The organism is Streptomyces sp. NPDC045701, from assembly GCF_056432045.1.
In genome coordinates this window covers 1-55522 of sequence record NZ_JBWKJV010000010.1, presented here as the reverse complement: position 1 = coordinate 55522, position 55522 = coordinate 1, and the positions used below count along the sequence as shown (strand labels likewise).

The window sequence follows — 55522 nt, the reverse complement described above, 5'->3', positions numbered from 1 at the left end:
GCTGCCGGCGTTCACGTCCCTGGCGTCGCTGGCCCGGTGGGACCCGGCCGCCCGCCCCGTCGCCGTACCGCTGCACCAGGCACTCCGAGCGGCCGCCCACGAGAAGGCCGACACGCTCGTCCTGGACCTCGCCGGACCGGTGCCGTACCAGCTGACCGGCCGGGCGCTGCTCGCCCTCGCCGAGGGCCGGACCACCACCGACCCGCTCGCCGACCCGGCCGTCACGGCGGCGGTGCGCGCCGTCGTCGCCGCCGAGCCCGGGGTGCTCCGCGCCCACCTGGGCCCCGGCACCGCGGACGGCACCCTCGCCCTGGTCCTCGCCCCGGACGCGTCCGCCGCGGAGGCCGCCCAGCGGGTCGCCCGCGCCCTGGCGGCCGACGAGACGCTGAGGGCCCGCCTGGTGCGGGGCCTGGACCTGGCACTTCTGCCGGCCGCGGCCACGCCTCCGGGCGAGCCCTTCTACGTACGGCCCTGAGATCAGCCGAAGACCGGCCCCGTGTACTTCTCGCCCGGGCCCTGGCCCGGCTCGTCGGGGAAGGCCGACGCCTCGCGGAACGCCAGCTGGAGGGACTTCAGCCCGTCCCGCAGGGGCGCCGCGTGGAACGAGCTGATCTCCGTGGCGCCCGCGTCCAGCAGCCCCGCCAGGGCGTGGACCAGCTTGCGCGCCTCGTCGAGGTCCTTGTACCGGTCGCCCTCCTCGGTGAGGCCGAGCTTGACCGCGGCGGCGCTCATCAGGTTGACGGCGACCGTCACGATCACCTCGACCGCGGGGACCTCCGCGATGTCGCGGGTCATGGTCTCGAAATCGGTGGTCTGTGCGGCGGAGGCGTTGCTCGGCGTGGCGTCACTCATGACGCCCACGATATGCGCCCTGTGCCGGTTAGCCGCACCCGGCCGGAGCTGGTAACCTGGTGTGACGACCGGCTGGACGCGACTCGTGTTCCAGCCCACAAGTGGAGGCTCCGATCTCCCACCTGGCCGTCCCTAGGGGCGGCGGGTCACCGGTCAGGTGGCGACCATCGTTCCGTACGGACGATGGAGCCGCCCGATGTGCGCCCCGCGGTACGCCGTGGCGGTGCTCCGGTATCACCAGGAGCCCCGCCTGTGTCCCGTCCGGGGCGTTTTTCATGCACCGGCGCGGTTGGTCGCACACAACAGACGTTACGCGTCCGTCCGCCAGGCGGTCGCGTGGTGCTACCGAGGAGGATCCATCAGCGCCGAGCCCCGCATCAACGACCGGATTCGCGTTCCCGAGGTGCGACTTGTCGGTCCCAGCGGCGAGCAGGTCGGGATTGTTCCGCTTGCCAAGGCCCTGGAGCTTGCGCAGGAGTACGACCTCGATCTCGTCGAGGTCGCGGCGACCGCCCGTCCGCCGGTCTGCAAGCTCATGGACTACGGCAAGTTCAAGTACGAGTCGGCCATGAAGGCCCGTGAGGCGCGCAAGAACCAGGCGCACACGGTCATCAAGGAGATGAAGCTCCGGCCGAAGATCGACCCGCACGACTACGACACGAAGAAGGGTCACGTCGTCCGGTTCCTCAAGCAGGGCGACAAGGTCAAGATCACGATCATGTTCCGTGGTCGCGAGCAGTCCCGGCCGGAGCTCGGCTTCCGGCTGCTGCAGCGGCTCGCGGAGGACGTCCAGGACCTCGGCTTCATCGAGTCGAACCCGAAGCAGGACGGCCGGAACATGATCATGGTTCTCGGACCGCACAAGAAGAAGACCGAGGCGATGGCCGAGGCCCGCGAGGCGCAGGCCGCCCGCAAGGCGGAGCGCCAGGGCCATCCCGCCCAGGCGGACGAGGTGGCCGACGAGGCCGCCGACGAGGCTGCCGAGGCCTGATTCCCGGGCATCCGCCCAGGTTTCAACCGACACATCTGACGCTCCCGGTCGCCGGTCCCCGGACCGGCTGGGAGCGCCACTGACGAGGAGAGAACGGCGCTATGCCGAAGAACAAGACGCACTCCGGTGCCAAGAAGCGCTTCAAGGTCACCGGCTCCGGCAAGATCCTGCGCGAGCGCGCCGGCAAGCGCCACCTGCTCGAGCACAAGTCGTCCAAGCTGACGCGTCGCCTCACCGGCAACGCCGAGATGGCCCCGGGTGACAGCGCCAAGATCAAGAAGATGCTGGGCATCTGACTGACCTCCCGCCCCCGGCGACGGGGGCAGCCCGACACCGGGACCCATATCGTTTCCGGGCCGTGTGAGTCCAACCACGGCCCCGCTACAAGGAGTTAACAAGTGGCACGCGTCAAGCGGGCAGTCAACGCCCACAAGAAGCGCCGGGCGATCCTCGAGCAGGCCAGCGGCTACCGCGGACAGCGTTCGCGCCTGTACCGCAAGGCCAAGGAGCAGGTCACCCACTCGCTGGTCTACAACTACAACGACCGCAAGAAGCGCAAGGGTGACTTCCGTCAGCTGTGGATCCAGCGCATCAACGCCGCTGCCCGCGCCAACGGCATGACGTACAACCGCCTCATCCAGGGTCTGAAGGCCGCCAACATCGAGGTGGACCGCAAGATCCTGGCCGAGCTCGCGGTCAACGACGCCAACGCGTTCGCCGCGCTCGTCGAGGTCGCCCAGAAGGCGCTCCCGAGCGACGTCAACGCCCCGAAGGCCGCTGCCTGATCTTCCAGGCCGCAGTTCTTCGCCCCGGACCCGCAGGCCCCGAGCCTGCGGGTCCGGTCTGTTCCGCACCCACCACGAGAGAGCCGCCGACCACCATGGGCACCCCTGAGCTGATCTCCCCCCGTTCCCCGCGCGTCATCGCGGCGCGGCGGCTCGCCAAGCGCACCTTCAGGGGCAAGGAGCGCCGGTTCATCGCGGAGGGCCCCCAGGCCGTGCGCGAGGCCGTCGCCCACCGCAGCGGCGGGGAGCCGACCCTGCTGGAGCTGTTCACCACCGTCGAGGCCGCCGAGCGGTACGCCGACATCGTCGAGGCCGCCCGCGCCACCGGCGCCCGCGTCCACCACGCCTCCGACGCCGTGCTCGCCGAGGTCTCCCAGACCGTCACGCCGCAGGGGCTGCTCGGGGTGTGCCGGTTCCTGGACTCGCCGTTCGCGGAGATCCTCGGCAGCCGCCCCAGGCTCGTCGCCGTCCTCGCCCACGTACGCGACCCGGGGAACGCCGGGACCGTGCTGCGGTGCGCCGACGCGGCCGGCGCCGACGCCGTCGTCCTCACCGACGCCTCCGTCGATCTCTACAACCCCAAGGCCGTGCGCGCCTCCGTGGGCTCGGTCTTCCACCTCCCGGTCGCCGTCGGCGTCCCCGTCGAGGAGGCCGTCGCCGGGCTGACGGGCGCCGGCCTGCGGGTCCTGGCCGCCGACGGGGCGGGCGAGGACGACCTGGACGCCGAGCTCGACGCGGGCACCATGGGCGGGCCCACCGCCTGGATCTTCGGCAACGAGGCGTGGGGCCTGCCCGAGGAGACCCGCGCCCTCGCGGACGCCGTGGTGCGCGTCCCGATCCACGGCAAGGCCGAGAGCCTGAACCTCGCGACCGCCGCGGCCGTATGTCTCTACGGCTCCGCGCGTGCGCAGCGTGCTGCCGGAGGGTGCCGCTCCGTCACCTCCAGCTAGTAGGGTGGCGGGCTCGGGGGCCCACTGCGTCACACGGAGGGGTGGGAGACGGGGATGACGGTCGGCACCAGCAGGCCCGCAGCGCGGGAGGGCGCCTTAGTGGGCAGCGGCGCGGGGGCTCCCGCCGGCACCGCCGCGCCATCGATCGACCCCGACGACCTTCCCGACGGGCTCGTCGTCGCCGACGAGCAGGGCCGGGTCGTGTGCTTCAACGCCGCGGCCGTACGCCTCACCTCCGTCGCCCGCGCCGAGGCGATCGGCCGGCCGCTGGACCAGGCGCTGCCGCTGGAGGACCTCAAGGGCCGGCGCTGGTGGGCGCTGACCGACCCGTACGGCGGCCTCGCCATCCGCGGAGGGCAGCCCGAGCGCAACCTGCTGCTGCCCGGCAACCGCGAGGTGCTCGTCGCCGCCCGCTACGTACGCGAGGAGCCCCTCGGGCCGGTGCGGAAGGTCGTCGTGACCCTGCGCGGCACCGAGGCGCGGCGCCGCACCGAACGCAGCCACGCCGAGCTCATCGCCACCGTCGCCCACGAACTGCGCTCCCCGCTCACCTCCGTCAAGGGCTTCACCGCCACCCTGCTGGCCAAGTGGGAACGGTTCACCGACGACCAGAAGCGGCTGATGCTGGAGACCGTCGACGCCGACGCCAACCGCGTGACCCGGCTGATCGCCGAGCTCCTCGACATCTCCCGAATAGACTCCGGCCGCCTCGAGGTGCGCCGCCAGCCCGTCGACATCGCCGCCGCCGTCGGCCGGCACATCCAGGCGCACACCGCCCGCGGCCAGTCCCCGGACCGGTTCTTCGTCCGCGTGTGCCGCCCGCTGCCCGACCTGTGGGCCGACCCGGACAAGATCGACCAGGTGCTGGGCAACCTGCTCGAAAATGCCGTGCGCCACGGCGAGGGAACCGTCACCATCGAGGTGGCACCCACCGGCCCGCACGACGACGAGAAGGGAACGGCCGTCACCGTGAGCGACGAAGGTCCCGGCATTCCCGAGGAGTCGATGGGCCGCGTCTTCACCCGCTTCTGGCGGGGGAGCAAGCGCGGCGGGACCGGCCTCGGCCTGTACATCGTCAAGGGCATCGTCGAGGCGCACGGCGGGACGATCACCGTCGGCCGCGGACCCGTCGGCGGGGCCCAGTTCCGATTTACGCTGCCCGTGGGCGCCCCGGCCTATCTGAGCTAGCTCAGGCCGCGCGTGTCCACGGGCTGATCCGCGGCTCATCCGCCTGCCCGCACCCCGTTAGACTCGTCCTTTGGCACCTTTGCGTCCTCGGTCGTCGAGCGGGGGCCCCAGCCAGCCCATCGGAAGTACGGGAAGAGATGTCGGCACCGAACAAGTCGTACGACCCAGTCGAGGTCGAGGCACTGAAACCGGAAGAGATCGAGCGCATGCGGGACGAGGCGCTCGCCGCCTTCGCGGCCGCCGGCGACCTCGACGCGCTGCACGAGGCCAAGGTCGCGCAGACCGGCCCCACCTCGCCGCTCGCCCTCGCGAACCGGGAGATCGGCGCCCTGCCGCCGCACGCCAAGGCCGAGGCCGGCAAGCGCGTCGGCCAGGCCCGGGGTGCCGTGAACAAGGCACTGGCCGCCCGCCAGGCCGAGCTGGAGGCGGAGCGCGACGCGCGCGTGCTCGTCGAGGAGGCCGTGGACGTCACACTGCCCCACGACCGCACCCCGGCCGGCGCCCGCCACCCGCTGACCACCCTCATGGAGCGCGTCGCGGACGTCTTCGTCTCCATGGGCTACGAGGTCGCCGAAGGCCCGGAGGTCGAGGCGGAGTGGTTCAACTTCGACGCCCTGAACTTCGTACCGGACCACCCGGCGCGCCAGATGCAGGACACCTTCTTCGTCCAGGGGCCCGAGGGGACCCGGGGTGACGAGTCCGGCATCGTGCTGCGCACCCACACCTCCCCGGTGCAGGCCCGCACGCTCATCGACCGCGAGCCGCCCGTGTACGTGGTGTGCCCCGGCCGCGTCTACCGCACCGACGAGCTCGACGCCACGCACACCCCGGTCTTCCACCAGATCGAGCTGCTCGCCGTCGACGAGGGCCTGACCATGGCCGACCTCAAGGGCACCCTGGACCACATGGTCCAGGCGCTCTTCGGCTCGGACATGAAGACCCGGCTGCGCCCGAACTTCTTCCCGTTCACCGAGCCGTCCGCCGAGATGGACATGCTCTGCTACGTCTGCCGCGGCGAGTCCGTCGGCAACGCGGACCGGCCCTGCCGCACCTGCGGCAGCGAGGGCTGGATCGAGCTCGGCGGCTGCGGCATGGTCAACCCCAAGGTGCTCGTCGCCTGCGGTGTGGACCCCGAGAAGTACAGCGGATTCGCCTTCGGGTTCGGCATCGAGCGGATGCTGATGTTCCGCCACAACGTCGAGGACATGCGAGACATGGTCGAGGGTGACGTCCGGTTCACCCGGCCGTTCGGGATGGAGATCTGATGCGGGTCCCGCTTTCGTGGCTGCGGGAGTACGTCGACCTGCCGGCGACGGAGACCGGCCGTGACGTACAGGCCAAGCTGGTGTCGGCCGGGCTGGAGGTCGAGACCGTCGAGCGGCTCGGCGCCGGCCTGACGGGCCCGCTCGTGGTGGGCAGGGTCCTCACCATCGAGGAACTGACCGAGTTCAAGAAGCCGATCCGCTTCTGCACCGTCGACGTCGGCGACGCCAACGGCACCGGCGAGCCGCAGGAGATCATCTGCGGCGCCCGGAACTTCGCCGAGGGCGACAAGGTCGTCGTGGCCCTGCCCGGCGCCGTCCTCCCCGGCGACTTCCGGATCGCCGAGCGCAAGACGTACGGCAGGGTCTCGCGCGGCATGATCTGCTCCGGCGACGAGCTGGGCATGGGCGACGACGGCTCCCACGGCATCATCGTGCTGCCGCCGGAGTACGAGGTCGGCATCGACGCCACCGAGCTGCTGGAGCTGTACGACGAGGTCCTCGACATCGCCGTCACGCCCGACCGCGGCTACTGCCTGTCGATGCGCGGCATCGCCCGCGAGGTCGCCACCGCGTACGGCCTGCCGCTGCGCGACCCGGCGCTCCTGGACGTGCCCGCGCCCAACTCGTACGGCTACCCGGTCAAGGTCTCCGACCCGATCGGCTGCGACCGCTTCACCGCGCGCACCGTCGTCGGCCTGGACCCCGAGGCACGCTCGCCGATCTGGCTCCAGCGCCGCCTCCAGAAGGCCGGCATGCGCCCGATCGGCCTGGCCGTCGACATCACCAACTACGTGATGCTGGAGCTCGGCCAGCCGCTGCACGCCTACGACCGCACCCGGCTCGACGGCCCCATCACGGTCCGCCGCGCCGAGCCCGGCGAGAAGCTCACCACCCTCGACGGCACGGTCCGCGTCCTCGACCCGGCCGACCTGCTCATCACCGACAACCGCGGCCCCATCGGCCTCGCGGGCGTCATGGGCGGCGCCAACACCGAGATCGCCGACGCCGTCACCGACCCGGAGACCGGCGAGGTCCGCGGCACCACCGAGGTGGTCGTCGAGGCCGCGCACTTCGACGCGATCTCCATCGCCCGCACCGCGCGCCGCCACAAGCTGTCCTCCGAGGCGTCCAAGCGCTTCGAGCGCGGCGTCGACCCGCAGGCCGCCGCCGCCGCCGCGCAGCGCACCGTCGACCTGCTGGTCCTCCTCGCGGGCGGCACCGCGGAGGCCGGCGTCACCGAGGTCCTCGCGCCGTCCGCGCCGCGTACGATCACGATGCCCGCCGACCACCCCGACCGCGTCGCGGGCGTCGCGTACGGCCGCGAGACCGTCGTCCGCCGCCTCCAGGAGGTCGGCTGCGACGTGTACGGGCAGGACCAGCTGGTCGTCACCGCCCCGTCCTGGCGCCCCGACCTCGGCGAGCCCAACGACCTCGCCGAGGAGGTCATCCGCCTCGAGGGGTACGAGAACCTGCCCTCCACGCTCCCCAAGCCCCCGGCCGGCCGCGGGCTCACCGAGCGCCAGCGCACCCACCGCCGCGTGGGCCGCGCCCTGGCCGGTGCCGGGTACGTCGAGGCGCTGAACTACCCGTTCATGGGCGCGCAGGTCCTCGACCAGCTCGACATCCCGGCGGACGACCCGTGCCGCCAGGTCGTCACGCTCGTCAACCCGCTCTCCGACGAGGAGCCCGCGCTCCGCACGGCGCTGCTGCCGGGTCTGCTCGGCGCACTGCGCCGCAACGACGGCCGCGGCAGCCACGACCTGGCGCTCTTCGAGACCGGTCTGGTCTTCCGGGCCGCCGGTGAGCCGGGCGTCGCGGTGCGGCTGCCCGTCGACCGGCGCCCGACCGACGAGGAGATCGCCGGCGTCAACGCCGTCCTGCCCGAGCAGCCGCGGCACGCCGCCGTGGTGCTCGCCGGTGCGCGCGAGCAGGCCGGTTGGTGGGGCGAGGGCCGCCCGTCCGACTGGGCCGACGCGGTGGAGGCCGCCCGGACCGTCGCCCGCGAGGCCGGTGCCGAGCTGATCGTCCGCCAGGGCCGGTACGGGCCGTGGCACCCGGGCCGCTGTGCCGAGCTGGCCGTGGTGGTCGCCGATGGCGACGAGGAAACGGTGCAGGTCGTCGGTTACGCCGGTGAGCTGCACCCGCGCGTCGTCAAGGCGCTCCACCTGCCGGCCCGTACGTGCGCGATGGAGCTGGACCTCGACACCGTAGAGCGGGCGTCGGCCGGTGCCGTACGCGCGCCGCGGATCTCGGCGTTCCCGGTCGCCACCCAGGACGTCGCCCTGGTCGTGGACCGGCAGGTCCCCTCCGCCGAGGTGGGGAAGGCGCTGCGCGAGGGCGCCGGCGAACTGCTGGAGTCCATCCGCCTGTTCGACGTCTTCGAGGGCGAGCAGATCGGCGAGGGCCGGAAGTCCCTCGCCTACGCCCTGCGGTTCCGCGCCGCCGACCGCACCCTGACCGTCGAGGAGGCCACGGCCGCCCGTGACGCGGCGGTGGCCGTCGCCGCCGAGCGGACGGGCGCGGTGCTGCGCGGCGCCTGACCGATCCGCACGCGATGAGGGGCATGGCCGGAACACCGGCGGTGCCCCTCACTCGTTCGAGTGGGAAGTCTGGTGGACTTTCCCCCCGGCCATGGACGATCGACACAGTCGTCCCGACCGCGAGGAGGGGCCTGGAGAAGGACGGTCCGCATGCCGCGTACGCGAACTTGCATTCGTCGCCTCGCCCCGCTCGCCCCGCTCGCCCTCTGGGGCGCGGTCGCCGTGCTGTGGAAGCTCACCTGCCCGACCGCCCAGCAGGAGGGGACGGCCGGGCGGATCGCCACCAGCGCCGCCCTCTTCACCGTGGGCGGCGGACTGGTCCTGGGCATCCACCGGGGCCTGGCCAGGGAGCTGAAACAGGTCAGGGCGGTGGCCCACGCCGCCCAGCAGGTGTTGCTGCGGCCGCCACCGTCCCGGCTGGACGGCCTGTCCCTCGCCGCCGCCCAGCTGTCGGCCGCCCGGGGCGCGACCGTGGGTGGCGACCTGTACGAGGCGGTCGCCACCCCGTACGGCGTGCGGATCGTCATCGGTGACGTACGCGGTCACGGGCTGCCCGCGCTCGGGGCGGTCGCCGCCGTGCTGGGCAGTTTCCGGGAGGCCGCGCACGACGAACCCGAACTCGGCGGCGTCCTGCGGCGGCTGGAGCGGGCGCTCGGGCGGCACCTGCGGGACCGGGCGCGGGAGGAGCACCCCGCGTCGGGCGGGTGGGACCCCGACAACCCGGCGGCGGAGGAGTTCGTCACCGTACTGCTGCTGGAGATCCGCCGGGACGGCACCGTACTGGCCCTCAACTGCGGGCACCCGTGGCCCTACCGGCTGAGCCGTACGGGGGCCGAACCGGTTCCGGCGGGGGACCCGCTGCCGCCGCTCGGGACCTTCCCGCTGCCGGACGAACTGCCCCCGCACCGGGGCGTGACGCTCCCGCCGGGCGAGGCCCTGTTCCTGCACACGGACGGCGTGGAGGACGCCCGGGACGCCGCGGGACGGTTCTTCCGCCTCCAGGACGTGCTGGACGGTGCCCTCGACGGCGCGCCGGTGCCCCCGGCGGCCCTGATCCGCCGGGTGCACGCGGCGCTGCTGCGCCACACCGGCGGGCGGCTGACCGACGACGCGGCGCTGATGGTCGTGCGCAACGACCGTTGCCGGGTGCCGGCGCAGCCCGCGGACCAGGGACTGCGCCACACCCCCATCGCTCCCTCCCCTCGCTGACGGCCGGCAGGGACACGGACGGTGCGGCCGGCGCCGCCCGCCCTGTCCCGGAGTGTCGGGCGGATCAGGCAGGACGGACGACGCGCGGACGGGCCGCCGCACTGTACGAGGGGGGAGCCGGCGGCCCGGCCGCATCGGTGGGAGACCGCCCAGTCAACCGGCGCCGGGCGCATGGCGGCAGAGCACGCGGAGTACGGATACGGGCATTCCGTTCACACCCCGTGCGAACCGGGCTCCACTAGTCTGGGCACACCGAGTCACCGGAGGGGCCCCATGCAGCCCAACACCCTGCTCGACGCCCTGCTCGACGAGGCGGGGATATCGCACGCGGGCCTGGCCGCCCACGTCAACCAGGCCGGACGGACCAGGGGTCTGGCCCTGCGGTACGAACACACCGCGGTGGCCCGCTGGTTGAAGGGCCAGCGACCACGCGGCCAGGTGCCCGACCTGATCTGCGAGGTGCTGGGCGCCCGGCTGCGCCGGCCGGTCACCCTCGACGACATCGGGCTCGGTGTCCCCGGCGGAGGGGCCGTCACACACGGCTCCCCGCTGTCCGGCTTCGTGGAGCGGGCCACCGCCCTGTGGCGCTCCGACGAGCAGCAACGGCCGCACATACTGGGCGCACCGGCGGTGACCGGCACCCCGGCGGTGATGCCGGTCTGGGAGTGGGAGAACCCCCCGGAGGACGCGGACGTCTCCCGCGAGGGCCAGACCCGCGTCAGCATGTCCGACGTCACCATGCTCCGCGCGGCCCGCGCCCACTACGAGTTGATGTACCGCCGGGCGGGCGGGATCGCCACCCGCGCCCGGATCGTCGGCTTCCTCAACGCCGAGACCGCGCCGCTGCTGCGCGGCGGTTACAACGACGCCCTGGGCCGCCATCTGCACCGGGCGACCGGCGGGCTCGTGGCGGTCGCCGGCATCTGCGCGTACGACTCGGACGCGCACGGCCTGGCGCAGCGCTACTTCCACCAGGCCCTGCGGCTGGCCAAGGCGAGCGGCGACCGGGGGCTCGGCGGCTATGTGATCGCCCTGCTGGTCAACCAGTCGCTGTTCATGGGGGAGTACCGGCAGGCGGTGGCGTTCGCGGAGGCGGCGCTGCGGACCGCCGGCCGGCAGATCACCCCGGCGCTCGCCGCGGACCTGTACGCGATGCAGGCGAAGGCGTACGCGCACCTCGGCGACGGGGCCGGCGCTCTGGGATGCATCCGGCGCGCGGAGTCGGAGGCGGAGCGCATCCGCCGGGGCCACGAGCCGGACGAGACCGGTTACGTCCAGCCGGGCCTGGTCAATGTGCAGGTGGCCGAGGCGCTGCTGAGCCTGGGCGACCTGAGCGGCGCGCGGGAGCACGCCGCGGCCGCCGTGCGCTCCCCGGCGCACGACCGGGGGCGGGTGCACCGGCTGGCCATGCTGAGCCAGATCGAGCTGCGGCAGGGCGAGGCGGACCGGGCGGCGCGGACGGCGGTCGAGATGGCCGAGCGGGCACGGGGGATGGAGTCGCAGCGGCTGCGCGACCGGCTGCGGGAGGTGCGCGGTCACCTGGTGGCGAGCGGCTGCGGCGATGCGCGGGAGGCGGCCGGCCTCATCGACGGGGCGCTGCGCGTGCCGCTGTGACCTTCCCGTGCGACGTTCCGCCCGGTACGTAAGCCTGCTGCGATATTGCCATCTACTTGTCGGAAGGTGGCAGAAAAGTGCAGTGGACGAACCTGAGCGAACAAACCATCTATGAGAACCGCTGGTTCAAGGTCAACCTCGCGGATGTCGCACTCCCCGACGGCCGGCACCTGGACCACTTCCTCATCCGGCTGCGGCCGGTGGCCGTCGCGACGGCCGTCAACGAGGCCAACGAGGTGCTGATGCTGTGGCGGCACCGCTTCATCACCGACAGCTGGGGCTGGGAACTCGCCGCGGGGGTGGTCGAGGACGGCGAGGACATCGCCGCCGCGGCCGCCCGTGAGATGGAGGAGGAGACGGGCTGGCGCCCGGGGCCGTTGCAGCACCTCCTGACCGTCGAGCCGTCCAACGGCCTGACGGATGCCCGCCACCACCTGTACTGGGCGGAGGAGGCGACCTACACCGGCCATCCCCAGGACGACTTCGAGTCGTCCCGTCGCGAGTGGATTCCGCTGAAACTCGTGCCGGACATGATCGCCCGCGGAGAGGTCCCGGCCGCCAACATGGCGGCCGGGCTGCTGATGCTGCACCATCTCCGGCTGGGCTGACTCGCGCGGATCAGTGGCCGAGCGCCTGCCAGACCGCCACGGCCAGCGCGCCCACGGCGGTGCACGCGGACACGGCGGGCAGCGGCCACCTGGCCTGCTCCAGGGTGCTGACGCGCGCGGCCAGATCGGTGAGTTCGCGGTCGATCTGGCCGTGGCGCTGGGCGAGCAGCGCGAGCTGCCCGTCGATCCGGGCGAGCCCCACGTCGAGACAGCGGCGCAGCTCTGCGAACTCCTCGACGGCCGTTAAGTGTGCGGGGTGGGTGGTCACGGTTTTCCGCTCCTCTTCGTTGACTCGGCGGAACCGAGTCAACTCCCCCGCAGGGGGCGGGGGGGAGCGTGTGCGCAGGGCATATGCGAACACGCTCCGCACACCCCGTGCGAATCTTCGTCGCTCTGTGTCACGACCCGTAGGGGTAGAAGCCGGAGCCCGTCTTACGGCCGAGGCGTCCGGCGTCCACCATGCGCTGCAGCAGCGGGGGAGCGGCGTACAGCGGCTCCTTGTACTCCGCGTACATCGAGTCGGCGACCGAGGCGACCGTGTCCAGGCCGATGAGGTCGGCGAGCTTCAGCGGGCCCATGGGGTGGGCGCAGCCCATCTCCATGCCGTTGTCGATGTCCTCGCGGCTCGCGATGCCCGACTCGAACATCCGGATCGCGGAGAGGAGGTATGGGATCAGCAGCGCGTTCACCACGAAGCCGGAGCGGTCCTGGGCGCGGATCGCGTGCTTGCCGAGCACCTTCTCGACCACGGCCTGGGAGCGGCTGATCGTGCCCTCCGAGGTGGTCAGCGCCGGGATCAGCTCGACGAGCTGCTGCACCGGGGCCGGGTTGAAGAAGTGGATGCCGATGACCTGGTCCGGGCGGGACGTCGCCACGGCCAGCTTCACCAGCGGGATGGAGGAGGTGTTGGAGGCGAGGATCGCGTCCTGGCGGGTCACGACCTGGTCGAGGACCTGGAAGATCTCGGTCTTCACCTGCTCGTTCTCGACGACCGCCTCGATGACAAGGTCACGGTCGGCGAACTCGCCGAGGTCGGTGGTGAAGCTGAGCCGGGCGAGCGTGGCGTCGCGCTCCTCCTCGGTGATCTTCCCCCGCTGGGCGGCCTTGGAAAGCGAGTTGTACAGCCGGGTACGGCCGATCTCCAGCGCCTCGCCGGTGGTCTCGGCGACCTTGACCTCCAGGCCGCTACGGGCACACACCTCCGCGATGCCCGCGCCCATCTGGCCGCAGCCCACCACTCCGACGCGTTCGATGTCGGTCACATCGTGCCTTTCGCTGATCTTCCCTGCGGCAGGACCCCCGTGTGATTCCGGCGCCCGCCTCGACCCCACGACGTTACTCCGTTCGCGCGGGTGGAGGGCGGTCCGGGGCGGGCATGCTCTGCGGAGAAGGGGCGAAAGCAGGAGCAACACGCTGGACAAGGGGCATATGAATGCGGCATATCGGCAGACGCGGCCTGGTGGCGGCCACGCTCGGAGCGGTGGCGTCGCTGTGGGCGGCGGCGGACGCGGGCGGGGCGGCGCGCCCCCGGCACGGACACCGGAACGGCCGCGGCGAGCGCGGCCCGCACGGCAGGCACGGCAGGCGGAGGGCCGGCCGGGAGTTCCGCGGCATGTGGCTGGCCACCGTCGCCAACCGCGACTGGCCCTCCAAGCCGGGGCTGCCGGCCGACCGGCAGCGGGCCGAGCTGCTGGCCTTCCTGGACGCCGCGGTGGAGCGGCGGCTCAACGCGGTGGTGTTCCAGGTGCGGCCCACCGCCGACGCGCTGTGGCCCTCGCCGTACGAGCCCTGGTCCCAGTACCTCACCGGGGTGCAGGGCCGGGACCCCGGGTGGGACCCGCTGGGCACGGCGGTGGCCGAGGCGCACGCGCGCGGCCTGGAACTGCACGCCTGGTTCAACCCGTACCGGGTGGCCAACCACACCGATCCGGCACGCCTGTCGGAGGGGCACCCCGCCCGGGTCCACCCGGACTGGGTCGTCCCCTACGGCGGGAAGCTGTACTACGACCCGGGGCTGCCGGAGGTGCGGAGCTTCGTCCAGGACGCCATGCTCGACGCCGTACGCCGCTACGACATCGACGCCGTCCACTTCGACGACTACTTCTACCCCTATCCGGTGGCGGGCCAGTCCTTCGCCGACGACGCCACCTACGCGGCGCACGGCGCGGGGTTCCCGGACCGGGCGGCGTGGCGGCGGGACAACATCGACCGGCTGGTGCGGGAGATGTCCGGGCGGATCCGGGAGATCGACAAGGACGTACGGTTCGGGATCAGCCCGTTCGGCGTCTGGCGCAACGCCGCCACCGACCCCCTGGGTTCCGACACCAGGGCCGGGGTCCAGACGTACGACCACCTGCACGCCGACACCCGCAAGTGGGTGAAGGAGCGCTGGATCGACTACGTGGCGCCGCAGCTCTACTGGCACATCGGCTTCGCCGCCGCCGACTACGCCAGGCTCGTGCCCTGGTGGGACGACGTGGCCCGCGGCACGGGCGTCGAGGTGTACGTGGGCGAGGCGCTCTACAAGGCCGGTGACCCCGCCCAGCCGGCCGCCTGGCAGGACCCGGCCGAGCTGTCGCGCCACCTCACCCTGGCCGGCGAATACCCGAGGGTGCGCGGCCACGTCTTCTTCTCGGGCAAGGAGGTCGTCACGGACCGCGTCGGGGCGATGGCCAGGGTCGTGGCCGACCACTACCCCGCGCCGGCCCGCCCGCCGGAGTAGGCCCCGTCCGCCGGGCCGGGCGGGACCGGGGGTGCCTTGTCGGACATGCCGGGCTCACGACGCCCGGCATGGTGGACAAGACACCCCCTAGCCGGGTTCCTTGTGGCGTACGACGCTGTCGGGGCCCGGGGACATCACGGTTTCGTGACCGTCGTCGAAGCGGACGCGGTACGGAGGTGTCCCGTCCGGCCCGAGTACCTCGATGACCTCGGCGGTCTTGTCGTGCTGGCCGACGATCCTGCCGTGCACCAGCAATGTGTCGCCCACGGTCGCGCGCATCGAGAGTCCTCCTCGCACCGATTTGACCTTTTTGTCGTTCCGTAGGGGAGTCTACGTCCGCCGGTGTGCTCGGCGTCACCCGGAGGAAGCCGCTCGTGGTACCCGGTCGATTGAGGACGCAACCACCGTGGCCGGGACCACAGACAACCGGGCCCCGCCCTGGCAGAGTCCGATCATGGACGACACGACGGCAGCCCTGGACGCGTACGAGATCTCCACCGACGCCGCCCGGCTGGACCGGGCCCGCGTGCACCACTGGCTCTCGACCGACGCGTACTGGGCCCTCGGCCGCAGCCGTGACAAGCAGGACCGGGCCATCGACGGATCGCTCAACTTCGGCGCCTACGAGGCCGCCTCGGGCGAACTCGTCGCCTACGCCCGCGTCGTCACCGACCACGCCACGTTCGCCTGGCTCTGCGACGTCTACGTCGACCGGCCCGCCCGCGGCAAGGGCCTGGGCACCGCGCTGGTCGAAGCGGTCCGCGACCACCTCGCCCCCTTCGGCGTCAAGCGCGTCGTGCTCGCCACGCACGACGCGCACGGCGTGTACGAGAAGGCCGGCTTCGAGCCGCTGGACGCGCCGGAGCACTGGATGGCGCTCCGGTTCCGTTAGCCCCCGGCCCACCGGCTAGCCTGGGCGGACAATGAACCGTCTGACCACGCCATGGGGCGCGTACGAGCTCGCCCGCTTCCCCGAGGACCCGCGCGACCGGCTGCGCGCCTGGGACGCCGCCGACGAGTACCTGCTGAACCACCTGGCCGACTCCCCGCTCCCCACCTCCGGCACCGTGGTCGCGGCCGGCGACCGGTGGGGCGCCCTGGTCACCTCGCTCGCCGAGCGGTACCCCGCGCAGGTCGTCCAGATCACCGACTCGTACCTGGCCCGCGAGGCCACCCGCGCCAACCTCGCCCGCAACGGGATCGACCCCGGCGCCGTCCACCTGCTGACCACCCGGGACACCCCGCCGCAGCGCGCCGACGTCCTCCTGGTCCGCGTCCCCAAGAGTCTCGCGCTCCTGGAGGACCAGCTGCACCGCCTCGCCCCGGCCGTGCACCCCGGGACCGTCGTCGTCGGCACCGGCATGGTCAAGGAGATCCACACCTCCACGCTCGCCCTCTTCGAGCGGATCCTCGGCCCGACCCGCACGTCCCTGGCCGTGAAGAAGGCCCGGCTGATCTTCTGCACGCCGGACCCGGACCTGCCCCGCTCGGCCAGCCCCTGGCCGCACCGCTACACGCTGCCCGCCGACGCCCCCGGCGCGGTCGCCGGCCGCACCGTCGTCAACCACGCGGGCATCTTCTGCGCGGACCGGCTCGACATCGGCACCCGGTTCCTCCTGGGGCACCTGCCGCGCGGCCTGGGCCACTCCCGGGTCGTCGACCTGGGCTGCGGAAACGGTGTGGTGGGCCTCGCGGTGGCACTGGCCGAGCCCGACGCCCGGCTCCTGTTCACCGACGAGTCGTACCAGGCCGTGGCGTCGGCCGAGGAGACCTTCCGGGCCGGTGCGGGACCGGGCGCCGAGGCGGAGTTCCTCGTGGGGGACGGACTCACCGGCGTTCCCGCCGAGTCCGTGGACCTGGTCCTGAACAACCCGCCCTTCCACAGCCACCAGGCGACGACCGACCTGACGGCCCGCCGGATGTTCTCCGGAGCGCGCCGGGCGCTGCGGAGCGGCGGCGAACTGTGGGTCGTCGGCAACCGGCACCTCGGCTACCACGTGACCCTGCGCCGCATCTTCGGCAACTCGGAAGTCGTCGCGAGCGACCGGAAGTTCGTCGTCCTGCGGGCCGTGAAGAAGTAGGCGGGCACCGCCCCGGTTCAGCCGGCCGGGAACCGGGACCCGCACCGCCCGCAGAAGCGGACCCCGGACTCGGCGGGCGCGAGCCGGCCGCACTCGGGGCACACCCGGTCGAGCAGGCAGGCGGCCTCGCCGCCCTCCCGCTCCTCCACCACAAGGTCCGCGGCGGTGGTACGGGCGGACGCGGCACCGATGGACAGCCCCGGCCGGCGGCGGTGCACCGTGAGGTACGCCAGCCCCTCCGGACCGGCCGCCATACCGCGCCGGGCGCCGCGCGGCAGCCACACCAGGCACCCCGTCCCTACGGGCTGTTCACCCTCCGCGGTGTCCAGCCGTCCGTCGCCGTCCACGACGTACAGCACGACGTCCAGGTCGGGCTCGACGTGGCCGGCGACCCGGCTGCCGGCGGCCAGGCGCACCACATTGGCGTCCAGCTGGCGGCCGTCCTCCGCGAGCCGCCACAGCGCACCGGTCCGGTCGGCGGGCACCCCCCGCGTCACGTCCGGCACACGGGCGAGCACTGCGGCCAACGGGTTCGCTGCCACCCTTTCCTCCTGAGTCGCGCCAAGTGGTTGAAGCAGCGGATATTACCGGTTGCCCGGACCCCCTCAGAGGTGAACTCCCGCGAGGCGCCGCCCCCCCCGCGACCCGGACGAGTCCGCCGCCGCGGCCCGCGCCCCCGTGCGATGCTGGGGGCATGACCGTGGAGGACCTGGTACGGCTGCGCCGCGCCCGGGACGTGATGGACCGCGACTACGCGCTGCCGCTGGACGTGCCCGCGCTGGCGAAGGTCGCCCTCATGTCGCCGGGGCACTTCTCCCGCAGCTTCCGCGCCGCCTTCGGGGAGACGCCCTACAGCTACCTGATGACCCGCCGTGTCGAGCGGGCCAAGGCGCTGCTGCGGCGGGGCGACATGAGCGTGACCGAGGTCTGCTTCGCGGTCGGGTGCACCTCGCTCGGGTCGTTCAGCTCGCGCTTCTCGCAGCTGGTCGGCGAGAGCCCCAGCGCCTACCGGGCCCGCCGCCACGAGGCCGGCGCCGCGATCCCGGCGTGCGTGGCCAAGATCTACACCCGACCGGTCAGGATCGGAGAAGCGGGATCCTCCGCCGCCTCGTAGCGTCGTGGCCATGGACCTCAAGCTCTCGCAGTGCTTCATCGCAGTCGACGACCACGACAAGGCGCTCGCCTTCTACCGCGACGTTCTCGGCCTGGAGGTGCGCAACGACGTCGGGTTCGAGGGGATGCGCTGGGTGACCGTCGGGTCGCCGGCACAGCCGGACGTGGAGATCGTCCTCGAACCGCCGCTGGCCGACCCCAACGCCTCACCGGCCGACCGGCAGGCGATGGCGGAACTGCTGGCCAAGGGCATGCTGCGCGGTGTGATCTTCACGACCGACGATGTCGACGGCACCTTCGAACGCATCCTGGCGGCGGGCGGCGAGGTGCTCCAGGAACCGATGGACCAGCCGTACGGCGTCCGTGACTGCGCCTTCCGCGACCCGGCCGGCAACATGCTCCGCTTCAACCAGCCCCGCACACGGTGACACCGGCCCGACCCCCGGCCCCGCGCCCGCCCCGGCATGCGTCCCCTGGACGACCGCGCCGAGAATTCCGGGCGCACGTGCGGCGCCGGTCGGATAATCGAGCCACGTGAGGCCGAGGAGGACCGCACAGGCGGCCCGCCCCATGGATGGAGACCGGATGAGCACGGCCAAGAGGGCCACCCCGAACGACGTGCGGACCGCTGTGCCGCACATAGCCGACAGCCATGATCTGATCCGCGTCCACGGCGCGCGGGAGAACAACCTCAAGGACGTCAGCATCGAGATCCCGAAGCGCCGGTTGACGGTGTTCACGGGTGTCTCCGGTTCGGGCAAGAGCTCCCTGGTGTTCGACACGATCGCCGCCGAGTCGCAGCGGCTGATCAACGAGACGTACAGCGCCTTCGTGCAGGGCTTCATGCCCACGCCGGCGCGGCCCGAGGTCGACGTCCTCGACGGGCTGACGACGGTGATCACCGTCGACCAGCAGCGGATGGGCGCCGACCCGCGCTCCACGGTCGGCACGGCCACCGACGCCAACGCGATGCTGCGCATCCTCTTCAGCCGGCTCGGCGAGCCGCACATCGGCCCGCCCGGCGCGTACTCGTTCAATGTCGCCTCGGTGCAGGCGAGCGGCGGGTTCCGGGTCGATCGCGGGGCGGACAGGACCAGGACCGAGAAGGTGACCTTCAGCCGCACCGGCGGCATGTGCACGCGCTGCGAGGGCCGGGGCGCGGTCTCCGACATCGACCTCACCCAGCTCTACGACGACTCCAAGTCGATCGCCGAGGGCGCGTTCACCATCCCCGGCTGGAAGTCGGACAACGTGTGGACGGTGGGCGTCTACGCCCAGTCGGGCTTCCTGGACCCCGACAAGCCGATCCGCCGGTTCACCAAGAGGGAGATGCAGGACTTCCTCTACCGTGAGCCCACCAAGGTGAAGGTCAACGGCGTCAACCTCACCTACGAGGGGCTGATCCCCAAGATCCAGAAGTCCTTCCTGTCCAAGGACAAGGAGGCGATGCAGCCGCACATCCGGGCTTTCGTCGAGCGGGCCGTCACCTTCACCACCTGCCCCGAGTGCGACGGCACCCGCCTCACCGAGGCGGCCCGGTCGTCGAAGATCGACGGCATCAGCATCGCCGACGCGTGCGCGATGGAGATCAGGGACCTGGCCGAGTGGGTCCGCGGCCTGGAGGACACCTCCTCGCGCGGGGGGTATCCCATGGTGGCCCCGCTGCTGACCGCGCTGCGGCGGACGCTCGACTCGTTCGTGGAGATCGGGCTGGGCTACCTCAGCCTCGACCGGACGTCCGGCTCGCTGTCGGGTGGCGAGGCGCAGCGCGTGAAGATGATCCGCCACCTCGGCTCGTCGCTCACCGACGTCACGTACGTCTTCGACGAGCCCACCATCGGCCTGCACCCGCACGACATCCAGCGGATGAACAACCTGCTGCTGCGGCTGCGCGACAAGGGCAACACGGTGCTCGTCGTGGAGCACAAGCCGGAAGCGATCGCGATCGCCGACCACGTGGTGGACCTCGGCCCCGGTGCCGGCGTGGAGGGGGGCACCGTCTGCTTCGAGGGCACCGTCGAGGGGCTGCGGGCCGCCGGCACCATCACCGGCCGCCACCTCGACGACCGGGCCGCCCTCAAGAAGACGGTCCGCGAGCCCACCGGCACGCTGGCCATCCGCGGCGCGACGGCCAACAACCTGCGCGACGTCGACGTCGACATCCCGCTCGGGGTGCTCACCGTCGTCACCGGTGTCGCGGGTTCCGGCAAGAGCTCGCTCGTCCATGGATCGATCCCGGCGGCCGAGGGCGTCGTGTCGGTGGACCAGACGCCGATCAGGGGGTCGCGGCGCAGCAACCCGGCGACGTACACGGGCCTGCTCGACCCGATCCGCAAGGCGTTCGCCAAGGCCAACGGCGTGAAGCCGGCGCTGTTCAGCGCCAACTCCGAGGGCGCCTGCCCGACCTGCAACGGCGCCGGCGTCATCTACACCGACCTGGCGATGATGGCCGGTGTCGCCACCACCTGCGAGGAGTGCGAGGGCAAGCGGTTCCAGGCGTCCGTCCTGGAGTACCGCCTCGGCGGCCGTGACATCAGTGAGGTGCTGGCGATGCCGGTCACCGAGGCCCAGGAGTTCTTCGCCGACGGCGAGGCGCGCACCTCGGCCGCCCACCGGATCCTCGGCAGGCTCGCCGACGTGGGCCTCGGCTACCTCACCCTCGGGCAGCCTCTGACCACCCTGTCCGGCGGCGAACGGCAGCGTCTCAAGCTGGCGACCCACATGGGCGACAAGGGCGGCGTCTACGTCCTCGACGAGCCGACCACCGGCCTCCACCTGGCCGACGTCGAACAGCTCCTCGGGCTGCTGGACCGGCTGGTCGACTCCGGCAAGACGGTCATCGTCATCGAGCACCACCAGGCGGTCATGGCGCACGCCGACTGGATCATCGACCTGGGTCCCGGGGCGGGCCACGACGGTGGCCGGATCGTCTTCGAGGGCACCCCCGCCGGCCTCGTCGCCGACCGCTCCACCCTCACCGGCGAACACCTCGCCGCCTACGTCGGCGCCTGACCCCACACCGCCGCCCGGCCGACCGCCGCCCCGGACGAGGGGGCCGGCGGCCGGCCGGCCGTGAGGAGCCGTCCACCACTCGCCCCCGGCCGCACCCCACCGGAAGGGGACCGACGAAAGGGCTTTGCATAAAACTGCGGCACTGCGTATAGTCATGCCATCGATGAGGAGGGTTCGATGGCAGTACGAGCAGCGGTGGCGGGCGCGAGCGGATACGCGGGCGGAGAGGTGCTCCGTCTGCTCCTCGGCCACCCCGAGGTCGAGATCGGCGCGCTGACCGGCCATTCCAACGCCGGCCTGACGCTCGGCGCGCTGCAGCCGCACCTGGTGCCGCTCGCCGACCGGGTCCTCGGACCGACCACCGCCGAGGCCCTCGCCGGTCACGACGTCGTGTTCCTCGCCCTGCCGCACGGGCAGTCCGCCGCCGTCGCCGAGCAGCTCGGCGACGACGTCCTGGTCGTCGACATGGGCGCCGACTTCCGGCTCGTGGACGCCGCCGACTGGGAGCGCTTCTACGGCTCCCCGCACGCCGGCACCTGGCCCTACGGCCTCCCGGAGCTGCCGGGAGCCCGCGCCGCGCTGGAGGGGTCCAAGCGCATCGCGGTGCCCGGCTGCTACCCGACCGCCGTGTCGCTCGCGCTCTTCCCCGCGTACGCCGGCGGCCTCGCCGAGCCCGAAGCGGTGGTCGTCGCCGCCACCGGCACCTCCGGCGCGGGCAAGGCGCTCAAGCCGCACCTGCTGGGCTCCGAGGTCATGGGCTCCATGAGCCCGTACGGCGTCGGCGGCGGCCACCGCCACACGCCCGAGATGATGCAGAACCTCGGCGCGGTCGCCGGCGAGCCGGTCACCGTCTCCTTCACCCCGACCCTGGCCCCCATGGCGCGCGGCATCCTCGCCACGTGCAGCGCCAAGGCGAAGCCGGGCACCACGGCCGAGGACGTCCGGGCCGCCTACGCCAAGGCGTACGCCGACGAGCCGTTCGTCCACCTCCTCCCCGAGGGCCGGTGGCCGGCGACGGCCTCCGTCTACGGCTCCAACGCCGTACAGGTCCAGGTCGCGTACGACGCGACGGCGGGCCGTGTCATCGCGATCAGCGCCATCGACAACCTCACCAAGGGCACCGCCGGCGGCGCGGTGCAGAGCATGAACATCGCCCTCGGGCTTCCCGAGGACACGGGTCTTTCCACGATCGGAGTCGCACCGTGAGCGACGCACGCGCGGCCGCCGGTCCGCAGACGACGATGATGCCCGCGCTGCTGCGCCGCGTGGGCGGAGAAGCGAACGGGGAAACGCGGTGAGCGACGCACGCGCGGCCGCCGGTCCGCAGACGACGATGATGCCCGCGCTGCTGCGCCGCGTGGGCGGAGAAGCGAACGGAGAAGCACAGTGAGCGTCACGGCAGCGAAGGGATTCACGGCGGCGGGCATCGCGGCCGGGATCAAGGCGAACGGCAACCCGGATCTGGCCCTCGTGGTCAATACCGGGCCCCGCCGTGCCGCCGCGGGCGTCTTCACTTCGAACCGCGTCAAGGCCGCGCCCGTCCTGTGGTCGGAGCAGGTCCTGAAGGCCGGCGAGCTGACGGCCGTCGTCCTCAACTCCGGCGGCGCCAACGCCTGCACCGGCTCCCAGGGCTTCCAGGACACCCACGCCACCGCCGAGAAGGTGGCAGAGGTCCTGGAGATCGGCGCGGGCGAGGTCGCCGTCGCGTCCACCGGCCTCATCGGCGTACTTCTGCCCATGGACAAGCTCCTGCCGGGCGTCGAGAAGGCCGCCAAGGAGCTCTCCGAGCACGGCGGCGAGAAGGCCGCCATCGCCATCAAGACCACCGACACCGTTCACAAGACCTCCGTGGTGTCGAAGGACGGCTGGACCGTGGGCGGTATGGCCAAGGGCGCGGGCATGCTCGCCCCGGGCCTCGCCACCATGCTCGTCGTCCTCACCACCGACGCCGACGTCGACGCCGCGACGCTCGACAAGGCGCTGCGTGACGCCACCCGCGTCACCTTCGACCGGGTCGACTCCGACGGCTGCATGTCGACCAACGACACCGTCCTGCTGCTGGCCTCCGGCGCGTCCGGCACCACCCCCGCCTACGCGGACTTCGCCGATGCCGTCACCCAGGTCTGCGGCGACCTCGGCCGTCAGCTCATCGGCGACGCCGAGGGCGCGTCCAAGGACATCCGCGTCGAGGTGATCAACGCGGCGAGCGAGGACGACGCCGTCGAGGTGGGCCGCTCCATCGCCCGCAACAACCTCCTCAAGTGCGCCATCCACGGCGAGGACCCCAACTGGGGCCGTGTCCTGTCCGCCATCGGCACCACGCGGGCCGCCTTCGAGCCCGACCGGCTGAACGTCGCCATCAACGGCGTCTGGGTGTGCAAGAACGGCTCGGTCGGCGAGGACCGCGACCTCGTCGACATGCGGTACCGCGAAGTGAAGATCACCGCCGACCTCGCGGCCGGCTCCGAGTCCGCGGTCATCTGGACCAACGACCTCACCGCCGACTACGTCCACGAGAACAGCGCGTACAGCTCATGAGCACGACACGCAAGCACACCGCCCTGCCCAAGGCGCAGATCCTCATCGAGGCCCTGCCCTGGCTCACCCGCCACCACGGCAAGACCGTCGTCATCAAGTTCGGTGGCAACGCCATGATCGACGAGGAGCTGAAGGCGGCCTTCGCCCAGGACGTCGTCTTCCTTCGCCACGCCGGTCTCCGGCCCGTCGTCGTCCACGGCGGCGGCCCGCAGATCAGTGCCCAGCTCGACAGACACGGCCTGGTCAGCGAGTTCAAGGCGGGGCTGCGCGTCACCACGCCCGAGGCGATGGACGTCGTCCGGATGGTGCTCGCCGGACAGGTCCAGCGTGAGCTCGTGGGACTGCTCAACCAGCACGGCCCGTTCGCCGTCGGTATGACCGGCGAGGACGCCCACACCATCACCGCCACCCAGCACCGGCCGCGGATCGAGGGCGAACTCGTCGACATCGGCCGCGTGGGGGAGATCACCCGGATCGACACCGGTGCCATCGAGGCACTGCTGGACAACGGCCGCATCCCGGTCGTGTCCTCGATCGCCCGTTCCGAGGACGACGGACATGTCTACAACGTCAATGCTGATACGGCGGCTGCGGCACTCGCTGCGGCGCTGGGTGCCGAGACCCTGATGGTCCTCACCGATGTCGAGGGCCTCTACGAGGACTGGCCCCACAGTGACGAGGTCATCAGCCGGCTCACCGCCGGCGAGCTGGAGAAGCTGCTGCCCGAGCTCTCCAGCGGCATGGTCCCCAAGATGGAGGGCTGCCTGCACGCGGTGCGCAACGGCGTCACCACCGCGCGCGTCATCGACGGGCGCGTGCAGCACTCGATCCTGCTGGAGATCTTCACCGACGAGGGCATCGGCACGATGGTCGTGCCGGACGCACAGGGGGAGTCATGACCGGCAACGAGCACCTGACCGGGCGCTGGCAGGGCGCGCTGATGGACAACTACGGCACGCCCCGGCTGCCGCTGGTACGCGGTGAGGGCGCCAGGGTCTGGGACGCCGACGGCACCGAGTACCTCGACTTCGTCGGCGGCATCGCCGTCAACGCCCTCGGCCACGGGCACCCCGCCGTCGTCGAGGCGGTGTCGCGGCAGATCGGCACCCTCGGCCACGTCTCCAACCTCTTCGTCGCCGAGCCGCCGGTCGCCCTGGCCGAGCGGCTGCTGCAGCTCCTGGGCCGCCCCGGGCGGGTCTTCTTCTGCAACTCGGGCGCCGAGGCCAACGAGGCCGCCTTCAAGATCGGGCGGCTGACCGGCCGGACCCACATGGTCGCCACCACCGGCGGCTTCCACGGCCGGACGATGGGCTCCCTCGCCCTCACCGGCCAGCCCGGCAAGCAGGAGCCGTTCGTGCCGCTGCCCGGGGACGTCACCCACGTCCCGTACGGGGACGCGGACGCGCTCCGTGCGGCCGTCACCGACCGGACCGCGTTCGTCATCATCGAGCCCGTCCAGGGCGAGAACGGCGTCGTCGTCCCGCCGCCCGGCTATCTGAAGGCCGCCCGGGAGATCACCCGCGCGACCGGCACGCTGCTCGTCCTCGACGAGGTGCAGACCGGCATCGGGCGGTGTGGCCACTGGTTCGAGCACCAGGCGCACGGCGTCGAGCCGGACGTCGTCACCCTCGCCAAGGGCCTGGGCGGTGGCCTGCCGATCGGCGCGACCGTCGCGTTCGGCCCGGCGGCCGACCTGCTGAAGCCCGGCCACCACGGCACGACGTTCGGCGGCAACCCCGTCGCGTGCGCCGCCGGACTCGCCGTACTCGACACCCTCGCGGCCGATTCCGCCCTCGACGATGTCAAGCGCCTCGGCGAGAAGCTGCGCGACGGAATCGAGGCGCTGGACCACTCGCTGGTCTCCCACGTCCGTGGTGCGGGCCTGCTGCTGGGTATCGTGCTCACCGAGCCCCTCGCGCCTCAGGTGCAGCAGGCGGCTCAGGACGCCGGCCTCCTGGTGAACGCGCCCGCTCCCGATGTCGTACGGCTGATGCCGCCGCTCGTCATCGGTGACGACGAGGTGGACGCCTTCCTCCGGGCCCTGCCCGGCGTCCTCAGCAGCGTGAACGGGGAAGGACGAGCCGGAGAATGAGACGACGATGACCGACGCGCAGGACCTCGAACACGGGGGGCCGTCCGTTCCGCAGACCCGCACCGCACGCCACCGCCGGATCGTGGACATCCTCAACCGGCAGCCGGTGCGCTCCCAGAGCCAGCTGGCGAAGCTGCTCGCCGACGACGGGCTGAGCGTCACCCAGGCGACGCTCTCCCGCGACCTCGACGAACTGGGCGCGGTGAAGATCCGCAACACCGGCGGCGAACTGATCTACGCGGTGCCCAGTGAGGGCGGCTTCCGCACCCCGCAGGCCCCGCTCGGCGAGTCGGCCAAGGAGGAGCGGATGCGGCGCCTCTCGGGCGAGTTGTTGATCTCCGCCGAGGCCTCCGCCAACCTGGTGGTCCTCCGGACGCCACCGGGCGCCGCCCAGTTCCTCGCGTCGGCCATCGACCAGGCCGAGCTGCACGCCATCCTCGGCACCATCGCGGGCGACGACACCCTGCTGCTCATCTCCCGCGACCCGGCGGGCGGCCAGGCGCTGGCGGACCACCTGCTGCGGCTGGCGCAGACGTAAGCCGCCCGGTACAGGTTCAGTACCGGGTGAGGGCGGTCGGCCCCGACGCCGTACCGACGGCGAGGTGCGGCCGCCGGGCCGGGTCCGCCCATGCCAGGATCCGCCGCATCGCGCGGGCGGGGACGGCGACGCACCCCGCCGTCGGCCCCCGCCCCGCCACGTGCAGGAAGATGCCCGCGCCGCGTCCGCGTACCGGGCGGCCGTAGTTGAAGCCGATCACCAGGGCGTGCGCGTACCGCGGTCCGTAGTCGACCAGGTGCTCGGCCTCCGCCGCCCGGCAGTCGGGGGGCAGGCCCTCAACCCAGCGGTTGTACGCGCGGGACCGGTTGTCCTGGCACCACCAGGAGTCGCGCGTCACGCGGCGGTACGGGACGCCGGTGCCCGGCGGCGCGGCGTCGATGCCGAAGGCGTACGGCAGCGGGAACAGGCCCGCCGGGGTGGTCGACGTGCCCTGGCGCCGCCGCGCGCCCTCCACCAGGCCGTTCGCGCCGAACCGCGCCGCCGCCGAACCCCTCCGTACCCAGCGCTCGCCGCGCCGGTCCCACCAGGTCACCGTCCCGGTGGTGGACCGGGTGCCGGGCGCCTCGGCCGTGATCAGCTGGGTGCCGCCGCCGGTGTCGGCCATCCGCGCCGGCAGCGGCCGGGGGTCCCCGGGCGCGGCGGCGGACGGCGGGGCCACGAACACGGAGGCGAGGACCGACGTGAGGGCGGACACGAGAGCGGGACCGATGCGCATGCCCGGACCGTACGCCCGCCCCCCGCCTCCCGCCGCCGGCGCGCACCCGAACGGGGCCGGTCGACCGGGGGCGCCCCGGTCCCGGCGAGGCCGCGGGGGCGGCGCCCCGGAACGCCCCTCCGGCGGATCGGCCCACGCGGTCTCCTGACCCGCCCACGCGGTCTCAAGAAATCCCCCACGGTCCCCCGACCCGCCCGCGGTCTTTGGACCCGCCCGGTCGGGCCCGGCCGCGGGTTCCCGCTGCGGCCCCTACGGGGCGTCCGGGCGCGGCGGGAGGGGCAGTGGGAGGGCCGGCAGGCCGTCCAGGCTCACCCCGACGTGGTCCTTCTTCTCGCAGTACGCGGCGAACTCCTCGTCCGTCTTGCGGGCGAAGTGCTGGGCGTGCTGCGTCCGCTCCTCGCGGTAGTCCAGGAACGGCACGGCGAAGCCGCACGAGTCGCTGATCCGCTGGGCGCGGACGACCACGACGGCGCGTGCCGCCGGGCCGTCGGCGTCCTTGAAGTACCGGAGGTACTCCGCCCAGCGCGGGTCGTCCCGGAAGATCGCCTCGCCCTTCCCGTGCACGCGCAGCACCTTGGGCGGGCCGCTGAAGGCGCACCACATCAGCGTGATCCGGCCGTTGCCCTCCTCGCGGAGATGGGCCACGGTCTCGGCGGTGCTGCCGCCGAAGTCCAGGTAGGCGAGCGTCAGCTCGTCGACGACGACCAGCGTGCCCTTGCGCCCCTTCGGCGAGAGGTTGACGTGCCCGTCACCCGTGAGCGGGGCGGAGGCGGTGAAGAAGACCGGCTGTTCCTCGATGAAGTCGCGTATCCGGCCGTCGATGCGTGCGTATCTCTTTCCCATGGGCGCATTATCGGCGAGCGGCCCAACGGGAGGCGTTCGCAAGGCCGTTGGGACCCCGGCCGGACGCGGGCGCCGCCCGTCCGCCGCGCCGGGCGCCGCCCCGCTCCGGACGCCCGGGGGCTCCCGGGGAGCGCGTTGACAAAACATACGGCGGTCTGCATAGTTATACCTGTCAGTGAATGCACCGTAAGGAGAAACCCGTGACCGAGCGCGTCGTACTCGCCTACTCGGGCGGACTGGACACCTCCGTCGCCATCGGCTGGATCGCCGAGGAGACGGGTGCCGAGGTCATCGCCGTCGCCGTGGACGTCGGCCAGGGCGGCGAGGACCTGGACGTCATCCGCAAGCGCGCGCTCGCCTGCGGTGCGGTCGAGGCCGAGGTCGCGGACGCCAAGGACGAATTCGCCGACGAGTACTGCCTCCCGGCCATCAAGGCCAACGCGCTGTACATGGACCGCTACCCGCTGGTCTCGGCGCTCTCCCGGCCCGCGATCGTCAAGCACCTGGTCGCCGCCGCCCGGAAGCACGACGCCTCGATCGTCGCCCACGGCTGCACCGGCAAGGGCAACGACCAGGTCCGCTTCGAGGCCGGCATCCAGGCCCTCGGCCCCGACCTGAAGTGCATCGCCCCGGTCCGGGACTACGCCATGACCCGCGACAAGGCCATCGCCTTCGCGGAGAAGGCCGAACTGCCGATCGCGACCACCAAGAAGTCCCCGTACTCCATCGACCAGAACGTCTTCGGGCGTGCCGTGGAGACCGGTTTCCTCGAGGACATCTGGAACGCGCCGATCGAGGACATCTACGAGTACACCTCGAATCCGGCCACCCCCCGCGAGGCCGACGAGGTCGTCATCACCTTCAAGGAGGGCGTGCCGGTCGCCATCGACGGCAAGCCCGTCACCGTCCTCCAGGCCATCCAGCAGCTCAACGAGCGGGCCGGCGCCCAGGGCGTCGGCCGGATCGACATGGTCGAGGACCGGCTGGTCGGCATCAAGTCCCGCGAGGTCTACGAGGCCCCCGGCGCCATCGCCCTGATCACCGCCCACCAGGAGCTGGAGAACGTCACCGTCGAGCGCGAGCTGGCCCGCTACAAGCGGCAGGTCGAGCAGCGCTGGGGCGAGCTGGTCTACGACGGCCTGTGGTTCTCGCCGCTCAAGCGGGCCCTGGACGGCTTCATCAACGAGGCCAACCAGCACGTCTCCGGCGACATCCGGATGACCCTGCACGGCGGACGCCCCGTCGTCACCGGCCGGAAGTCCGACGAGTCGCTCTACGACTTCAACCTGGCGACGTACGACTCGGGCGACACCTTCGACCAGTCCAAGGCGCAGGGCTTCATCGACATCTTCGCCCTGTCGTCGAAGATCGCCGCGAAGCGTGACCTGATCTGACACGGACTCGTTCGACAGCCGCCTCCCCGTTCCCCGTGGGCGGGGAGGCGGCGTCCTTCCCACAGCCTTGAGGAGCTTGAAGCAGTGAGCAGCAACAACGGTGACGTCCGGCTCTGGGGCGGACGGTTCGCCGACGGTCCCGCCGATGCGCTGGCCAAGCTGTCGGCGTCCGTGCACTTCGACTGGCGCCTGGCGCCGTACGACATCGCCGGCTCCCGCGCACACGCGCGCGTGCTGCACAAGGCCGGGCTGCTCACCGCCGACGAGCTGACGCGCATGCTGGAGGGTCTCGACCGGCTGGAGGCGGACGTCGCCGACGGCTCCTTCACCGGCACCATCGCCGACGAGGACGTCCACACCGCGCTGGAGCGCGGCCTGCTGGAGCGGCTCGGGCCCGACCTCGGCGGCAAGCTGCGCGCGGGCCGGTCCCGCAACGACCAGGTCGCCACACTGTTCCGGATGTACCTGCGCGACCACGCCCGGATCATCGGCGGCCTCCTCGCCGAGCTCCAGGACGCCCTCGTGGGGCTGGCGGAGGCGCACCCGGACGTCGCCATGCCGGGGCGTACGCACCTCCAGCACGCCCAGCCGGTGCTCTTCGCGCACCATGTGCTCGCCCATGTGCAGTCGCTGTCCCGGGACGCGGAGCGGCTGCGGCAGTGGGACAAGCGGACGGCGGTCTCCCCGTACGGTTCGGGCGCCCTCGCGGGCTCGTCGCTCGGGCTCGACCCGGAGGCGGTCGCCAAGGACCTCGGCTTCGAGAACGGCAGCGCGGGCAACTCGATCGACGGCACGGCGTCGCGCGACTTCGTCGCCGAGTTCGCGTTCATCACCGCCATGATCGGCGTGAACCTCTCGCGGATCGCCGAGGAGGTCATCATCTGGAACACGAAGGAGTTCTCCTTCGTCACCCTGCACGACGCCTTCTCCACCGGCTCGTCGATCATGCCGCAGAAGAAGAACCCGGACATCGCCGAGCTGGCGCGCGGCAAGTCGGGGCGTCTGATCGGCAACCTGACCGGGCTCATGGCGACCCTCAAGGCCCTCCCGCTCGCGTACAACCGCGACCTCCAGGAGGACAAGGAGCCGGTCTTCGACTCCTGCGACCAGCTGGAGGTATTGCTGCCGGCCTTCACCGGCATGATGGCCACGCTCACCGTCAACCGCGAGCGGATGGAGGAGCTCGCCCCGGCCGGCTTCTCGCTCGCCACCGACATCGCGGAGTGGCTGGTCAAGCAGGGTGTGCCGTTCCGGGTGGCGCACGAGGTCGCGGGCGAGTGCGTCAAGGAGTGCGAGGCTCTCGGCATCGAGCTGGACGAGCTGACCGACGAGCAGTTCGCGAAGATCTCCGAACACCTCACCCCCGAGGTCCGCACGGTGCTGAACGTCCCCGGCGCCCTCGCCTCCCGCGACGGCCGGGGCGGCACGGCCCCCTCCGCCGTCGCGACCCAGCTCGCCGAGGTGAAGGCCGACCTGGTCATCCAGCACGCCTGGGCCGCCGCCAAGCGGTAACTCCTCACGTCACAGCGCCGCCGCCCGGTGTGCGAGCGCGTCGAAGTCCGGCCGGAGCGGGCCGACACGCGGATGGACGCGCACCAGCAGGGCGGCGGCGAGGTGTTCGCGCGCCCCCTCCTCGCGGACGTACGGCGTGATGTCGTCGTCGAGCCGGGCGAGGGCCTCCCGGCCGCGTGCCGGAGGAGGTGCCGCGTCTTCCAGAAGGCCCCGCCGGGGCCTTCTGGTGCATCCGGGGCCAGTCGACGTACGGCGGCGGCTCAGCCTTCCGTTCTCCTACCGGAAGTCATTCGCTTCCTGTATGAGACGTCGATGTCTCATATGGCTTAGGGTCGTCTCATGACAGTCGACCGTGAGCAGGTGCTGCGCACCGCCGCCGCCCTCCTCTCCCGCAAGGCGACCGCCACCATGGACGAGGTCGCCCGCGCCGCAGGCATCGGCCGCGCCACCCTGCACCGGCACTTCGCCGGACGGGACGCGCTGGTCAGGGCGCTGGAGGCGCTCGGGATCCAGAAGTTCGAGGCGGCCATCGACACCGCCCGGCTCGACGACGGCACCGCCGAGGAGGCCCTGCGGCGACTCATCGCCGGGCTGGAGCCGGTCGCCGGACTGCTCGCCTTCCTCGTCACCGAGAACCAGCTCTTCGAGGGCGACCGGGTGAACGAGGGCTGGGCCCGCCTCGACGCCCGCGTCGCCGCGCTCTTCCGGCGTGGCCAGGAGCAGGGCGAGTTCCGGATCGACCTCACGCCCGCATGGCTGACCGAGGCGCTCTACGGCCTCATCGGCACCTGTGCCTGGGCCGTGCAGGACGGGCGGGTCGCCGGCAAGGACTTCCAGTACATGATCACCGAGTTGCTGCTCGGTGGAGCACGCAGGAGCGTGGAGAGATGACCCGTACCGACCGGCTCGCGAAGGAAGCGGAGGTCTCGCGCCGCCCCGGCCGGTGGCTGGCACTGGCCGTACTGGTGCTGGCCGTGCTGCTGGTGGCGGTCGACGCCACCGTACTCGGCCTGGCGACCCCGTTCCTCAGTGAGGACCTCAAGCCGACCGGCACCCAGCTGCTGTGGATCGGCGACGTCTACTCCTTCGTCATCGCCGGCCTGCTCGTCTCCATGGGCAGCCTCGGCGACCGCGTCGGGCGCAAGAAGCTGCTGCTGACCGGTGCCACCGCCTTCGGCGCGGTCTCCGTGCTCAACGCGTACGCCACCAGCCCCGAGCTGATGATCGCCGCCCGCGCCCTGCTCGGCGTCGCCGGCGCGACCCTCATGCCCTCCACCCTGGCGCTCATCCGCAACCTCTTCCACGACCCGCGCGAGCGGAGCCTCGCCATCGGCATCTGGGGCGCCATGGCGTCCGCGGGCGCGGCCGTGGGACCGGTCGTCGGCGGGTTCCTGCTGGAGCACTTCTGGTGGGGCTCGGTCTTCCTGATCAACCTGCCGGTGATGGTGGTCCTCGTCCTCGTCGGCGTGAAGTACATCCCCGAGTCGAAGAACCCCGCACCCGGCCCCTGGGACCTGCCCAGCGTCGCCCTGTCGCTGATCGGCATGATCGGCGTGGTGTACGCGGTCAAGGAGGCCGCCGCGCACGGGCTGCGCACCGACATGGCCGTCGCCGCCGTCATCGGCGCCGGCGCGCTGGCCTGGTTCGTACGGCGCCAGCTCCGACTGGACGCACCGCTGCTCGACATGCGGCTGTTCCACCACCGGGGTTTCTCCGGGGCGGTGCTGGCAGACCTGCTGACCATCCTCGGCCTGTCCGGGCTCGTGTTCTTCCTCTCCCAGTTCCTCCAGCTGGTCCAGGGACGTTCCCCTCTGGAGGCGGGCCTGGCCGAACTGCCCGCCGCCGTCGGAGCGGTGACGGCCGGTCTGATCGCGGGCACCGTCGCCCGGCGCTTCTCGGTGCGGGCCGTGGTGTCGGGCGGCCTCGCCGCGGTGGGCCTCGCGCTCGCCGCGCTGACCATGCTCGACCGCTCCACCGGCTACCCGATGCTCGGCGCGTCCCTGCTGGTCGTCGGCGTCGGCGCGGGTTTCGCGTTCACGGTGACCGCCGACGTGATCCTGTCGAGCGTGCCGCGCGAACAGGCGGGCGCCGCGTCGGCGGTGTCCGAGACGGCGTACGAACTCGGCGCGGCGCTCGGCATCGCGGTCCTCGGCTCCATCGTGACCGGCGTGTACAGCGACTTCGTCAGCCCGCGCGGCGTCCCCGCGGCCACCTCGGCGGCGGCGCACGAATCGCTGGGCGGCGCGGTGGAGGCGTCCGCCGGCCTGCCGGACGCGACGGCGGGGGCGCTGGTCACCGCCGCGCAGCACGCCTTCGTCGAGGGCCTGCGCATCGCGGCGGGTGTCGGCACGGCCGTCCTGCTGGCGACGGCGGTCGCGGCCTGGTTCCTGCTCCGGGGCCAGAAGCTCGAAGAGGGCGTCGAGCACCCGTAGGCACCGACGCCCCGTCACACCGGCATGCGCCGCGTCGAGAGGGATCCCCGCGCCACGGCTGAGGGCCGCACCCGAACGGGTGCGGCCCTCAGCCGTACGGGGGCGACCCCCCCTCGTGCCGTTACGCCGCCTTCGCCTTGGTGGCGTACATGTCCACGTACTCCTGGCCGGACAGCCGCATCACCTCGGTCATCACCGAGTCCGTCACCGCCCGCAGCACATACCGGTCACGGTCCATGCCCTCGTAGCGCGAGAACTCCATCGGCTCACCGAAGCGGACCGTCACCCGGCCCGGCCGGGGCAGGCCGGCGCCGCCGGGCTGGAGCTTGTCGGTGCCGATCATCGCGAACGGCACCACCGGCGCGCCGGTCATCAGCGTGAGGCGGGCGATCCCGGTGCGGCCCCGGTACAGGCGTCCGTCGGGGGAGCGGGTGCCCTCCGGGTAGATGCCGAAGACGTTGCCCTCCTCCAGCACCCGGCGACCCGTCATCAGCGCGGCCACGCCACCGTTGGCGCCGTCCCGGTCCACCGGGATCATCCCGACCCCGGTGAAGAACCAGGCCATGAGCCGGCCCTTGAACCCCTTGCCCGTGACGTACTCGTCCTTGCCGATGAAGCAGACCTGCCGGTCGCACACGATGGGCAGGACGATCGAGTCGATGAACGTCAGGTGATTGCCCGCCAGGATGACCGGCCCGTCACCGGGAATGTTCTCGGCGCCCTCCACCTGTGGGCGGAACATCAGGCGCATGACCGGACCGAGCACTGCCTTGATGAGCGCGAAGCGGGACAACGAGTCCTCCGTCGAAGTAGCCGACCACGTACGTGACCAGTATGTGCAGGTGAGGACGATACTCGCGGGTTCCACCCGCGCGCACACCGGGTTCACCGGGTCGATACGCCGTGTTGACGCGCGTTTTCCCGGCGTTCGTCCGGGGTCTCCCCTGTGTAAGACCCCGCTGCCTACGATCGGGCCCTCGCTCGACGACCGCTCGGCCGTCGCTCGACCGGCCGAAGAACACCACGAAGGAGCCTTCATGACACAGGGTGCGCACACGAGTCCCGGCCGAAGGACCGTACTGGGAGCGGCGGTCCTCGGCACGGCCGCCCTCACCGCGGGCGCGGCCGGAACCGCCGCGCAGGCGCACGGGCGGCCCCCGGGCAGGCACCCGCGCCTGCCCGTTCCAACGGTCGTCGCGCACCGCGGTGCCAGCGGCTACCGCCCCGAGCACACCCTCGGGTCCTACCAGCTCGCCCTCGACATGGGCGCGGACGTCATCGAGCAGGACCTCGTCCCCACCAAGGACGGCCACCTCGTCTGCCGCCACGAGAACGACATCACCGGGACGACGGACGTCGCCGACCACCCGGAATTCGCCTCCCGCAGGACCACCAAGACGATCGACGGCACCGCGCAGACCGGATGGTTCACCGAGGACTTCACCCTCGCGGAGCTGAAGACCCTGCGCGCGAAGGAGCGCATCCCCGGCGTCCGCCAGGAGAACACCGCCTACGACGGGCGCTGGCCCGTACCGGCGTTCGAGGAGGTGCTGCGCTGGGCCGAGAAGGAGGGCCGTCGCCGCGGCCGCCAGGTGTGGCTGCACGTCGAGACCAAGCACCCCACCTACTTCCGCGGGATCGGCCTCCCCCTCGAGGAACCGCTCGCGAAGCTGCTGCGCCGGTACGGGCGCCACGGCGCCGGCTCGCCGACGTTCCTCCAGTCCTTCGAGCCGAGCAGCATGCGGCGGATGGCCGGGCTCGTCTCGGCACCGCGCGTCGTCCTGCTGTCGGGCGCCGGGACCCGCCCCTGGGACTTCACCGAGTCGGGCGACCCGCGTACGGTCGCGGACCTCATCACGCCCGAGGTCCTGAAGTGGATCGCGTCCTACGCCCAGGGGATCGGCCCGACGCTGGACCTCGTCATCCCCCGGCGCCCCGACGGCACGCTGGGCGAGCCCACGACCCTGGTGCGCGACGCGCACGCCGAGGGGCTGCTGCTGCACCCCTACACGCTGCGCAACGAGAACAGCTTCCTGCCGGCCGAGTTCCGCCGCGGGTCGGACCCGGCGGCGTACGGGGACGTCTTCGGCGCGTACGAGGCGTACTTCGCCACCGGCATCGACGGCATCTTCACCGACCAGCCGGACACGGGCCTGCTGGCCGCGGCGGACTTCCGCGCCGCCCCCCACTGACCGCCCGCCCCGCGCGGTGCCCCGCCCAGCGGCACGGTGCCCCACCGTTGTGGGCAGTCGTCCCGCTGGGGTGGCCCGGGTGGGCACAAGGGGACCGCCCCGGCGTCCCGCTGCGCCGTGCCCCATCCGGCGGGGGCCTGCTGATGGGTGGGCGGGGTGGGGCCCCTCCGGGCTCGTCTCCCCGGGGCCGGCGGCCTCGGCCCTCACAAGGAGCCGTCACAGCGCCGCCGACTTCTGCGGGGAAGACCCGCACGGCTCCAGCCCGGCCCGGACGCCGGGTGCGGGAAGGGGGGAGGGCAGGGCCCGCTCCGAGCGGGCGCGTCAGCGCTCCGGCGCGGTTGCCGCTCGTACGGGCGGTTTCGCGCCCGAGCGGCAACCACCGTGCCGCGCCGCGGTGTCGTGGGCGGTATGACACCCCCCGAACACGACCACCCCCGCAGCCCGGAACCCGGCACCCTCGCCGAGCTGGTCGGCGCCCTCACCGCGCTGCTCGCCGCCGAGTCGGCGGCGGAAGCCGCGGCCGCCGGCGTCGAGCCCGGCGACCTCGAACAAGCCGTGTGGCTCAGGCTCCTGGAGCGCCTCGACGGCGGCCCCGGCGTGCCCAGCCGGCCCGCCGACTGGCTCCGCCGTGCCGTCCGCGCCGAGGCCCGCCGCGCCCGGCGGGCCGTCGTGCGGGAACTGCCCTACGCCCACGACCCCGTGTCGGACGCCGAGCCCGAGCGCGCCGCGCTCGTCGCCGAACGGCGCCGGGCCCTGCGTACCGCCATCGCGCGCACGCCCGTCCACTGCCGGCGCCTGCTCACCGCGATGCTGTCGCCCAGCGACCCCACCTACCGAGAAATCGCAGGAGAGTTGGGTATCTCACAAGGCAGTTTGGGGCCAATGCGTTCCCGTTGCCTGGGATGCCTGCGCAGAATGCTCGCGGCAGAGGTTGCCGTTCCTGAACATCGGGGAAAGGAGCGGTAGACCCACAGGGTGGACCAGGTGAGCCGGAGGCATGCATACATGGGCATGAGCGTGACCATCTCAGCGGCGAGCGCGCAGGACGCCGAACAGATCCTCAAGCTGCAGTACCTGTGCTACCAGAGCGAGGCCGAGCTGTACGGCGACTACGGCATCGAACCGCTCACCCAGTCGCTCGACGACCTGAAGGCCGAACTCGACCGGGGACACGCCCTCGTCGCCCGGCTCGGCGACGAGGTCATCGCCTCCGTACGCGGCGAACTCGACGACACCGGAACCGCCACCATCGGCAAGCTCATCGTCCACCCCCGGCTCCGCCGCCACGGCCTCGGCAGCCGCCTCCTCGACGCCATCGAGGAGCACTTCGCCGCCGGCGGATCACCCGCCGCCAAGCGCTTCCAGCTGTTCACCGGCCACCGCAGCGAGGGCAACCTGCGCCTCTACCGCAGGAAGGGGTACGCGACCGTGGCCACCCGCGAAGTGGACCCGCGCCTGACGCTCCTCACACTGGAGAAGGCCGCCTAGCCTTCCGCAGCCACAGGATCCCGGTCACCGGCAGCAGCACCGGGATGAAGACGTACCCGTACCCGTAGTCGGACCAGACCGTGGCGTCCGGGAAGGCGCCGGGATCGGCCAGCGTCCAGGTACCCACGGTCAGCACGCCCACCAGCTCGGCGGCGCAGCACACCAGCGCCGCCCTGCGGGCCGTCTCCCCGCCCCGCACCAGCGTGTAGGTGATGAACACGTACACGACGGCCGCCAGGGCCGAGAGCGTGTACGCCAGCGGTGCCCGGCCGAACTCGGTCGCGATCTGCAGCACCGACCGCGACACCGCGCCCACCGACATCACCCCGTACAGCCACACCAGCAGCAGCCCGGGGCCCTTCGCCAGACCGCGCCCCGCCACCTCAGGCCGTCCAGATGTCGTAGAGGCGCACTTCCAGCACCGCCAGCACCACCGCGCCGGCCGCGACGGTCGCCGAACCCCAGCGGGTGCGCTCCGCCAGCGACAGGAAGCCCGCCGCCGGCACCGCGCACACCGCGCCGATCAGGTACGCCAGGAAGATCGCCGTGCCCTCGTCGGCCGTGTCGCCCCCCGCCAGCCGGACGACGCCGATCACCAGCTGCGCCAGGGCCAGCACCGACACCACCGCCATGCCGATGAAGTGCCAGTCCTTCGTCGGCTGGTCGCGGTACGCGGCGAAGCCGCACCAGGCGGCGAGGGCGAGCGCGGCCACGGAGACCGCGACCGTCAGGGCGTCAAGCATGCGCCCGAGACTATTACGGGCCAAAAGACCCGGTGCGACCGCCCCCGGTAGCGGAAACGTAGGCTCCATGACCATGAGGATCCACGCCGAAGCCCTGCTGTTCGACAACGACGGAACCCTCGTCTCCTCCCTGGAGTCCGTCCACCGGTGCTGGACCCGGTGGGCCGAGGAGTACGGCATCGCGGCGGAGGACTTCGCCCGGGTGGAGCTGCACGGCCGCCCCGCCGTCGACATCATCGCCGAGCTGCTGCCCGCCGACCGGATACCCGGCGCCCTGGCCCGTATCGAGCGGCTGGAGGTCGAGGACGTACCCGGCGGCGTGGAGCTGCTGCCCGGTACGAAGGAACTGCTCGCCTCCCTGCCGGCGGGCCGATGGGCCGTCGTCACCTCCGCGACCCGCCCGCTTGCCGAGGCCCGGCTGCGCGAGGCCGGCATCGACGCCCCGGTCGTGATCTCCGCCGACGACGTCACACGCGGCAAGCCCGACCCCGAGCCCTACCTGCTCGCCGCCGCGAGGCTCGGCGTCGCCCCGGACCGCTGCGTGGTCTTCGAGGACGCCCCCGCCGGGCTGGCGTCCGGCCGCGCCGCCGGTATGCGGACCGTGGCCTTGGCCACAACGCACGACCGCCGCGACCTGGTGGCCGACCTCGTGGTCACCGACCTCTCCCAGGTGTCCGCCCAGGTCACGGCGGACGGAGTGGAGATCGGAGCGACGCCCTGACGGCAACGCGTGTCCGCATACCGCAGGAAGACAGTCCGCTATACGGACACTCATCCGGGTCCCGGCAGAGCGTCTGGTTTACTGACCCGCATGACCACGACGAGCAGCCGCACCTTTGCGACCGAGGCGATGACGACGCCCGGTGCTCGTTGTATGTGTCGAATGTGCGCCTTCTGAGGGCCCCTGCCTGAGCCTCGCGCCCCGAAGCGAGACCCGACAGCCACGCCGTGTTCCGTACGCGATCGAACGGAACACGCCTGCCCCGCGCACGCGCCGTCCCCCGGCCCACCGGCCGGAACCAGCCGTGCCGCGCGTCGGAACGACGAATGCCCCGTGCCCGGCGGACACCGCGCCGTGCACTCGACAGTGACGGAAACCCCTGTGATCACCACTACGGGCCTGACCAAGGTCTACGAGTCGCGAGGCCGCCAGGTCACCGCTCTGGACGGCGTCGACCTGCATGTCCGCGAAGGCGAGGTCTTCGGCGTCATCGGACAGAGCGGCGCCGGCAAGTCCTCGCTCATCCGCTGCGTCAACCTCCTGGAGCGCCCCACCTCCGGCACCGTGACGGTCGACGGCACCGACCTCACCGCGCTCGCCGGCGGCGGCCGCCGCGCGGGCAAGGACCTGCGCCGGGCCCGCAGCCGCATCGGCATGGTCTTCCAGCACTTCAACCTGCTGTCCTCACGCACCGTGAAGGACAACATCGAACTGCCGCTGGAGATCCTCGGCGTCACCGGCGCCGAACGCTCCCGCCGCGCCCTCGAACTCCTCGACCTCGTCGGCCTCTCCGACAAGGCCAAGGCGTACCCCGGCCAGCTCTCCGGCGGCCAGAAGCAGCGCGTGGGCATCGCCCGGGCGCTGGCCGGCAACCCGAAGGTGCTCCTCTCCGACGAGGCCACCAGCGCCCTGGACCCCGAGACCACCCGCTCGATCCTCCAGCTGCTGCGCGACCTCAACCGGCAGCTCGGCCTGACCGTCCTGCTCATCACGCACGAGATGGACGTCGTCAAGCAGATCTGCGACTCCGCCGCCCTGATGAAGAAGGGCCGCGTCGTCGAGTCCGGCACCGTCGCCGAGCTGCTCGCCACCCCCGGCTCCGAGCTCGCCCACGAGCTGTTCCCGGTGACCGGCGAGGCCTCCGGCGCCGACCGCACGGTTATCGACGTGACGTTCCACGGCGAGGCCGCCACCCGGCCGGTGATCTCCCAGCTCTCCCGTACGTACAACATCGACATCTCGATCCTGGGCGCCGCCATGGACACCGTCGGCGGAAGGCAGATCGGCCGTATGCGCATCGAACTGCCCGGCCGTTACGAGGAGAACGTCGTCCCCGTCGGCTTCCTGCGCGAACAGGGCCTCCAGGTGGAGGTCATCCGCGAGGAACCGCGCGTGCCCGCGCAGGGCCCGGCCAAGGAGATCGCGAAGTGACCTGGGAAGAGATGCGGCCCCTGCTGGAGCAGGGCACCGTCGACACGCTCTACATGGTGCTGTGGTCGACCGTCGTCACCGTCATCGGCGGGCTGCCGCTGGGTGTCCTCCTCGTCCTGACCGACAAGGGTGGCCTGCTCCAGAACCGGCCGGTGAACAAGGTCATCGGGGTGATCGTGAACATCGGCCGCTCGCTGCCGTTCATCATTCTGCTGGTGGCCCTGATCCCCGTCACCACGCTCGTGGTCGGCACCTTCATCGGCCCCACCGCGATGATCGTGCCCCTGTCCATCGGAGCCATCCCCTTCTTCGCGCGCCTCGTCGAGACGGCGATCCGCGAGGTCGACCACGGACTGGTCGAGGCCGTCCAGTCCATGGGTGGCGGAATCCCGACGATCGTGGGGAAGGTACTGCTCCCGCAGGCCCTGCCCTCGCTGATCTCCGCGCTCACGACCACCGTGATCACCCTGATCAGCTACTCGGCGCTGGCCGGCGCGGTCGGCGGCGAAGGACTCGGCTCCAAGGTCATCACCTACGGCTACCAGCGGTTCGAGACCGGCTTCATGCTCATCACCGTGGTGCTGCTGATCGTCATCGTCACGATCATCCAGCTCATCGGAGACCTGGCCGTACGCCTCCTCGCCCGCCGGGGCCGTACCGCTTCCTGACCTCCCCCTCACAGCCCGCACTCCTTGTCCGGGCGTTGTCCGCACCACCAGAAAGAGGCACTTTTCGTGCGTAAGAACATCAAGCTCACCGGCGCCTTCGCCACCATCACCGCCCTCGCCCTCGGCCTCACCGCCTGCGGCACGGCCTCCGACCCGTCCGCCTCCAAGGGCGGCTCCGGCAAGGCCGACGCCTCCTCGCCGCTCGTCGTCGCCGCGTCCCCGACGCCGCACGCCGACATCCTGACCTACGTCCGGGACAACCTCGCCGAGAAGGCCGGCCTCAAGCTGGAGGTGAAGGAGTTCACGGACTACGTCCTGCCCAACACCGCCACCGAGAGCGGCCAGGTCGACGCCAACTACTTCCAGCACAAGCCGTACCTGGACGACTTCAACAAGAAGAACGACACGCACATCGTCCCGGTCGTCGACGTCCACCTGGAGCCGCTCGGCCTCTACTCCAAGAAGCTGAAGTCCCTCAAGGACCTCAAGCCCGGCCGGACCGTCGCCGTCCCCAACGACACCACCAACGGCGGCCGCGCGCTCAAGCTGCTCGCCGACAACGGCGTCATCACCCTGAAGGACGGTGTCGGCGCCAACGGCAAGCTGTCCGACATCAAGGACAAGAAGGGCCTGGAGTTCAAGGAGCTGGAGGCCGCCACCGTGCCCCGCGCCCTGAACGACGTCGACGCCGCCGTCATCAACGGCAACTACGCCATCGAGGCCAAGCTCAGCCCGGCCGAGGACGCCCTGGCCCTGGAGAAGGCCGAGGGCAACCCGTACGCCAACTTCCTCGCCGTCAAGAAGGGCAACGAGAAGGACGCGCGCGTGCGGAAGCTCGCCGAGCTCCTCAACTCGCCCGAGGTGAAGAAGTACATCGAGGACACCTACAAGGACGGCTCCATCGTCCCCGCCTTCGGCGCGGTCAAGTAAGCCCGTCGGCAGGGCGAGCGGGCCCCGCGCACTCCGTCCGGTGCGCGGGGCCCCGCCGGTGTCGACGCATCGACGAGTCGACGTATTTGTACCGACGAATCCGTACCGACCCGGCCATGCGCACCACCGACTGCATGCTGCATGCTGTGCGTTCACGGCCTTTACGGACGGTCCCCGGCATGGAGCTGCGCATGACTACCACCTTTCCGGACATCTCCATCAGCACGGAACGGTTGGTGCTGCGCCCTTACGAGGACGCGGACGTCCCCGCGCACACCGAGATGATGAACGACGAGATGGTCGTCGCCTGGACCCCCGTACCCCACCCCTACACCACCGCCCACGCCGAGGACTGGGTGCGCAGGATCGCTCCCGCGGAACGCACGGAGGGCCGCGGCGTCGTCCTCGCCGTCACCGAGTTCCTCACCCAGCGGCTCGTCGGCATCGTCCACCTCCGGAACACCAACTGGCGCACCCGCGCCACCGAGATCGCCTACGTCACCGCCCCCTGGGCCCGCGGCGAGGGATACGCCACCGAGTCCGTCCTCGCCGTCGCCCAGTGGCTCTTCCGCGACCAGCGCTTCGAACGCCTGGAGCTGCGCACCGCCGCCGACAACACCGCCTCCCAGCAGGTCGCCCAGAAGATCGGCTGCATCAGCGAGGGCGTCCTGCGCAACGCCTGGATAGCGCGCACCCAGACGGAGGACGGCGGCTGGACCGACATCAGGACCGACCTGATCGTCTGGAGCCTGCTCCCCGAGGACCTGGAAGGCGCCGCCGACCAGCTCGCCGACGCCGGGTACTCCTCGTTCACCGACTGGAACTGAGACCCGGTACGCTCACCAGCACTCCACTCGACCCCCACCAACACTCCAGGAGACGGACGAAGATGGCCGACCGGGTCACGGTGATCGGATGGGACGGCTCGCCCCTCACCGCCGCCGCCAGGTCCGCCCTCTCGGCCGCCACCCTGGTGGCCGGAGCCGGCCACCACCTGGCCCTCCCGGAGGTTCCGCCCACCGCCGAACGCGTCCGCCTCGGCAGCGTCGACCTCGCCGCCCGCCGCATCGCCGGCCACCGCGGGACCGCCGTGGTCCTCGCCGACGGCGACCCCGGCTTCTTCGGCGTCGTCCGCACCCTGCGCGCACCCCAGTACGGCCTCGAGGTCGAAGTGGTGCCCGCCGTCTCCTCCGTCGCCGCCGCCTTCGCCCGCGCCGGCATGCCGTGGGACGACGCCCGGATCGTCGTCGCCCACAGCCGTACGCTGCGCCGCGCCGTCAACGTCTGCCGGGCCCACCCCAAGGTCGCCGTCCTCACCTCCCCGGGCGCCGGACCCGCCGAACTCGCCCTCCTCCTCGACGGCGTCCACCGCACCTTCGTCATCTGCGAGGAACTCGGCACCGAGCGCGAGCAGGTCACCGTGCTGACCTCCGACAAGGCCGCCGACCACGCCTGGCGCGACCCCAACGTCGTCATCGTCATCGGCGGCACCGCGGCCGCTTCCCAGGGCGGCGGATGGCTGATGGGCCAGGACCCCGGAGCGGTACGCGGCTGGGGGCTGCCCGCACACGTCCACGGTGACGACCTGCGCATCGGCGAGTCGGCCGGCCTGCGGGCCGCCCAGCTCGCCCGCCTCGGCCCGCGCGCCGGCGACCTCGTGTGGGACATCGGCTGCGGCGCCGGGCCGCTGGCCGTGGAGGCAGCCCGCTTCGGAGCGGCCGTGATCGCGGTCGACGAGGACCCGGCCGCCTGCGCCCGCACCGAGGCCGCCGCACGCCGGTTCGGCGTACAGCTCCAGACCGTGGCGGGACGCGCGCCGCACGTGCTCGAGCGACTGCCCGAACCCGACGTCGTGCGCGTGGGCGGCGGGGGAGCGGTCGTCGTCACCGCCTGCGCGGACCGCCGCCCCGAAAGGATCGTCGCGCACGCGACCACCCGCGACGAGGCCGAGGCCATCGGCACGGCCCTGGCGGACGGCGGGTACGAGGTCGAGTGCGCCCTTCTCCAGTCCGTCGACCTCGACCCGGGGGCCTGGACGGAACGCGACCGCCAGGTGGTCTTCCTGCTGTCCGGGCACAGGCCGGCGCCCTCCCCGTGACCATGTCACCACGCGACGGCGGGTAGGCTGGCCGATTGTTGTACGGCGGCCGGGCGTTCGAAGATTGGTTCGTCAATGTCCGGAAAAGGGGGATCTTTTCGACCCCCGGCGTGGTACGGCGTTACCGGGGGGTTGCGCAACGTGGCGCAGTCCACAGCCGAGGGCGGCGGATCCCGCTGCCACGGCGGCCGAAGGCCGCGACAATACGTGATGTCCGCGCGCCGTTCGTGCCGCGCGGCGCGCAGGCTCGTTCTTGTTGACGGGCGACGGTCTGAAGGAGCACAACCGATGGGCGAGGGGTACGCATGACTGACACCGGCCAGGTCCCGGGCGAGGGGCAGCCGGAGAACGCAGGCATGGTGGAGCAGCCGGGCATCCCCGCTCCGGGCGCGTACACCTTCCTGGACCCCTCCGAGAACACCGCCGAGGACGACGACCTGCTGTTGATGCCGGGGTCGCAGGGTGCCTGGGGCGAGCCGCCGGCCGGCGTCGCCCCGGCGCCGGCGGCATCCATGGCGATGCCCGCCACGGTTCCGCCGACGGTGGACCCGGTGGGCGCGGCAGTGATCGCCGAGCAGCAGGCCGCGGCCCAGCAGCTCCAGCAGGCCGGGTACGACCCGTCCGCGCAGGCCGCTCCGATGGCGCACGACCCGGCCGCCCCCGTCGCCTACGAGCCGGCCGCCTACGAGCCCGCCCCGCACGCGGAGCCGGTTCCCGACGCCGCGGCGCACGACGCCGGGGTGCCCGAGGCGGCGGTGCACGAGACCGCCGTCCAGGACGCCGCAGTCGGCCCGTACGAGCAGGTCGCGCACGAGCAGGTCGCGCCCGAGCCCGTGGTCCACGAGCCCGTGGTCCACGAGGCCGGTGCGCACGAGGCCGGTGGCCGTGACTCCGGCTCGGTCGACCTCTCCGGCGTACGGATGCCCGAGGCGGCCCCGGCCGCCGCTCCCGAGCCCGCCCAGGTGCAGGCTCCCGCGCCCGCGCGGCGCCCGCTCCACATGGGTCCGCCGGTACCGGGCACCTCGGGCGGAGTCGTCCGCTCGCTCGCCGACCGCGGGCCCGCCAATCCCGGACCGGCGACCTCCGGCGGTGGTCCGGAGTACCTGGACGTGCCGCGCGAGGCGCCCGCCGCCGCGCTGCCCGGCCCGCAGCTCGGCGAACTGCCGCCGCAGAGCGCGGAGCCGTGGTCGCAGCCGCAGGCGCCGCAGATGCCGCTCCCTGCCGCAGCAGAAACGGTCGTTCCTGCGCCGGCGCCCGCGCCGACCGGGCAGTTCGTCCCGGTCGAGGGCTCCGTCCCGACCGCGCCGCACCTCGCCCCGATGCCGTCCGCCGCCCAGGAGGTGGCCGTCGAGCCGGTGCCCGAGCTCGCGACCGGGCCCTCCCCGGAGGCGGCCGGGTCCCCCCAGGACATCGCCGTGACCGTCCCGGCACCCCGGGACGGCGGAGCCCCGGCCGTGACGGCGGCCCCGGCCCAGCAGCCGGTGCCGGCTGCCGAGGCGGCCGTGCCCGAGGCGGCCGTGCCCGAGGCGGCCGTCCCCGAGCAGGCCGAGGTTCCCGCGCAGCCGGTCGCCCCGGAACCCGCGCCCGCCGAGCCGGTGGCGGAGGCGGCCGGTGCCGAGCAGGCGGTGCCCGCCGAGCAGCCGGTCGCCGACCCCGTGGCGCCCGTCCCGGCGCCCGCACAGCCGGCGCCGGCGGAGATTGTCGCCCCCGAACCGGTCGCCCCCGAGCCGGTCGCCGACCCCGTGGCGCCCGTCCCGGCGCCCGCACAGCCGGCGGAGATGGTCGCCCCCGAGCCGGTCGCCGAGCAGCCGGCGCCCGCACAGCCGGTGCCCACCGAGCAGCCCGCGCCCGAGGTCACGGCGCCCGAAGAGCCGGTGTCCGCCGACCGGCCGCTACCCGCCGAGGAGCCCATGCCGGCCGAGCAGCCGGTGGCCGCCGACGCCGCGCCCGAGCAGGTCGCGCCCGAGCGGCCCGAGGCCATCGAGCCGGAGGCCCCCGTCGCCGCCGCCCCGGCCGCTCCCGACGTCGCCGCCGCCCCGGAGCCCACGCCCACCCCCGCCGTCGCCGCCGCCCCGGACGACGCCACCGCCGCGCCGGACGCCACCGCCCCGGAAACCGCCGGCCACGGCGCGCCGGCCCCCGGTTACGACGACGTCGAACGCGAGGCCGTGCTCCGCGTGATGCGCGAGCGCCGCGACATCCGCAACGGCTTCCGCAGCGACCCGATCCCGCACGAGGTCCTCCTCCGGGTCCTCGAAGCCGCCCACACGGCACCGTCCGTCGGCCACTCGCAGCCCTGGGACTTCGTCGTCATCCGCTCCGCCGAGACGCGGCGCACGATGCACGAGCTCGCCCAGCGCCAGCGCGAGGCGTACGCGAAGTCGCTGCCCAAGGGCCGGGCCAAGCAGTTCAAGGAACTGAAGATCGAGGCCATCCTCGACACCCCGGTCAACATCGTGGTCACCGCCGACCCCACGCGGGGCGGCCGGCACACCCTGGGCCGCCACACGCAGCCGCAGATGGCGCCGTACTCCTCCGCGCTCGCCGTCGAGAACCTGTGGCTCGCCGCCCGGGCCGAAGGGCTCGGCGTCGGCTGGGTCAGCTTCTTCGACGAGCGGGAGATGGTCCGCGCCCTCGGCCTGCCCGAGCACCTCGAAGTCGTCGCGTACCTCTGCGTGGGGTACGTCGACGAGTTCCCGGAGGAGCCCGAGCTGATGCAGGCGGGCTGGTCCAGGCGCCGCCCGCTGTCGTGGGTCGTCCACGAGGAGACGTACGGCCGCCGCGCCCTCCCCGGCGAGGAGCCGCACGACCTGCTGCAGGAGACCGTCTCCAACATCCGCCCGCTCGACGCCAAGGCGCTCGGCGAGGCATGGGAACGACAGAAGCGCATGACCAAGCCCGCCGGTGCGCTCGGCATGCTGGAGATCATCTCCGCCCAGCTCTCCGGACTGTCCCGGATGTGCCCGCCGCCCATCCCCGAGCCCGCGGCCGTCGCGATCTTCGCGGGCGACCACGGGGTGCACGCCCAGGGCGTCACCGCCTGGCCCCAGGAGGTGACGGCCCAGATGGTCGCCAACTTCCTCGGCGGCGGCGCGGTCTGCAACGCGTTCGCCAACCAGGTGGGCGCCGAGGTCTGCGTCATCGACGTCGGCGTCGCCGGCGACCTGCCGGCCACCCCCGGCCTCCTGCCGCGCAAGGTGCGCCCCGGCACCGCCGACTTCACCACCGGCCCCGCCCTCAGCCGCGAGGACGTGCTCGCGGCCGTCGAGGTGGGTATCGAGACGGCCCGGGACCTGGTCGCGGCCGGCAACAAGGGCCTGCTGACCGGTGAGATGGGCATCGCCAACACCACCGCGTCCGCCGCGCTGATCTCCGTCTACACGGACGTCGACCCCGCCGAGGTCACCGGCCGGGGCACGGGCATCAACGACGAGATGCACGCCCGCAAGGTCGACGTCGTCCGGCGCGGACTGGAGCTGCACCAGCCGGACCCGGCCGACCCCATCGGCGTCCTCGCCGCGGTCGGCGGCCTGGAGCACGCGGCGCTCGTCGGCTTCATCCTGGGCGGTGCCTCGCTGCGTACGCCGGTTGTCCTCGACGGCGTGAGCGCGGGCGCCGCGGCCCTCGTGGCCCGGGCCATCGCCCCCGAGGCGCTGGCGGCCTGCATCGCCGGTCACCGCAGCGCTGAGCCGGGCCACATGGCGGCGCTCAACAAGCTGGGCCTGCGCCCCCTGGTGGACCTCGACCTCCGCCTGGGCGAGGGGACCGGTGCCCTGCTGGCCCTCCCGGTCATCCAGAGCGCGGCCCGCGCGATGCACGAGGTGGCGACGTTCGACTCGGCCGGCGTCACCGAGAAGTAGCCGACCAGCGGTACGCGGACGGGTGCGGGGCGGGCCCCGCACCCTCCGTACCGCGTCGTCCACGAGTGACGCGCACCCGTGAGCCCCGCGCGACGAACCGGGTCCCCGGGGCACCGCCCCCGGCCCGCCCGGCGGGGCGCACCGTATCGTGGTCGCAGCGTCCCCAGCGCCGCGCCACCCCCGCCCCACCAGCCGCTTCACCGTCGCAGCGGCTCCGCACACCGCACCACCGCCTCGCCGAGGAGCCGCACCGCCATGGCCGAGAACGCCGAGCACCCCGCCTACCCCGTCGGACTGCGCCTGACCGGGCGCCGCGTCGTCGTCATCGGCGGCGGCCAGGTCGCCCAGCGACGCCTCCCCGCCCTCATCGCGGCGGGCGCCGACATCACCCTGGTCTCCCCGTCCGCCACGCCGTCCGTCGAGGCCATGGCGGAGGCCGGTGAGATCACCTGGACCAGGCGCCGGTACGAGGACGGAGACCTGGCCGACGCCTGGTACGCCCTGATCGCCGCCACCGACCCGGAGGCCAACGCCCGCGCGTCCGCCGAGGCGGAGCGCAACCGGGTCTGGTGCGTACGCTCCGACGACGCCGAGGCGGCCACGGCCTGGACCCCGGCCACCGGCCGCAGCGAGGGCGTCACCGTCGCCGTGCTCACCGGGCACGACCCGCGCCGCTCCGCCGCCGTGCGGGACGCCATCGTCGAAGGGCTGCGCGACGGGTCGATCGCGGCGCCGCACCACCGCTCCCGCACCCCCTTCGTCGCCCTGGTCGGCGGCGGCCCCGGCGACCCGGACCTGATCACCGTGCGCGGCCGTCGGCTGCTGGCCGAGGCCGACGTGGTCGTCGCCGACCGCCTCGGCCCGCGCGACCTGCTCGACGAGCTGCCGCCGCACGTCGAGGTGATCGACGCGGCGAAGATCCCGTACGGCCGGTTCATGGCCCAGGAGGCCATCAACAACGCCCTCATCGAGCACGCCAAGGCCGGCAAGTCCGTGGTGCGGCTCAAGGGCGGCGACCCCTTCGTCTTCGGCCGGGGCATGGAGGAGGCACAGGCGCTCGCCGAGGCGGGCATCGCGTGCACGGTCGTGCCCGGCATCTCCAGCTCGATCAGCGTCCCAGGAGCGGCCGGCATCCCGGTCACGCACCGGGGCGTGGCCCATGAGTTCACCGTGGTCAGCGGCCATGTCGCGCCCGACGACCCGCGCTCGCTCGTCGACTGGGCGTCGCTCGCCAAGCTGACCGGCACCCTCGTCATCCTCATGGGCGTCGACAAGATCGGGGCGATCGCCGAGGCGCTCATGGCGCACGGCAAGGCCCCGGACACCCCGCTCGCGCTGGTGCAGGAGGGTACGACGGCCGCCCAGCGCCGGGTGGACGCGACCCTCGCCACGGTGGCCGAGCGGGTCGCGGCGGAGGACGTACGCCCGCCCGCCGTGATCGTCATCGGCCCGGTCGTCGCCGAGGGCCCGCACAAGAGCACCACGTAACCAGTTGGCACCCCGCACCGGACAAGGCGATATCACCCCGTGGCCGATCTCCTCACCATCGACGACCCCGACGACCCGCGCCTGCGCGACTACACCGGCCTGACCGACGTCGAACTGCGCCGCAGGCGCGAGCCCGCCGAGGGCCTGTTCATCGCCGAGGGCGAGAAGGTCATCCGCCGCGCCCGGCAGGCCGGGTACGAGATGCGGTCGATGCTGCTGTCCGCCAAGTGGGTCGACGTCATGCGGGACGTCATCGACGAGGTCCCGGCGCCCGTGTACACGGTGACGCCGGACCTCGCCGAACGCGTCACCGGCTACCACGTCCACCGGGGCGCCCTCGCCTCCATGCAGCGCAAGCCGCTGCCCACCGCCGGCGAACTGCTCGCCGGCGCCCGCCGGGTGGTCGTCATGGAGGGCGTGAACGACCACACGAACATCGGCGCCATCTTCCGCAGCGCCGCCGCCCTCGGCATGGACGCCGTCCTGCTGTCGCCGGACTGCGCGGACCCGCTGTACCGCCGGTCGGTGAAGGTCTCCATGGGCGCGGTCTTCTCCGTCCCGTACGCCCGTCTCGACACCTGGCCCCGAGGGCTGGAGACGGTCCGGGAGGCGGGCTTCAGACTGCTCGCCCTGACGCCCGGCGAGAAGGCCACGAGCATCGACGCGGCCGCCCCGCACCGCCTGGAGCGGGTCGCCCTCATGCTGGGCGCGGAGGGCGACGGACTCACCGCCAAGGCGCTGATGGCGGCCGACGAGTGGGTGCGCATCCCGATGGCCCACGGCGTGGACTCGCTCAACGTGGGCGCGGCGGCCGCGGTCGCCTTCTACGCGGTGGCGGCCGGCCGCCCTCAGGACTGAACCGCTACCCCTGAAGGCCCTGCGCAGCCGCGATCCCCAGCAGCACGATCAGCGTCACGACCACGAACACGAAGAGCCGCTGCCGCAGCAGCCGGGGGTTCGCGGGACGGCGCGGGCCACCACCGGCTCCCGTGCGCACCCCGGGCCTCGACGCCGTCCGGCCGCCGCCCGTCCGGGACGGCGGACGGGCCTGGTTGCGCGGCGACGAGACGCGCGGCGGTTGCCCGCCCCGCGCCTTGGGCGCCGGCGTGCGCTGGGCGCGCCCCTGCGTGGTGCGCTCCGGGTAGCGCTCCGTCAGCCGCCCCGTGGGCCGGTCGTCCACCGGCCGGCCCGCCGACCGCGCCGCCGGCGGCCGGACGTCCGACAGCCCCTGCGCCTCGCGGGCCGCGATCTCCTTCAGCCGCATCGACAGTTGCAGCGTGCTGGGACGGTCCTCCGGGTCCTTGGCGAGACAGGCCCGTACGAGCGGCGCGAGCGCGTCCGGCACGCCCTGCAACTGCGGCTCCTCGTGCACCACCCGGTACAGCATGACCTCGGAACTGCCGTGCCCGAAGGGCGAGTCCGCCATCGCCGCGTACGCCAGGGTCGCCCCCAGCGCGAAGACGTCCGTCGCCGGGGTCACCGCCGCGCCCCGCACCTGCTCGGGTGCCAGGAAGCCGGGCGAGCCCACCGCCGTGCCCACATGGGTCAGCGTCGAGGCGCCGGTCGCCCAGGCGATCCCGAAGTCGATGATCCGCGGGCCCTTGGGGGACAGGAGGATGTTGGACGGCTTCAGGTCCCGGTGGACCACCCCGGCCTCATGGACCGCGACCAGCCCCTCGGAGAGCGCCGCGCCGATGGCCGCGGTGTCCGCCGCCGACAGGGGACCCTCCTCGGCGACCTTGTCGTGCAGGGAGGGGCCCGGTACGTATTGGGTGGCGAACCAGGGACGGTCGGCCTCCAGATCGGCCGCCACCAGCCGGGCCGTGCACCCGCCGCGGATCCGCCGGGCGGCAGACACCTCGCGCGCGAAGCGCGACCTGAACTCCTGGTCCTCGGCGAGATCCGGCCGGATCACCTTCAGGGCCACCCGCTGCCCGCGCCGGTCCGACCCGAGGTACACGACCCCCATGCCGCCCGCGCCGAGCCGCCGGTGGAGCCTGAATGAGCCGACGACACGCGGATCCTCGCGCCGGAGCCGCATCATCGCCATGTCCGTCCCCTACCTACGGTGGGGAGGCCCCACCCTCGCTGCACCGTGTCCGTTTGACGTGGCACAGCTTACGTACCCGCGCCCCGGGGTGCTCATAGGCCGCGCCCTCGCGGGCCGATCGATTGTCGGTGCCGCCGGGGGCCGGAGACCCGGCCGCCGCCCCAATGGCCGCCGCCGTCAAGGGGGTTGACCCTCCGGGGTGACGGACCGTTCGGAGGGGCCGACCGGACGTGAGGGACGTCACCCGCCCTGCGGCCCCTGGGGAAGACCCCCGACCTCTGGCGGCCCGTCTCCACCCAGGGGAGTACGCCGCCCACCGGCGGCTCATCCTCCGGGAGGCCCGCCAAAGGGTACGCGGGCATGACGTGCCGGGCCCGCCGCTTCCCTAATGTTGAGGTCAAGCGGCGGGTACGGTACTCGTCCCCCGAGGTCGGACACCCGCCGCTGCTGGAACCGACGGGAGAGGAACCATGGCGGACACGGCACCGCGGGCGATGGTCCGCACGCAGGGACGGAAGGCGTACGCCTCGTCCGGCGGCCGCCCGGCCGGCCGGCGTCACCCACTGGTGGCGACGGCGATGGTCCTCCCGCTGGCCGCGCTCCTCGTGGTCGCCTTCGGCGGCTGGGACGCGGTGGTCACACAGGCGTCGTCCGTGGGCGTGATGCTGGGGCGCTGAGCGGCGCCCCGGACCCGGGAGAGCGGCCCGGGTCGGGGTCATCCGGCCAACAACCCCGTGGGGACGGGGGTGCGGCGGACGGCAGCGGTGGCCGGCAGCTGGGGAGCTGCCGGCCACCGCTTTGTCTCCCCTGGGCGGCCGTGAGCCCCTCCTGGGGTGGCTCACCCGCCACGCGACGCCTGCCGGTGGGCGGGGAGGTGAGCCCGGAGGGGACCCGGCCCGGGCTCCGCGTCCGCGTAGGGTCGGGGGGTGCAGCAGCAGAACGATCCCCTCGTGCGGGAGCTCGGGGTCATCGCCCGGCGGGCCGCTCATGCCGGAGTGCCGTGCCGCGCGTGCGGGGCGGCCGGCACGGTCCTGGCGGCCCGGCCCGACGGCACCGTCGTCCGGCACGGTGACGCCGTCGTCAAGGCGCACGCCCCGGACACCGAGACCGCCGCCCACCGCGCCCGCCTCGCGGTCGCGGCCCACCCCCGCCTGGCGGGCATCCTCCTGCCGCCCCTCCCGGCGAGCGCCCCCGACGTGGCCGGGCGCCCGGTGAGCGCCTGGCCGTACGGCAGCCCCGTCGACCCCGCCGACCCGGACGCCGCGCCGTGGGAAGAGGCGGCCACCCTGCTCGCCCGCCTCCACCGCGTACCGCCCGGCGAGCTGCCCGGCCCGCTGCCGGTGACGCGCGGCCCCGCCAAGGCGGCGCGGGCCGTGGCGCGGATGGCGGCGGCCGGGCCGCACCCCGCGACCGGGCCGGTGCGCGCCGCCTGGCGCGGTCTGCCCGCGTGGGCGCGGGGCGAGGCGCCCGGCCCGGGGCCGGTGGCGGTCTGCCACGGCGACCTCCACCTCGGCCAGCTGGTCCGCCACCCGGCCGCCGGCGGCCCCTGGCTGCTCATCGACGTCGACGACCTCGGTCTGGGCGACCCGGCATGGGATCTGGCGCGGCCCGCCGCCTGGTTCGCGGCCGGCCTGCTGGCCACTGAGGTGTGGGACCGTTTCCTGGGCGCCTATCGGGCGGCGGGCGGCCCGGCCGTGCCCCCCGACGGCGACCCGTGGCCCCGGCTCGACGTGCCGACCCGTGCGCTGACCGTGCAGACGGCGGCTCTGGCCATCGCCAAGAGCACCGCGGAGAACCGGGACTTGGACGACGTCGAGCTGAGCGTCGTCGACGCCTGTGCCCGAATTGCGACACTCCCGCCTGAGTTGGACCCGGGGGCTCCGTCGTAGGGTGAGGACACCATCCGTCAGACGAGGAGTTGAGCCGAGCATGCAGTGTCCCAAGTGCCATGCCCCCATGCACACCTACAACCGCAACGGCGTCCAGATCGAGCAGTGCAGCGGCTGCCGGGGGATCTTCCTCGACTATGGCGAGCTGGAGGCCCTGACCCGCCTGGAGGCGCAGTGGGTCCAGCAGGCCCCGCCCGCACCGCCGGCGTACCCGGCCGCTCCGGCTCCGCACGCCCCTGCCTGGGGTGCCCCGCACCACGGGCACCACGGCCATCAGCGCGGCTTCGGGCGGATGCTCTTCTCCTCCTGAGCGGGCGGAACGACGACGAAGCCCCGGCCGCGAGACGCGGCCGGGGCTCCGGACCATGTGGACGATACTGGGATTGAACCAGTGACCTCTTCCGTGTCAGGGAAGCGCTCTCCCGCTGAGCTAATCGTCCTCGGGACCACGATCCGAGGATCATGGGCACTGCGTGCGCGATACTGGGATTGAACCAGTGACCTCTTCCGTGTCAGGGAAGCGCTCTCCCGCTGAGCTAATCGCGCGGGGGATCCGAAGATCCAGTGGACGATACTGGGATTGAACCAGTGACCTCTTCCGTGTCAGGGAAGCGCTCTCCCGCTGAGCTAATCGTCCTTGGAGGTGGAGACGGGATTTGAACCCGTGTAGACGGCTTTGCAGGCCGTTGCCTCGCCTCTCGGCCACTCCACCAGGAGTGCAGGGGTTCGGGAAGATCCCCCACTTCGAGCGGACGACGAGATTCGAACTCGCGACCCTCACCTTGGCAAGGTGATGCTCTACCAACTGAGCCACGTCCGCTTGTCGTTTCCGTTCCGCTTCCGCGGCCCGGCGACGTGTTGAACTCTAGCGGATTCCCGAGCCAGTACAAAAACGCGTTTGCCCAGCGTGCTGCGCTGACCCCGGTCCGCGCCGTCCCGTCCGTCCCCGCCCTAGACTCGCACCCGTGCACGACCTCGCTCCTCTGGCCCGCTTCGGCGGCCTCGTCGCAACCGACCTGCGGGATGTCACCAGTGACCCCGAGGCCCTCGACTCGTCCGGCTTCTGGGCCGTCTCCGCGGACTTCGAGGGCCGTCTGACCTGCGCCCGCTTCGGTGACGTGCGCCCCGTGCCGGTGCCCGCTCCGGTGCCCGGGGCCTGGCGCGGACCCGCCGCCGGTGACTGGGCGTCCTCGCTCGACCGCGACGCGTACACCGCGGGCGTACGGCGGATCAGGGAGCACATCGCGGCCGGCGAGGTGTACCAGGCGAACCTCTGCCGGGTGCTGTCGGCGCCCCTGCCGGACCTCGCCGCCGACGTGGACGCGCTCACCGCGCTCCTCGCCCGCGGCAACCCGGCCCCCTACGCCGGAACGATCCGGCTGCCCGCCCACGGGGTGGAGATAGCCACCGCCTCGCCCGAGCTCTACCTCCGGCGGGACGGCTCCACCGTCGAGTCCGGCCCCATCAAGGGCACCGGCAGGACCGCCCAGGACCTCCTGGACAAGGACCGCGCCGAGAACGTGATGATCGTCGACCTCGTCCGCAACGACCTCGGACGGGTCTGCGCCACCGGCTCCGTCACCGTCCCCGAGCTCTGCGCCGTCGAGCCGCACCCCGGCCTGGTCCACCTCGTCTCCACCGTGCGCGGCGAGCTGACGCCCGGAGCGGGCTGGAAGGACCTCCTGGACGCCACCTTCCCGCCCGGCTCGGTGACGGGCGCGCCCAAGTCCAGCGCCCTGCGGATCATCGAGGAGCTGGAGAACGCGCCCCGCGGCCCGTACTGCGGTGGCATCGGCTGGGTCGACGCCGACCGCCGCACGGGAGAGCTGGCCGTCGGCATCCGCACCTTCTGGATCGACCGCGCCGAAGGCGCGGGGGTGCTGCGCTTCGGCACCGGCGCGGGTATCACCTGGGGCTCCGACCCCGCACGCGAGTGGGCCGAGACGGAACTGAAGGCCTCCCGGCTGCTCGCGGTAGCGTCGGGGACGTACCGGGCGAGCGGAAGGACCATCGGGAAATGAAGCTGTGGGTCAACGGCGGGCTGCACGACGCGGAGGCCGCCAGGGTCTCCGTACTGGATCACGGCCTGACGGTGGGCGACGGCGTCTTCGAGACGCTCAAGGCCGTGGCCGGCCGGCCCTTCGCGCTGGAGCCCCACCTCGACCGGCTGACCCGCTCCGCGCGCGGCCTCGGCCTGCCCGACCCGGACCTCGACGAGGTGCGCCGTGCCTGCGCCGCCGTGCTGGAGGCCAACCCCATGCCACTGGGCCGGCTGCGCATCACGTACACCGGAGGGCTCTCGCCGCTCGGCTCCGACCGCGGGGACGCCGGCCCGACGCTGGTCGTCGCCCTCGGCGAGACCGGCCACCGCGCCGACACCACCGCCGTGATCACCGTCCCGTGGACCCGCAACGAGCGCAGCGCCCTGGCGGGCCTCAAGACCACCTCGTACGCCGAGAACGTCGTCGCCCTCGCCAGGGCCCACGAGCGGGGCGCGAGCGAGGCGCTGTTCGCCAACACGGTCGGGCAGCTCTGCGAGGGCACCGGGTCCAACGTCTTCGTCGTGCTGGACGGGCAGCTCCACACGCCGCCGCTCGCCTCCGGCTGCCTGGCCGGCATCACCAGGGCCCTGACCGTCGAATGGACCGGCGCCCAGGAGACCGAACTGCCGATCGGCGTCCTGGAGCGGGCCGACGAGATCTTCCTGACCTCCACCCTCCGCGACGTCCAGGCCGTCCACCGCGTCGACGAGCGCGAGCTGACCGGTGCGCCCGGGCCGGTCACCGCCAAGGCCATGCGGATCTTCGCGGAGCGCGCGGCGCAGATGTGAGCCCGTGGTCGCGGGGTGGGTAGAAGAATCTCAATGATCGTGTCAAGCCGCCTGCGTGACCGGCGGGGCGGAGGTGAACAGCCTCTTGTCACGCAGCATGGCCCACAGGACGTCGACCC

Annotated in this window: 54 protein-coding genes and 5 tRNA genes (1 of these 59 cut by a window edge); 43 read left to right on the top strand and 16 right to left on the bottom strand. The window is 72.8% G+C overall.

The features are described 5' to 3' along the window. Nucleotides 1–475 carry the 3' portion of an SseB family protein gene (locus AC07DW_RS14275; protein ID WP_478857934.1) on the top strand. Its footprint begins 260 nt before the window's first position, so the window shows 475 of its 735 coding nt (coding positions 261–735); its start codon lies beyond the left edge, outside the window; its stop codon occupies nucleotides 473–475. 2 nt (nucleotides 476–477) lie between these two features. On the opposite strand, the gene AC07DW_RS14270 is transcribed toward AC07DW_RS14275, so the two are convergent. Further along, nucleotides 478–852 (bottom strand): DUF1844 domain-containing protein, encoded by a 375-nt coding sequence (locus AC07DW_RS14270; RefSeq protein ID WP_478857933.1) that lies wholly within the window; start codon nucleotides 850–852, stop codon nucleotides 478–480. Between the two features lie 289 nt (nucleotides 853–1141). Between AC07DW_RS14270 and infC the strand changes: the two genes are divergently transcribed. The 10 genes from infC to AC07DW_RS14220 all read left to right on the top strand — a co-directional run bounded on the left by infC (nucleotide 1142) and on the right by AC07DW_RS14220 (nucleotide 12002). Further along, nucleotides 1142–1843: a translation initiation factor IF-3 gene (infC, locus tag AC07DW_RS14265; protein ID WP_478857932.1), complete on the top strand. Its 702-nt coding sequence runs from the start codon at nucleotides 1142–1144 to the stop codon at nucleotides 1841–1843. Nucleotides 1844–1944: 101 nt separating this feature from the next. Further along, nucleotides 1945–2139, top strand: a complete 195-nt coding sequence (gene rpmI, locus AC07DW_RS14260) for a 50S ribosomal protein L35 (RefSeq protein WP_041128339.1) — start codon at nucleotides 1945–1947, stop codon at nucleotides 2137–2139. A gap of 102 nt (nucleotides 2140–2241) precedes the next feature. Next, the gene (rplT, locus tag AC07DW_RS14255) at nucleotides 2242–2628 is read left to right on the top strand and encodes a 50S ribosomal protein L20 (RefSeq protein ID WP_064068121.1); all 387 of its coding nucleotides are present in this window, start codon (nucleotides 2242–2244) and stop codon (nucleotides 2626–2628) included. A gap of 95 nt (nucleotides 2629–2723) precedes the next feature. Continuing rightward, a complete protein-coding gene (locus tag AC07DW_RS14250; RefSeq protein WP_478857931.1) occupies nucleotides 2724–3578 on the top strand; it encodes a TrmH family RNA methyltransferase in 855 nt (284 codons plus the stop codon). 54 nt (nucleotides 3579–3632) lie between these two features. Further along, entirely contained in the window at nucleotides 3633–4766 is a 1134-nt protein-coding gene (locus AC07DW_RS14245) for a sensor histidine kinase (protein WP_478857930.1), read from the top strand. 137 nt (nucleotides 4767–4903) lie between these two features. Next, nucleotides 4904–6031, top strand: a complete 1128-nt coding sequence (gene pheS, locus AC07DW_RS14240; protein ID WP_478857929.1) for a phenylalanine--tRNA ligase subunit alpha — start codon at nucleotides 4904–4906, stop codon at nucleotides 6029–6031. Next, the gene (gene pheT, locus AC07DW_RS14235; RefSeq protein ID WP_478857928.1) at nucleotides 6031–8571 is read left to right on the top strand and encodes a phenylalanine--tRNA ligase subunit beta; all 2541 of its coding nucleotides are present in this window, start codon (nucleotides 6031–6033) and stop codon (nucleotides 8569–8571) included. The genes pheS and pheT overlap by 1 nt, the downstream gene beginning before the upstream one ends. A gap of 150 nt (nucleotides 8572–8721) precedes the next feature. Further along, nucleotides 8722–9780: a PP2C family protein-serine/threonine phosphatase gene (locus AC07DW_RS14230; RefSeq protein ID WP_478857927.1), complete on the top strand. Its 1059-nt coding sequence runs from the start codon at nucleotides 8722–8724 to the stop codon at nucleotides 9778–9780. A gap of 273 nt (nucleotides 9781–10053) precedes the next feature. Next, on the top strand, nucleotides 10054–11394 hold the full coding sequence (locus AC07DW_RS14225) for a transcriptional regulator (protein ID WP_478857926.1): 1341 nt from the start codon (nucleotides 10054–10056) through the stop codon (nucleotides 11392–11394). A 77-nt stretch (nucleotides 11395–11471) separates the two neighbouring features. Continuing rightward, complete coding sequence (locus tag AC07DW_RS14220) at nucleotides 11472–12002, top strand: NUDIX hydrolase (RefSeq protein ID WP_478857925.1); 531 nt, start codon at nucleotides 11472–11474, stop codon at nucleotides 12000–12002. A gap of 10 nt (nucleotides 12003–12012) precedes the next feature. Here the strand turns inward: AC07DW_RS14220 and AC07DW_RS14215 are convergent, their stop codons facing one another. Continuing rightward, nucleotides 12013–12270 (bottom strand): hypothetical protein, encoded by a 258-nt coding sequence (locus AC07DW_RS14215; RefSeq protein WP_478857924.1) that lies wholly within the window; start codon nucleotides 12268–12270, stop codon nucleotides 12013–12015. A gap of 130 nt (nucleotides 12271–12400) precedes the next feature. Continuing rightward, nucleotides 12401–13264: a 3-hydroxybutyryl-CoA dehydrogenase gene (locus AC07DW_RS14210; protein ID WP_478857923.1), complete on the bottom strand. Its 864-nt coding sequence runs from the start codon at nucleotides 13262–13264 to the stop codon at nucleotides 12401–12403. Nucleotides 13265–13434: 170 nt separating this feature from the next. Between AC07DW_RS14210 and AC07DW_RS14205 the strand changes: the two genes are divergently transcribed. Continuing rightward, nucleotides 13435–14724 carry a glycoside hydrolase family 10-like protein gene (locus AC07DW_RS14205; RefSeq protein ID WP_478857922.1) on the top strand — a complete coding sequence of 430 codons (1290 nt, stop codon included), beginning with the start codon at nucleotides 13435–13437 and terminating at the stop codon, nucleotides 14722–14724. Nucleotides 14725–14811: 87 nt separating this feature from the next. Here the strand turns inward: AC07DW_RS14205 and AC07DW_RS14200 are convergent, their stop codons facing one another. Next, complete coding sequence (locus tag AC07DW_RS14200) at nucleotides 14812–15003, bottom strand: DUF1918 domain-containing protein (protein ID WP_478857921.1); 192 nt, start codon at nucleotides 15001–15003, stop codon at nucleotides 14812–14814. Between the two features lie 175 nt (nucleotides 15004–15178). On the opposite strand from AC07DW_RS14200, the gene AC07DW_RS14195 reads away from it, so the two are divergent. Both AC07DW_RS14195 and AC07DW_RS14190 read left to right on the top strand, forming a co-directional pair. Beyond that, nucleotides 15179–15616, top strand: a complete 438-nt coding sequence (locus AC07DW_RS14195; RefSeq protein WP_478857920.1) for a GNAT family N-acetyltransferase — start codon at nucleotides 15179–15181, stop codon at nucleotides 15614–15616. A gap of 31 nt (nucleotides 15617–15647) precedes the next feature. Then, complete coding sequence (locus AC07DW_RS14190) at nucleotides 15648–16805, top strand: methyltransferase (protein WP_478857919.1); 1158 nt, start codon at nucleotides 15648–15650, stop codon at nucleotides 16803–16805. Between the two features lie 17 nt (nucleotides 16806–16822). Here the strand turns inward: AC07DW_RS14190 and AC07DW_RS14185 are convergent, their stop codons facing one another. Then, nucleotides 16823–17347, bottom strand: coding sequence for a cupin domain-containing protein (locus tag AC07DW_RS14185; protein ID WP_478857918.1), 525 nt, complete (start codon nucleotides 17345–17347; stop codon nucleotides 16823–16825). A 152-nt stretch (nucleotides 17348–17499) separates the two neighbouring features. Here AC07DW_RS14185 and AC07DW_RS14180 point away from each other — a divergent pair, with 152 nt between their 5' ends. The 8 genes from AC07DW_RS14180 to AC07DW_RS14145 all read left to right on the top strand — a co-directional run bounded on the left by AC07DW_RS14180 (nucleotide 17500) and on the right by AC07DW_RS14145 (nucleotide 26098). Then, nucleotides 17500–17919 carry a helix-turn-helix domain-containing protein gene (locus tag AC07DW_RS14180; RefSeq protein WP_478857917.1) on the top strand — a complete coding sequence of 140 codons (420 nt, stop codon included), beginning with the start codon at nucleotides 17500–17502 and terminating at the stop codon, nucleotides 17917–17919. A 10-nt stretch (nucleotides 17920–17929) separates the two neighbouring features. Next, nucleotides 17930–18346: a VOC family protein gene (locus tag AC07DW_RS14175; RefSeq protein ID WP_478857916.1), complete on the top strand. Its 417-nt coding sequence runs from the start codon at nucleotides 17930–17932 to the stop codon at nucleotides 18344–18346. Nucleotides 18347–18503: 157 nt separating this feature from the next. Beyond that, the gene (locus AC07DW_RS14170; RefSeq protein ID WP_478857915.1) at nucleotides 18504–20930 is read left to right on the top strand and encodes an ATP-binding cassette domain-containing protein; all 2427 of its coding nucleotides are present in this window, start codon (nucleotides 18504–18506) and stop codon (nucleotides 20928–20930) included. Nucleotides 20931–21107: 177 nt separating this feature from the next. Continuing rightward, nucleotides 21108–22136 (top strand): N-acetyl-gamma-glutamyl-phosphate reductase, encoded by a 1029-nt coding sequence (argC, locus tag AC07DW_RS14165; protein WP_478857914.1) that lies wholly within the window; start codon nucleotides 21108–21110, stop codon nucleotides 22134–22136. A gap of 180 nt (nucleotides 22137–22316) precedes the next feature. After that, nucleotides 22317–23468, top strand: a complete 1152-nt coding sequence (argJ, locus tag AC07DW_RS14160; protein ID WP_478857913.1) for a bifunctional glutamate N-acetyltransferase/amino-acid acetyltransferase ArgJ — start codon at nucleotides 22317–22319, stop codon at nucleotides 23466–23468. Further along, nucleotides 23465–24367, top strand: coding sequence for an acetylglutamate kinase (gene argB, locus AC07DW_RS14155; protein ID WP_478857912.1), 903 nt, complete (start codon nucleotides 23465–23467; stop codon nucleotides 24365–24367). Before argJ ends, argB begins: the two co-directional genes overlap by 4 nt. Further along, the gene (locus tag AC07DW_RS14150) at nucleotides 24364–25560 is read left to right on the top strand and encodes an acetylornithine transaminase (RefSeq protein WP_478857911.1); all 1197 of its coding nucleotides are present in this window, start codon (nucleotides 24364–24366) and stop codon (nucleotides 25558–25560) included. The genes argB and AC07DW_RS14150 overlap by 4 nt, the downstream gene beginning before the upstream one ends. A gap of 7 nt (nucleotides 25561–25567) precedes the next feature. Further along, entirely contained in the window at nucleotides 25568–26098 is a 531-nt protein-coding gene (locus tag AC07DW_RS14145; RefSeq protein ID WP_189552854.1) for an arginine repressor, read from the top strand. A 16-nt stretch (nucleotides 26099–26114) separates the two neighbouring features. Here the strand turns inward: AC07DW_RS14145 and AC07DW_RS14140 are convergent, their stop codons facing one another. Beyond that, nucleotides 26115–26834 carry a L,D-transpeptidase family protein gene (locus tag AC07DW_RS14140; RefSeq protein ID WP_478857910.1) on the bottom strand — a complete coding sequence of 240 codons (720 nt, stop codon included), beginning with the start codon at nucleotides 26832–26834 and terminating at the stop codon, nucleotides 26115–26117. Between the two features lie 249 nt (nucleotides 26835–27083). Beyond that, a complete protein-coding gene (locus tag AC07DW_RS14135) occupies nucleotides 27084–27677 on the bottom strand; it encodes a pyridoxamine 5'-phosphate oxidase family protein (RefSeq protein ID WP_478857909.1) in 594 nt (197 codons plus the stop codon). 200 nt (nucleotides 27678–27877) lie between these two features. Between AC07DW_RS14135 and AC07DW_RS14130 the strand changes: the two genes are divergently transcribed. The 4 genes from AC07DW_RS14130 to AC07DW_RS14115 all read left to right on the top strand — a co-directional run bounded on the left by AC07DW_RS14130 (nucleotide 27878) and on the right by AC07DW_RS14115 (nucleotide 33015). After that, entirely contained in the window at nucleotides 27878–29071 is a 1194-nt protein-coding gene (locus AC07DW_RS14130; RefSeq protein ID WP_478857908.1) for an argininosuccinate synthase, read from the top strand. Between the two features lie 84 nt (nucleotides 29072–29155). Then, on the top strand, nucleotides 29156–30583 hold the full coding sequence (argH, locus tag AC07DW_RS14125; protein WP_478857907.1) for an argininosuccinate lyase: 1428 nt from the start codon (nucleotides 29156–29158) through the stop codon (nucleotides 30581–30583). Nucleotides 30584–30922: 339 nt separating this feature from the next. After that, nucleotides 30923–31474, top strand: coding sequence for a TetR/AcrR family transcriptional regulator (locus AC07DW_RS14120; protein ID WP_478857906.1), 552 nt, complete (start codon nucleotides 30923–30925; stop codon nucleotides 31472–31474). Beyond that, nucleotides 31471–33015 carry an MFS transporter gene (locus AC07DW_RS14115; protein ID WP_478857905.1) on the top strand — a complete coding sequence of 515 codons (1545 nt, stop codon included), beginning with the start codon at nucleotides 31471–31473 and terminating at the stop codon, nucleotides 33013–33015. Before AC07DW_RS14120 ends, AC07DW_RS14115 begins: the two co-directional genes overlap by 4 nt. A gap of 121 nt (nucleotides 33016–33136) precedes the next feature. Here AC07DW_RS14115 and AC07DW_RS14110 read toward each other — a convergent pair whose 3' ends face one another. Further along, nucleotides 33137–33766 (bottom strand): lysophospholipid acyltransferase family protein, encoded by a 630-nt coding sequence (locus AC07DW_RS14110; protein ID WP_478858056.1) that lies wholly within the window; start codon nucleotides 33764–33766, stop codon nucleotides 33137–33139. Between the two features lie 286 nt (nucleotides 33767–34052). Here AC07DW_RS14110 and AC07DW_RS14105 point away from each other — a divergent pair, with 286 nt between their 5' ends. From AC07DW_RS14105 to AC07DW_RS14095, 3 genes are all read left to right on the top strand, one after another. Next, nucleotides 34053–35207 carry a glycerophosphodiester phosphodiesterase gene (locus AC07DW_RS14105; protein WP_478857904.1) on the top strand — a complete coding sequence of 385 codons (1155 nt, stop codon included), beginning with the start codon at nucleotides 34053–34055 and terminating at the stop codon, nucleotides 35205–35207. A 408-nt stretch (nucleotides 35208–35615) separates the two neighbouring features. Continuing rightward, nucleotides 35616–36173: a sigma-70 family RNA polymerase sigma factor gene (locus AC07DW_RS14100; RefSeq protein WP_478857903.1), complete on the top strand. Its 558-nt coding sequence runs from the start codon at nucleotides 35616–35618 to the stop codon at nucleotides 36171–36173. Nucleotides 36174–36212: 39 nt separating this feature from the next. After that, nucleotides 36213–36695 carry a GNAT family N-acetyltransferase gene (locus AC07DW_RS14095; RefSeq protein WP_478857902.1) on the top strand — a complete coding sequence of 161 codons (483 nt, stop codon included), beginning with the start codon at nucleotides 36213–36215 and terminating at the stop codon, nucleotides 36693–36695. Here AC07DW_RS14095 and AC07DW_RS14090 read toward each other — a convergent pair. Together AC07DW_RS14090 and AC07DW_RS14085 are read right to left on the bottom strand one after the other, a co-directional pair. Next, complete coding sequence (locus AC07DW_RS14090) at nucleotides 36673–37017, bottom strand: hypothetical protein (protein ID WP_478858055.1); 345 nt, start codon at nucleotides 37015–37017, stop codon at nucleotides 36673–36675. The two genes, AC07DW_RS14095 and AC07DW_RS14090, sit on opposite strands and share 23 nt — an antisense overlap. Before the next feature lie 61 nt (nucleotides 37018–37078). Beyond that, entirely contained in the window at nucleotides 37079–37438 is a 360-nt protein-coding gene (locus tag AC07DW_RS14085) for a hypothetical protein (RefSeq protein ID WP_478857901.1), read from the bottom strand. 73 nt (nucleotides 37439–37511) lie between these two features. On the opposite strand from AC07DW_RS14085, the gene AC07DW_RS14080 reads away from it, so the two are divergent. The 9 genes from AC07DW_RS14080 (at nucleotide 37512) to AC07DW_RS14040 (ending at nucleotide 49492) form a co-directional block, all read left to right on the top strand. Beyond that, nucleotides 37512–38159, top strand: a complete 648-nt coding sequence (locus AC07DW_RS14080; RefSeq protein ID WP_478858054.1) for an HAD family hydrolase — start codon at nucleotides 37512–37514, stop codon at nucleotides 38157–38159. Nucleotides 38160–38492: 333 nt separating this feature from the next. Continuing rightward, nucleotides 38493–39590 (top strand): methionine ABC transporter ATP-binding protein, encoded by a 1098-nt coding sequence (locus tag AC07DW_RS14075; protein ID WP_478857900.1) that lies wholly within the window; start codon nucleotides 38493–38495, stop codon nucleotides 39588–39590. Further along, complete coding sequence (locus AC07DW_RS14070; RefSeq protein ID WP_478857899.1) at nucleotides 39587–40258, top strand: methionine ABC transporter permease; 672 nt, start codon at nucleotides 39587–39589, stop codon at nucleotides 40256–40258. The genes AC07DW_RS14075 and AC07DW_RS14070 overlap by 4 nt, the downstream gene beginning before the upstream one ends. Nucleotides 40259–40324: 66 nt before the next feature. Beyond that, nucleotides 40325–41188 carry a MetQ/NlpA family ABC transporter substrate-binding protein gene (locus AC07DW_RS14065; protein WP_478857898.1) on the top strand — a complete coding sequence of 288 codons (864 nt, stop codon included), beginning with the start codon at nucleotides 40325–40327 and terminating at the stop codon, nucleotides 41186–41188. A 179-nt stretch (nucleotides 41189–41367) separates the two neighbouring features. Beyond that, complete coding sequence (locus tag AC07DW_RS14060) at nucleotides 41368–42015, top strand: GNAT family N-acetyltransferase (RefSeq protein WP_478857897.1); 648 nt, start codon at nucleotides 41368–41370, stop codon at nucleotides 42013–42015. 62 nt (nucleotides 42016–42077) lie between these two features. Further along, a complete protein-coding gene (gene cbiE, locus AC07DW_RS14055) occupies nucleotides 42078–43286 on the top strand; it encodes a precorrin-6y C5,15-methyltransferase (decarboxylating) subunit CbiE (RefSeq protein WP_478857896.1) in 1209 nt (402 codons plus the stop codon). Between the two features lie 305 nt (nucleotides 43287–43591). Next, a complete protein-coding gene (gene cobT, locus AC07DW_RS14050; protein WP_478857895.1) occupies nucleotides 43592–47146 on the top strand; it encodes a nicotinate-nucleotide--dimethylbenzimidazole phosphoribosyltransferase in 3555 nt (1184 codons plus the stop codon). 255 nt (nucleotides 47147–47401) lie between these two features. After that, a complete protein-coding gene (gene cobA / locus AC07DW_RS14045) occupies nucleotides 47402–48634 on the top strand; it encodes a uroporphyrinogen-III C-methyltransferase (RefSeq protein WP_478857894.1) in 1233 nt (410 codons plus the stop codon). Nucleotides 48635–48673: 39 nt separating this feature from the next. Beyond that, nucleotides 48674–49492, top strand: coding sequence for a TrmH family RNA methyltransferase (locus AC07DW_RS14040; RefSeq protein WP_478857893.1), 819 nt, complete (start codon nucleotides 48674–48676; stop codon nucleotides 49490–49492). Nucleotides 49493–49496: 4 nt separating this feature from the next. Here the strand turns inward: AC07DW_RS14040 and AC07DW_RS14035 are convergent, their stop codons facing one another. Continuing rightward, nucleotides 49497–50684 (bottom strand): serine/threonine-protein kinase, encoded by a 1188-nt coding sequence (locus AC07DW_RS14035; RefSeq protein WP_478857892.1) that lies wholly within the window; start codon nucleotides 50682–50684, stop codon nucleotides 49497–49499. Between the two features lie 470 nt (nucleotides 50685–51154). Between AC07DW_RS14035 and AC07DW_RS14030 the strand changes: the two genes are divergently transcribed. The 3 genes from AC07DW_RS14030 to AC07DW_RS14020 all read left to right on the top strand — a co-directional run bounded on the left by AC07DW_RS14030 (nucleotide 51155) and on the right by AC07DW_RS14020 (nucleotide 52883). Further along, nucleotides 51155–51361, top strand: a complete 207-nt coding sequence (locus AC07DW_RS14030) for a hypothetical protein (RefSeq protein WP_478857891.1) — start codon at nucleotides 51155–51157, stop codon at nucleotides 51359–51361. 249 nt (nucleotides 51362–51610) lie between these two features. Beyond that, complete coding sequence (locus tag AC07DW_RS14025) at nucleotides 51611–52573, top strand: phosphotransferase family protein (protein WP_478857890.1); 963 nt, start codon at nucleotides 51611–51613, stop codon at nucleotides 52571–52573. 40 nt (nucleotides 52574–52613) lie between these two features. Further along, nucleotides 52614–52883, top strand: a complete 270-nt coding sequence (locus AC07DW_RS14020; RefSeq protein ID WP_478857889.1) for a TFIIB-type zinc ribbon-containing protein — start codon at nucleotides 52614–52616, stop codon at nucleotides 52881–52883. A 58-nt stretch (nucleotides 52884–52941) separates the two neighbouring features. Here AC07DW_RS14020 and AC07DW_RS14015 read toward each other — a convergent pair. From AC07DW_RS14015 to AC07DW_RS13995, 5 genes are all read right to left on the bottom strand, one after another. After that, a tRNA-Val gene (locus tag AC07DW_RS14015) sits at nucleotides 52942–53013 on the bottom strand. Between the two features lie 34 nt (nucleotides 53014–53047). After that, a tRNA-Val gene (locus tag AC07DW_RS14010) sits at nucleotides 53048–53119 on the bottom strand. A gap of 19 nt (nucleotides 53120–53138) precedes the next feature. Beyond that, nucleotides 53139–53210, bottom strand: a tRNA-Val gene (locus AC07DW_RS14005). A 1-nt stretch (nucleotide 53211) separates the two neighbouring features. Then, nucleotides 53212–53285, bottom strand: a tRNA-Cys gene (locus tag AC07DW_RS14000). 35 nt (nucleotides 53286–53320) lie between these two features. After that, nucleotides 53321–53393: transfer RNA gene (locus AC07DW_RS13995), tRNA-Gly, on the bottom strand. A 145-nt stretch (nucleotides 53394–53538) separates the two neighbouring features. Here AC07DW_RS13995 and AC07DW_RS13990 point away from each other — a divergent pair. Next, nucleotides 53539–54594, top strand: a complete 1056-nt coding sequence (locus AC07DW_RS13990) for a chorismate-binding protein (RefSeq protein ID WP_478857888.1) — start codon at nucleotides 53539–53541, stop codon at nucleotides 54592–54594. After that, nucleotides 54591–55403, top strand: a complete 813-nt coding sequence (locus AC07DW_RS13985) for an aminotransferase class IV (RefSeq protein ID WP_478857887.1) — start codon at nucleotides 54591–54593, stop codon at nucleotides 55401–55403. Before AC07DW_RS13990 ends, AC07DW_RS13985 begins: the two co-directional genes overlap by 4 nt. Nucleotides 55404–55522: the final 119 nt, after the last annotated feature.

Excerpts from the sequence above, each read along its gene's own strand:
- AC07DW_RS14135 (WP_478857909.1), bottom strand. The coding sequence starts at position 27,677 with ATGGGAAAGAGATACGCACGCATCGACGGCCGGATACGCGACTTCATC.
- AC07DW_RS14020 (WP_478857889.1), top strand. The coding sequence starts at position 52,614 with ATGCAGTGTCCCAAGTGCCATGCCCCCATGCACACCTACAACCGCAAC.
- cobT (WP_478857895.1), top strand. The coding sequence starts at position 43,592 with ATGACTGACACCGGCCAGGTCCCGGGCGAGGGGCAGCCGGAGAACGCA.
- AC07DW_RS14145 (WP_189552854.1), top strand. The coding sequence starts at position 25,568 with ATGACCGACGCGCAGGACCTCGAACACGGGGGGCCGTCCGTTCCGCAG.
- pheT (WP_478857928.1), top strand. The coding sequence starts at position 6,031 with ATGCGGGTCCCGCTTTCGTGGCTGCGGGAGTACGTCGACCTGCCGGCG.
- AC07DW_RS14120 (WP_478857906.1), top strand. The coding sequence starts at position 30,923 with ATGACAGTCGACCGTGAGCAGGTGCTGCGCACCGCCGCCGCCCTCCTC.
- AC07DW_RS14170 (WP_478857915.1), top strand. The coding sequence starts at position 18,504 with ATGAGCACGGCCAAGAGGGCCACCCCGAACGACGTGCGGACCGCTGTG.
- AC07DW_RS14085 (WP_478857901.1), bottom strand. The coding sequence starts at position 37,438 with ATGCTTGACGCCCTGACGGTCGCGGTCTCCGTGGCCGCGCTCGCCCTC.
- AC07DW_RS14200 (WP_478857921.1), bottom strand. The coding sequence starts at position 15,003 with ATGCGCGCGACCGTGGGCGACACATTGCTGGTGCACGGCAGGATCGTC.
- AC07DW_RS14245 (WP_478857930.1), top strand. The coding sequence starts at position 3,633 with ATGACGGTCGGCACCAGCAGGCCCGCAGCGCGGGAGGGCGCCTTAGTG.
- AC07DW_RS14205 (WP_478857922.1), top strand. The coding sequence starts at position 13,435 with ATGCGGCATATCGGCAGACGCGGCCTGGTGGCGGCCACGCTCGGAGCG.
- argB (WP_478857912.1), top strand. The coding sequence starts at position 23,465 with ATGAGCACGACACGCAAGCACACCGCCCTGCCCAAGGCGCAGATCCTC.
- AC07DW_RS14140 (WP_478857910.1), bottom strand. The coding sequence starts at position 26,834 with ATGCGCATCGGTCCCGCTCTCGTGTCCGCCCTCACGTCGGTCCTCGCC.
- AC07DW_RS14035 (WP_478857892.1), bottom strand. The coding sequence starts at position 50,684 with ATGGCGATGATGCGGCTCCGGCGCGAGGATCCGCGTGTCGTCGGCTCA.
- AC07DW_RS14060 (WP_478857897.1), top strand. The coding sequence starts at position 41,368 with ATGGAGCTGCGCATGACTACCACCTTTCCGGACATCTCCATCAGCACG.
- AC07DW_RS14115 (WP_478857905.1), top strand. The coding sequence starts at position 31,471 with ATGACCCGTACCGACCGGCTCGCGAAGGAAGCGGAGGTCTCGCGCCGC.
- AC07DW_RS14095 (WP_478857902.1), top strand. The coding sequence starts at position 36,213 with ATGGGCATGAGCGTGACCATCTCAGCGGCGAGCGCGCAGGACGCCGAA.
- AC07DW_RS14080 (WP_478858054.1), top strand. The coding sequence starts at position 37,512 with ATGAGGATCCACGCCGAAGCCCTGCTGTTCGACAACGACGGAACCCTC.
- AC07DW_RS14180 (WP_478857917.1), top strand. The coding sequence starts at position 17,500 with ATGACCGTGGAGGACCTGGTACGGCTGCGCCGCGCCCGGGACGTGATG.
- AC07DW_RS14030 (WP_478857891.1), top strand. The coding sequence starts at position 51,155 with ATGGCGGACACGGCACCGCGGGCGATGGTCCGCACGCAGGGACGGAAG.
- AC07DW_RS13985 (WP_478857887.1), top strand. The coding sequence starts at position 54,591 with ATGAAGCTGTGGGTCAACGGCGGGCTGCACGACGCGGAGGCCGCCAGG.
- AC07DW_RS14105 (WP_478857904.1), top strand. The coding sequence starts at position 34,053 with ATGACACAGGGTGCGCACACGAGTCCCGGCCGAAGGACCGTACTGGGA.
- rpmI (WP_041128339.1), top strand. The coding sequence starts at position 1,945 with ATGCCGAAGAACAAGACGCACTCCGGTGCCAAGAAGCGCTTCAAGGTC.
- pheS (WP_478857929.1), top strand. The coding sequence starts at position 4,904 with ATGTCGGCACCGAACAAGTCGTACGACCCAGTCGAGGTCGAGGCACTG.
- AC07DW_RS14230 (WP_478857927.1), top strand. The coding sequence starts at position 8,722 with ATGCCGCGTACGCGAACTTGCATTCGTCGCCTCGCCCCGCTCGCCCCG.
- AC07DW_RS14195 (WP_478857920.1), top strand. The coding sequence starts at position 15,179 with ATGGACGACACGACGGCAGCCCTGGACGCGTACGAGATCTCCACCGAC.
- argC (WP_478857914.1), top strand. The coding sequence starts at position 21,108 with ATGGCAGTACGAGCAGCGGTGGCGGGCGCGAGCGGATACGCGGGCGGA.
- AC07DW_RS14100 (WP_478857903.1), top strand. The coding sequence starts at position 35,616 with ATGACACCCCCCGAACACGACCACCCCCGCAGCCCGGAACCCGGCACC.
- AC07DW_RS14175 (WP_478857916.1), top strand. The coding sequence starts at position 17,930 with ATGGACCTCAAGCTCTCGCAGTGCTTCATCGCAGTCGACGACCACGAC.
- AC07DW_RS14190 (WP_478857919.1), top strand. The coding sequence starts at position 15,648 with ATGAACCGTCTGACCACGCCATGGGGCGCGTACGAGCTCGCCCGCTTC.
- AC07DW_RS14270 (WP_478857933.1), bottom strand. The coding sequence starts at position 852 with ATGAGTGACGCCACGCCGAGCAACGCCTCCGCCGCACAGACCACCGAT.
- cobA (WP_478857894.1), top strand. The coding sequence starts at position 47,402 with ATGGCCGAGAACGCCGAGCACCCCGCCTACCCCGTCGGACTGCGCCTG.
- AC07DW_RS14250 (WP_478857931.1), top strand. The coding sequence starts at position 2,724 with ATGGGCACCCCTGAGCTGATCTCCCCCCGTTCCCCGCGCGTCATCGCG.
- AC07DW_RS14090 (WP_478858055.1), bottom strand. The coding sequence starts at position 37,017 with ATGTCGGTGGGCGCGGTGTCGCGGTCGGTGCTGCAGATCGCGACCGAG.
- cbiE (WP_478857896.1), top strand. The coding sequence starts at position 42,078 with ATGGCCGACCGGGTCACGGTGATCGGATGGGACGGCTCGCCCCTCACC.
- AC07DW_RS14110 (WP_478858056.1), bottom strand. The coding sequence starts at position 33,766 with ATGCGCCTGATGTTCCGCCCACAGGTGGAGGGCGCCGAGAACATTCCC.
- AC07DW_RS14225 (WP_478857926.1), top strand. The coding sequence starts at position 10,054 with ATGCAGCCCAACACCCTGCTCGACGCCCTGCTCGACGAGGCGGGGATA.
- AC07DW_RS14150 (WP_478857911.1), top strand. The coding sequence starts at position 24,364 with ATGACCGGCAACGAGCACCTGACCGGGCGCTGGCAGGGCGCGCTGATG.